The organism is Aggregicoccus sp. 17bor-14 (assembly GCF_009659535.1).
Classification (GTDB): domain Bacteria; phylum Myxococcota; class Myxococcia; order Myxococcales; family Myxococcaceae; genus Aggregicoccus.
In genome coordinates, this window is record NZ_VJZZ01000018.1 from 1 (window position 1) to 55,754 (window position 55,754).

Genomic DNA, 55,754 nt, shown 5'->3' on the forward strand with positions numbered 1-55,754 from the left:
CCTCGGCGGACACCTCAAGCGCAACGGCCCCCCCGGCTGGCAGACGCTGGCCCGCGGCCACGAAGCCCTCACCGCCGCTCTCGTCGGCTTCCGCGCCGCAACATGTGATCAATCTTGAGGAACGTTTCGTCCACGGCCCCTGGCGGCCCGGCGGAGGCCTGGAATGAAGCTTCCATCCAGGCCTGGCGGGCGCCTGAGGGGACCCCAAGTGCTGTAGATTGTTCAGGAAATCCCCCGACATTCCAGAACAGGCGCGCGCGACCTCGCGCCCGAGAGGGTCCCCCTCAGGTGACCGGAGGCCCTCCCGGTGAGGGGGCTCCTTCGCCTGCGTCACCCCGGAGCGCCGCGCAGTCCGACGCCCCGCCGCGCTCGGCAATCGCGTGCGGTGACCGTCCCTTCCGGCTTCCCTTCAGAGCCTGCCCCGCGCGTGCTCCCTCAGCCCGCTCCGAGTGCGAGGGCGGCCTTCACGTTGGAGATCTGCGTGTCCACGCGGCCGAGCTCCGCGCGCACCTCGAACAGCTCGGCCTCGGCGTGCGGGCGGCGCGCCTCGGAGAGGTGGACGAGGGCGCGCTGCAGCCGCCGGCACCGGGCGCGCAGGTGCTGGGCGTGCACTGCCAGCTCCATCAGCTGGCGGTAGAGGCGCGCATGGGAGTTGGACGCGAGGTGCGGTTCGATCATGGCGCTCGCGTGAGGCTAATCACGCGCTGCGCGGTGACCCGCTGCGGGGGCAGGCTCGCCTGCCCGGACGCTCGGCCCCCTAGGAGCCCTCGGAGCTCTCCGAGCCCAGGGGCCGGATGATGCCGGCGCTGATGCGGTTGAAGCGCCACACGAGCGCGAGCGCGACGGCGGTGAGCCCCACGCACAGCCCCCACCAGATGCCGACCACGCCCTGCCCGAGCCAGAAGCCCAGCAGCAGGGCCACCGGCAGGCCGATGGCGTAGTGGCCCACCATGTTGGCGAGGAAGGTGAAGTGGGCCTCGCCCGCGCCGCGCAGCACGCCGGCGCCCACGCCCTGGATGCCGTCGGAGATCTGGAACACGGCGGAGACCACCAGCAGCGGCGCGGCGAGCCGCAGCACGTCCGGCGGGGCGCCGGCAGCGCGCGCGAGCGGCTCGGGGAAGAGGGCGAAGAAGAGCGCGGAGAGGGACATGAAGCCCGCGCCCGCGGCGAAGGCGACGAAGCCCGACTGGCGGGCCTGGGCGGTGTCGTGCGCGCCCACGGCCCAGCCCACGCGCACGCTGCCCGCGTTGCCGATGCCCATGGCCACGGTGAAGGTGAGGCTCGCGAAGGAGATGGCGATCTGGTGGGCGCTGACGCTCGCGGGGCCGAAGCGCGCGGAGAGCAGGCCCGCGAGCGCGAAGACGCCGATCTCCGCGCCGATGTGCAGCCCGATGGGCAGCCCCACGCGCACGGCCTGGCGCAGGTCGGGCAGGTGCAGGGCGCGCCGCGGGCGGCCGGACTCCTGCTCGGGCGCGGGCACGTAGCGCACGGCGAGCGCCACGAGGGCCCACTGCAGGATGCAGCCCAGGGTGGTGGCGATGGCCGCGCCCGAGGCACCGAGCGCAGGGATGAGCCGCAGGGGCCCCGTCCACGCGGGCAGGCCCGCGCCGCCGAACACGAGCAGGATGTCCGCGCCCAGGTTGAAGAGGTTCGCCACCACGGTGGCCACCACGAGGGGCCGGGTGAGCGCGGCGGCCTGCAGGTAGGAGCGCGTGCTGAAGTAGAGGAACACCAGCGGCAGGCTGGGCGCGCGCAGGAGCAGGTAGCTGTGCACCTGGGAGAGCTCGGCGGGGCGCACGCCGAAGAGCGGCAGGAGCGCCGGCGCGAGCAGGATGGGCACGGCGAGCAGCAGCCCCAGCGCCACCGCGAGGTAGCCCCCCTGCCACAGCAGGGCTCGGGCGCGGCCCGGGGTGCGCGCGCCGAAGGCCTGCGAGATGAGCGGGTCCAGGCCGGCCATCATCCCGATGCCGAAGCCGCTCACCGCGAAGAAGAGCATGTTGGCGAGCCCCACCGCGGCGAGCGCGGAGGTGCCCGCGCGCCCCACCACCACGGTGTCCACGAAGCCCATCAGGGCCTGGCCCGCCTGGGCGATGGCGATGGGGAGCGCGAGCCGCACGAGCGCGCGCGCCTCGTCGGCGGGGGAGTGGGGCGTGGGGGCGGCGGCGGCGCTCATGGCTGCCGCCGCCTATAGCGGCTCAGGGGCGCTGGAGGAAGAAGGGCGCGGTGGCCAGGGGCGAAGTGAGCGCGTCCTGGCGCGCCACGCGGATGCCCGCGTCGCTGATGGCGTACACGAAGTCGTCCGCCATCACGCTGCGCCGCACCCAGGGGCTCCAGGCGTAGCTCCACTGCGCGTCGCCGTAGGTCATGTACAGGTCGCGCAGGCCGAGGCTGCCGCGCGCCTGGATGCCGCCCTCCACGCTGACGGAGAAGAGGCGCAGGTCGCTCACGAAGGTGCCCCAGGGGTCCGAGCCGCTCGGGGTCCAGTCCGAGAAGGGGATGGCGAGCAGGCCGCGGGCGGGGAAGTAGTTGAAGGCCTTGTGGCTGTAGAGCGCCTCGCTGTAGCCCGAGGAGGTGCCCACCGTCTGGGTGGAGAGCTCGCGCGGGTGGGCGAGGTCCGTCACGTCGAAGAGGCTCACCTTGAGGGCGCGGCTCTGCCAGGTGCCGCCCGCGTCGCGCGCCTCGCCCACGGCGAGCAGGTGTCCCTCGTCCAGCGGGTGCAGGTAGGTGCTGAAGCCCGGCAGGGTGAGCTCGGCCACGGTGCGCGGGTGGGCGGGGTCCGAGAGGTCGAAGGTGAAGAGCGGGTCCACCTGGCGGAAGGTGACGAGGAAGCCGCGGGTGCCCACGAAGCGCGCGGCGAAGACGCGCTCGCCCGGGGCGAGCTCCGCCGTCTTGCCGAGCGGCGCGAGCTGGCCGCCCTCCTGGCGCAGCGTCCACAGGCGGCTCGCCGTCTCGGTGGGGCCCCAGGGGGCCTGGGGGGTGGGGTCCAGGCGGCGGGTCACGGTGGTGGCGATGCGCAGCACGCCCTCGCGCTCGTCGAGGCTGAACTGATCCTTGGGGTAGCCGTCCACGCCGCCGGTGGCCACGTAGGTGGCGCGCGCGGGGTCCAGGAGGCTGAACTTGTGCAGGTAGGTGTGGTCCTGCTGGCCGGGCTCGGGCCACCACCACCAGTGGGCGCTGGCCACGTAGAGCGCGTCCTGCGTCGCGTACACCACGCCCGGCTCGGCGAGCAGGCGGGTGCGCCCGGGCACGCTGCCCTCGGGCGCATCCAGGTTCACGGTGGCCACGGTCATCACGCCGGCGCGCGTGGGCGCGGTGTTGCGGTGGAAGTCCCCGCAGGAGAGGCCGAAGTCCTGGCGGCTGCCGTCCGCGCGGCGGCGCCAGCCCTCGCGCACCCAGGTGGAGAGGGGCTGCGCGCGGATGAGCGCCTCGTTCGAGTCCTCGAGCGCGTCGAAGGCGGCGAGCAGCGCGTCCTTGTCCTGCGCCTTGCCGTCCCGCGGCTGGGGCCAGAAGGAGACGCCCTGCGGCCAGCGGAAGGGCTCGGCGAGCACCACGCGCAGCGAGCCCGCCACGCGCCGGGCCGTCTGGTAGGAGCCGGGCAGGTACAGCTCGTCCACCACGCGCGGCGCGCTGAGGGTGGAGATGTCCACCACGGTGAGCTTGGTGGTGTTGTCGCCCCAGCCGCCGCAGCCCTCGATCATCGCGCACGGGGCGGCGATGCCCAGCACGGGCCGCTGCTCGTACACGCTGGAGAGCACCGTCACGCGGTTCTTCTCCGGCTCGAAGAACATCTCGGTGGGCCAGCCCTCGACCGCGAGCGAGGCCACCGTCTGCAGCTGGTCCGCGGGCCAGCTGCGCGCGAGCTGCAGGCGCCCGCCGCTCAGCGCGAGGATGCGGGTGCCGTCGTTCTTCACGAAGTCCGGCTCGTCCACGCCGGCCACCTGGGTGTTGGTGGTGGTGAAGTCCTGGGGCCCGCCCGCGGCCCCGCCCGCCGAGGGCGTGCTGGGCGCCGGAGCGCCCACGTCCTCCATCGGCGGGTACCAGAAGCCGCCGCCCCGGCGCACCTGCTCCTTGCTCTGCTCGAGCTGCGAGCGCATGTCGCGCACCGCCTCGTCCTCGAGGTGGCGCTCGAGCGCGGGACAGGAGTCGAAGGCCTCCAGCCGCGCCTGGCTCTGCACCGCCACGTTCTCGTGCTTCGCCCCGCTGCCCCCACAGCCCAGCGCCGCCGCCGCCGCCAGCGCCGCCGCCGCCCCCCACAGCCTTCCCTGCTCGCGCGTCCGCACGTGTGATCCCCCTCCGAAAGGCGCCTCCCGGCCGGCGCGCCTGCTCCCGGGGCCCGCCGCGGTGCCACCCCTGTGCCAGCCGGAGGGCCCCTCCAACCGCCCGAAAGCACGGGCCTTCCACCTCCCGCGCGCTTCAGAAAGCTGAGGGCGTGCGGGGAGCCCCGAGCGGGAAACTGAGGCCGTACATTTTTCCAGGCGCGGGGGTGTAATTCCTTCGTCCTTCGCGCGGGGCGCTTCGCCAAGTGCGCGACACCACTGGCGAGCAGGCTGGCACGCGGCGCGCAACGCGCGGGGCCCAATGCGCCGTCGCACCTCCGAAGACTCTCCACCTCCCAGGCCCCTGCGCGTGGTCATCAGCACGGGCGCCTGGCGCCAGCTGGGGCTGGTGCCGGCCGGGGTGTTCCGCCGCATCAAGGAGGAGATGGACGACTTCGCCAGCGGGGTGGCGGACGGGGTGCTCGCGCGCACCGAGAACACGGTGGCGCGCTTCCCCTTCCACTTCAGCATCGGCGAGTTCGCGGCCCTCTGTGACGTGGACCCGGTGGAGCGCACGCTCACGCTGCAGGAGGTCGCGCGGCGGCTGCCGCGCGACGACTGAGCGCCGGGCCTGCGCTACACGCCGTGCAGCAGCGAGAGCAGCTCGCGGCTCACGCGCATGCGCGGCTCCTTCGCCTCGGGGCCGGTCTGTCCCGCGAGCGCGTGCCCCTCGGCGAGCAGCGTGCGCACGCGCGCCACGGCCGCGTCCGAGGCGGGGCCGGGGTTCTCGCGGGCGCTGGTCTCCAGCACCTTCGCGAGCCGCTCGCCGCGCTCGAGCACGCGGCGGAAGGCCTCCTCGGAGCGCGCGTCCGCCTCGGCGCCCGCCCACGCGGCCTGCTCGCGGGTGAGGCGCTCCAGCTCCGGGGCGCCCGTGGCCGCGCGCGCCTCCAGCTGCACCGCCTTGGCGATGCCCGTGTTGAGGTCCGTCACCCGCACGCTGAGGGTGCCCTCGGTGGAGAGCTCGAAGCTCACCTCCACGGGCGTCTGGCCGCGCTCGGCGGCCTGCAGCTCGCGCAGCACCACCTCGCCCAGCTGGGTGTTCTCGTCCGCGCGGGTGCTCTCGCCCTGGTAGACGGGGATGCGCACCTCGGTCTGGTGGTGGGCCGCGGGGTGGAACACCTCGCGCACGGCCACCGGCACCGGCGTGTTGCGCGCGATGAGGTGGCGCACGATGCCGCCCATCATCCCCACGCCCAGCGAGTGGCCCGCCACGTCCAGCAGCAGCGTGTCGCCGCGCTTCGCCTCCAGCTCCGCCGCGTGCACCGCGGCGCCCAGCGCCACCGCCTCGTCCGGGTGGACGCCTTCGGCCGGCGGGCGCCCGAAGGTGGCGGTGACGAGCCGGCGCACCAGCGGCACGCGCGTCATCCCGCCCACCAGCAGCACCGCGTCCAGCTCCTCGGGGCCGAGCTTCGCCTCGCGCAGCACGCGCTCGCACACCTCGAGGCAGCGGCGGCTGAGCGGCTCGCTCAGCGCCTCGAAGAAGGCGCGGGTGAGGGCGGTGTGCACGCTGCAGCCGCCGGCGAGCCCCTCGAGGTCGATGGCCACCTCCTCCGCGTCGGTGAGCGCGCGCTTGGCGCGCTCGGCCGTCACCTTGAGGCGGCTGAGCGAGAGCGGGTCCCTCGCCACGGCGTCGCGCTGCTGCGGGTCCACCTGGGCGAGCAGCCACTGCACGATGCGCTGGTCGAAGTCCTCGCCGCCCAGCTGCGCGTCGCCGCCGGTGGCCTTCACCTCGAAGACGCCCTCGCGCACGTCGAGCACCGAGACGTCGAAGGTGCCGCCGCCCAGGTCGAACACGAGCGCGCGGCCGCTGAAGCCGCGCGACAGCCCGTACGCGAGCGCCGCCGCGGTGGGCTCGTTCACCAGGCGCAGCACCTCCAGCCCCGCGATGCTCGCCGCCTCGCGCGTGGCCTGGCGCTGCGAGTCGTCGAAGTGGGCGGGCACGGTGACGACGCAGCGGCGCACCGGGCGCCCGAAGTAGGCCTCCGCGTCCAGCTTCAGCTCGCCGAGCACCGCGGCGGACACCTGGGTGAGCGGCAGCACGCGCCCGCCCAGCTTCACGCGCACGTCGCCGGCGGGCCCCGGGTGCAGCGCGTAGGGCACCACGCTCTTCGCCGCCGCCGCCAGCTCCGGGGTGTAGCGCCGCCCGATGAAGCGCTTCGTCGCCCACGCCACGTTGTCCGGCTGCGTCTCGGCGAGCAGCTGCGCGCGCTCGCCCACCAGGCGCTCTCCGGCGCGCGTGATGCCCACCACGCTGGGCGTGAGGCGCGCGCCGGTGCGCGTGGGGATGAGCCGCGGGCGGCCGTCCTCCGCGCTCACGGTCGCGATGACGCTGTGGGTGGTGCCCAGATCGATGCCGACGACGGGTTCGCGGTGTTCGCGCATGGAGATGCGCCGCACGCTAGACGCCCCGGGAGCCGGCGCGCCAGAGGGCGGGGGCGCAAGCGCGCGTGCCTACATTGCAGCAGGGCTGCGGGGGGCGAGCAGGGAGGCTTGGGCCCGGGGCCCGCGCGGGGTGGCCACGGGCGTTGCCGGGCGGCCGGAGTGCGTGGTAAGCGCGCGCTCGCCATGGCCAACGTCTCCATCTCCCGCCGGTACGCCCGCGCCCTCCTCTCCGTCGCCTCGGAGGCGAACCGCGTGGACGCGGTCGCCCAGCAGCTCTCCGCCCTCGCCGGCGTGCTCGAGAAGAGCCCGGAGCTCACGGACGTCCTGCAGAACCCGGCCTACAGCCGCCCGCAGCGCGAGCGCGTGGTGGAGGCGCTGCTGGGCATGGTGGGCGGCGCGGAGCCCACGCTGGCCAACGCGCTGCGCCTGCTCAACGACCGCAACCGCCTCACCTTCCTGCCGGACATCGCCCGCGTGTACCGCGACATGGCGGACGCCAAGGCGGGCCGCGTGCGCGGCCAGGTGGTCACCGCCACCCGCCTGCCGGACGAGGTCATCGCCCGCATGCAGCAGCAGCTCACCCAGCTCACCCGCATGGACGTGGTGCTCAGCGCCCGCGTGGACCCGGCGGTCATCGGCGGCGTCTCGGCGCAGGTGGGCGGCACCCTCTACGACGGCACCCTGCGCACCCAGCTCGAGGACCTGCGCCGCGAGCTGAAGCAGCGCTAGGGCGCACTCAGTCCCATGAAGCACGACGGGGGCGGCGCTCATCGAGCGCCACCCCCGTTTGCTTTCCGGCCTGCAGCCCGGAGCTAGAACGCGAAGCGCAGCTCCACCGCCGGGGCGAGGAACAGGTCCAGGCCCACGCGGTTCTCCACCGCGTTGTTGCCGTTGCCCACGTTGCGGCCGTAGCCGAAGTTGGCCACGTCCACCGTGGCGCGCAGCACGAGCGCGTCGGCGAGCGGGTGGTCCACCGCGAAGCCGCCGCGCAGGCCGAACTCGATGCGGCTGGGCGCGCTCTCCGCGTCCCGGAAGCCCGCGTTGAAGAGGCCGTGGAGGCTCAGGCGGTTCGCCCCCGAGCCGCTCAGGTACTTGCGCACGCCCAGGTTCAGGCCCACGCCGCCGTCCACCAGGCTGTTGCCGTTCTCCCAGCCCACCCCGAAGCTGCCGAAGCCGCCGAGCACCAGCGCCGTGTCGCCGCTCAGCATGTACTCGAGCGAGGCGCGGGGGGTGAAGCCGTTCGGGTTGTTCGGGTCGTTGCCGAACACGGTGACGCCCGCACCGGCGCCCACCGACCACTGCCCGCCCGTGGGCGAGGAGACCTCGTTGCTGCGCTCCTGCGCCGAGGCCGCCCCGGCCACCAGCGCACCGCACACCACCATCAGCTTCATTGCACGCACGTCAGAACCCCTCTGAATCGGATTGTCCGCGCTCGGGGGGCAGGACCCTCCCGCCCCGGCGCTCAGGGGGTGCCGTGTAGATCGGGGCCAGGGTGCGGGCCAGAAAACGGCCTATCCGGGTCTTGGGGCACCCCCCGGAGCCTGCGGAGCGGCGCGGGGAATTGATCCTGGAAGTTCGCGCGCGGCGCGGCCGTTCTCCCCTGGCGCAGCGCAGCAGCACGCCGCTAACACCCCGGATAAAGCCGCGTTCTGGGTCGTGCTTCACGCGTTGCGGCCGGGGGGAACCCCATGCTAAGGGGGCCCCGCTTTCGCAGCGCCGAGTGAGGCCTCGCCTCCAGCGCGCCGCTTCCGCTTCACTTCAAGGGCAAAGACTCTCATGGAAATCCGCGCCGACGAGATCAGCAGAATCATCCGCGAGCAGATCAAGGACTACGGCAAGAAGGTGACCGTGGCCGAGACCGGTACGGTCCTCTCGGTCGGCGACGGCATCGCGCGCGTCTACGGCCTCGAGGGCAGCCAGGCCGGCGAGCTCGTCGAGTTCCCCAACGGGGTGAAGGGCCTCGTGCTCAACCTCGAGGAGGACAACGTCGGCGTGGCCATCATGGGCGCCTTCCAGGACATCCGCGAGGGTGACACCGTGAAGCGCACCGGGCAGATCGCCAGCGTGCCGGTGGGCAAGGGCCTGCTCGGCCGCGTGGTGAACGCGCTCGGCGAGCCGGTGGACGGCAAGGGCCCCATCCAGGCCACCGAGACCCGCCGCCTCGAGGTGAAGGCGCCCGGCATCGTGAAGCGCAAGAGCGTGCACGAGCCGCTGCAGACCGGCATCAAGGCGCTCGACGCGCTCGTGCCGATCGGCCGCGGCCAGCGCGAGCTGATCATCGGCGACCGCCAGACGGGCAAGACCGCCGTCGCGCTGGACGCGATCATCAACCAGAAGGGCAAGGGCGTGTACTGCGTGTACGTCGCCATCGGCCAGAAGCAGTCCACGGTCGCCCAGGTGGTGGAGAAGCTCACCCGCTACGGCGCGATGGAGTACACCATCGTGGTCGCCGCGAACGCGTCCGACCCGGCCCCCATGCAGTTCTTCGCGCCGTACGCCGGCGTGACCATGGGCGAGTACTTCCGCGACAACAAGATGCACGGCCTCATCGTGTACGACGACCTCTCCAAGCAGGCCGTGGCGTACCGCCAGCTCTCGCTGCTGCTGCGCCGCCCGCCGGGCCGCGAGGCGTACCCGGGCGACGTGTTCTACATCCACAGCCGCCTGCTCGAGCGCGCCGCGAAGCTCTCGGACGAGGAGGGCGCGGGCTCGCTCACCGCGCTGCCCATCATCGAGACGCAGGCGGGTGACGTGTCCGCCTACATCCCGACGAACGTCATCTCCATCACCGACGGGCAGATCTTCCTCGAGACGGACCTCTTCTTCTCCGGCGTGCGCCCGGCGATCAACGTGGGCCTCTCGGTGAGCCGCGTGGGCTCGGCCGCGCAGATCAAGGCCATGAAGCAGGTGGCCGGCTCGATGAAGCTCGAGCTCGCCCAGTACCGCGAGCTCGCCGCCTTCGCGCAGTTCGGCTCGGACCTGGACAAGGCCACCCAGGAGACGCTCGCCCGCGGCGCGCGCCTCGTGGAGCTGCTGAAGCAGGGCCAGTACGCCCCGCTCTCCGTCGAGCGCCAGGTGATGCAGATCTACGCCGCCACCAACCGCGACGACGCGGGCAAGCGCGGCTGGATCCGCAACGTGCCGGTGGCGGACGTGGTGCGCTACATGACCGAGTTCCTCGAGTTCTGCGACGGCAAGTACCCGAACCTCGCCACGGACATCGCCGCCAAGCGCGAGCTCACCGGCGACATCAAGGCCGCGCTGAACAAGGCCCTCACCGAGTTCAACGACGTGTTCCAGGCGACCCCGGGCCTCAAGGCCTAGTCGCTCGGACCCACCCGTCGCCTCCCGAGGCCCCGCGCTCCCCCAGGGAACGCGGGGCTTCGCATTTGCGGGGGCAGCGGGCGCCGGACGCAATCGGGTTCCCCCTGCGCCGTATCCCGGGTGTCCCCGCTGCACCCGTGGAGTCCCGCCATGCGCCCCTGCCTGCTCGCCGCCGCCCTCGTCGCCCTGCTCGCCGCGCCCGCGGCCTTCGCGGTGGACGTGAACAAGGACCTGTCGAAGAGCGCGAAGGCCGAGGGCGGGCGCTGCCACATCACGCTGGAGCCCGGGGACGTGCTGGTGGAGCGCAAGGACCTGGTGCTGCAGCCGGGGCAGACGGTGCACGACGCCGTGGCGCTCGAGGGCAACGTGGTGGTGAAGAAGGGCGCGGTGGTGAAGAGCGTGGTCGCCTTCCACGGCACGGTGACGGTGGAGGAGGGCGCCGAGGTGCTCGGGGACGTGGTCTCGCTGGGGGGCGAGCTGCGCCTGCAGCCGGGGGCGCGCGTGGGCGGCAACGCGCTCGCCCTCGGCGGCAAGATGAAGCGCGCGGACACCGCGAGCGTGAAGGGGGACCAGCTGAGCCTCGGCGGCCTCGAGCTGAACGGCGTGGACCTGGTGGGCGGCCTGCTGACGAAGGTGCTCGGCGACCTGAAGGACTGCCGCGTGGAGCTCGAGGGCGCCGAGGCCTCGGCGAAGTAGTCGCAGCCGGGCCTACGCCCGCGCCTTGAGGCCCACCTGCGGAGACGCTCTAGGGTCCAGGGGAGAGCACGCCTGCTCCCCTGCCCTGGACCCGCCGATGCCCCAGCCCCTCCGCCCCGCGTCTGGCACCCCGCTGCCCTGGGTGCTGCTGCTGCTGGTGCTGGGGCTCACCGCGGCGCTCGCGGTGGCCGGCGGGCGCTCGGTGCACGCGCTCGCCACGCGCCACGCCCAGGCGGAGCGCGAGGCAGCCGAGAGCGAGGCGCGGCTCGTGGAGCAGCTCGCCCTGCGCGAGAGCCTGCAGCGGCGGATGAAGGCCCTCGAGGAGGAGTCCGTGCGCCTCACCCGCGAGCGCGACGCGCTGCAGGCCCAGCTGCAGGCGCGGCCCGCGCCCCGGGTGAAGGCCGCGCCCAAGGCCGAGCGCCGCAAGCGCCTCGCGGACGCCAAGCAGCGCGCCCGCGCGGCGGGCCTGCCCCGCAGCGCCACCGCCGCGCGCTGAGGCGCGGGAGCCCCGCGCTCAGTCCTCGGGGGAGAGCGGGGTTGGCGCGTCCGGGAGGGGGCTTCGCGGTGGGAAGAGATCGGTGACGAAGAGGATGACGGCGGTGGCCACGCCCACGGTGAGCCCCAGCACCCAGTAGCCGGTGCCGATGGCGAGCCCCGAGGCGCCGGTGATCCACACGGCGGCGGCCGTCTTGATGCCGCGCACGTCCGTGCCGCCGCGGAAGATGACTGCGCCGCCGAGGAAGCCGATGCCCTGCATCAGCCCCTGCAGCGTGCGGCTGAGGGCCGCCGGGTCCGACTTCGCGAGGTACTGCCCCACGAGCATGTACGAGGTGCTGCCCAGCGCCACGAGCACCATGCCGCCGATGCCGATCGCCTTGCGCTGGCGGCGGCGCTCGAAGCCGATGAGCGCGCCCACGACGGTGGCCATCAGCAGGCGGGTGAGGATCTCCAGGGCATCGTGCAGGTTCGGCTCGTCCATGGGGCGCCACTCTCGCGCAGCGCCCGGGCCCTGCGGCGCCGGACCCCGCGCTTCTGTCGCCCGGGAGTCCTTCAGGAGTCCGCGCGCCCGGCCCCCTGCTCGCCCCGGGCGCGCCGCGCGCGCTCGGCTAGGCTGCCGCGCGCCATGACCTCCGTGCTCGCGCTGAAGCTGCTGCTCGCCCCCGGCCTCGTCACCGCCGCGAGCCTCGCGGGCCGGCGCTGGGGCCCCGAGGTCGCAGGCTGGCTCGCGGGCTTCCCGATGATCGCCGGCCCCATCGCGCTGTTCTTCGCGCTCGAGCAGGGCGCCCTCTTCGGCGCCCACAGCGCGCGGGGCACGCTCGCGGGCATCGCCTCGCTCACGGCGTACACGGTGGTGTACGGCCACGCCGCGCGCCGGGGCCGCTGGCCGGGGGCGCTCGCCGCGGGCTACGCCGCCTTCCTCGCGGGCACGGCCCTGCTGCACGCGCTGCCGGCGCTGAGCGCGGGCGCGGCGCTGCTGCTCGCGCTCGCGAGCCTCGAGCTGGGGCTGCGCGCCCTGCCCCGCCCCGCGGAGGCGGCCCCGGCGGCGGCGGCGCCCGGCCGCTGGGACCTGCCGGTGCGCGCCGGCGCCACGCTCGCGCTGGTGCTGGGCCTCACGGCGCTCGCCGCGCGCCTGGGGCCCGGGCTCAGCGGGCTGCTCGCCCCCTTCCCCGTGGCGAGCGCGGTGCTCACCGCCTTCGCGCACCAGCAGCAGGGCCCGGAGGCGGCGCTGCGGCTGCTGCGCGGCGTGCTGCGGGCGCTGCGCGCCTTCGCCGCCTTCTTCGCGGTGCTCGCGCTCGCGCTGGAGCCGCTCGGCATCCCGCTCGCGTTCGCCGCGGCGCTGCTCACCGCGGGCGCCGTGCAGGCGCTCGGGATGCTCGCGACGGGCCGCGCGCCGGCGCCCGCGCCGCTCGCGCTGCCCACGCGCGGCGAGTAGCACGGAGCGCCGAGTCCGCGTCGCAAGCGCTGCGCGCTGCGCCGGGCGGCGCGGTGGACTCGCGCTGCACGCGCCGGGCGCGGCGGGGGCCCTGCGCCGCTGGCACGCGGCGGGCAATCGCCGGCCCGCGTCGCTCGCGCGTGGCGAGCCGCGCTGAGCGCTGCATCCGGAGCGGCAGCACCGTGGAGCGCCCGGCCGCCGCTACAGCACCGTGGAGCGCTCGGCCTCCTCCGCCTCCACCTCGGCCTCCACCTGCGCGGCCGTGGCCGGGGTCACGTCCTCGAGCCGGTTCACGCGCCGCAGCTCCGGGAAGCGCCACGCCCACAGCGCCACCACGGCCAGCGTGCCGAGGCCGCCCACGATGACCGCGGGCACCGCGCCGAGCCACTGCGCGGTGAGGCCGCTCTCGAACTCGCCCAGCTCGTTGGAGGCGCCGATGAACACCATGTTCACCGCGCTCACCCGGCCGCGCATCTCGTCCGGGGTGGCCAGCTGCACCAGCGTGCTGCGCACCACCACGCTCACCATGTCCGCGGCGCCCAGCACCGCGAGCGCCCCGAGCGAGAGGAACAGGTTTCGCGAGAGCCCGAAGGTGAGGGTGGCGAGGCCGAACACCGCCACGCAGACGAACATCGTGCGCCCCGCGCGCCGGCGCAGCGGCCGGTTCGCGAGCACCAGCGCCATGGTGCCCGCGCCCACCGCGGGCGCGCTGCGCAGCAGGCCCATGCCCCAGGGGCCGGTGTGCAGGATCTCCGCCGCGAAGATGGGCAGCAGCGCCACCGCGCCGCCCAGCAGCACGGCGAAGAGGTCCAGCGAGATGGCGCCGAGCACCACCTTCTGGTGCCACACGAAGCGCAGGCCCGCCACCAGCCGGTCCCACGAGCGCGTTGCGGACACCCGGTGCGCGATGCGCGTGCGCATCCGCCCGATGAGCAGCGTGGCCAGCGCCATCAGCGCCGCGCAGATGAGGTACACGCCCGCCGCCTCCACCCCCCCGTACGCGAGGCCGCCCAGCGCGGGGCCCGTGATGGTGGCGATCTCCAGGATGGACGAGCTCCACGCGAGCGCCGAGGCCAGGTGCGCGTTGGGCACCAGGCTGGGCACCAGCGACTGCCCCGCGGGCCCGAGGAAGGCGCGCCCCACGCCCAGGAGCACCAGCACCGCGTAGAGCGCCCCGAGCGAGGGCACGTGCATGCGCGCGAGCGCGAAGAGCAGCAGCGCGCACACGCTCAGGGTGGCGTAGCAGACGAGCAGGATGCGGCGGCGGTCGAAGCGGTCCGCCGTGTCCCCGGTGAGCGGGCTGAGCAGCACGGCGGGCAGGAACTGCGCGAGCCCCACGTAGCCGAGGTCCAGCGCGCGCCCGGTGAGGCTGTACACGTGCCAGCCCACCGCCACGGACTGCATCTGGATGCCGAGGGTGAGCAGCAGGCGCGCGGCCTGGTAGAGGCGGAAGTCGCGGTGGGCGAAGACGGCGCGGGGCCCCACGGCGGGTGTGGCGGTGTCCATTCGGCCTCCCGAATACCGCCCGCCGCCCCCGCGCGCCACGCCCGCGTCCAGCGCCCCAAGATTGAATAATCGCGCAGAGCAGGCGTCCAGGCAGCGCTCCCCTCTCCCGTCTCCCAGGCGGACCCCATGCGCCCCTCTGCCCTCCTCGCCTCCCTCGCCCTGCCGCTGCTGCTCGCCGCCCCGTCCGCCGAGGCCCGCTTCGGCAAGCGCAGCAGCTCCGAGAAGCCCGCTGCCGAGAAGCCCGCGCAGGACGACGCCCCCCACGCGGCCACCCCGCCCGGCGAGGAGCCCGAGCGCTACGAGGGCCGCGGCAGCGACCGCCCCTGCCGCGACTGTGACGGCGGCAGCGTGGTCGCGGGACTCCTCTTCAACGTGTTCGCGCCCCCGCATGCCACGCGCTCCCACCTGCACGTGGAGGTGAACGAGGCTCCCACCCGCAGCTACTTCCCCGTGACCCTCACCCTGGGCCTCGAGGGGCTCGCGCTGCCGCGCTCCGAGGGGGGCGGCGCCGCGGCGCGGCTCGCGCTCGAGGGCGCGCGCTGGGGCGTCTCCTTCCGCGTGCTGGGGCTCGGGCTGCGCGCGGACGACGGCAGCAACGCCACCGACAACCTCTCGCTTGCGGACGCGCAGCTCACCTACGCGCTGGTGGCGATGGACCGGGTGCGGCTGCGGCTGGAGGCCGGCGTGAACGCGGCGCACGGGCCGGACGTGGACTTCCTCTCGCCCGCCTTCGGCAGCTCGCTGGAGGCGTGCGTGGCGGGCCCGCTGGACGTGGAGGCGCGCCTGCAGCTGGTGCCCTTCCCGGACCGCGTGCTGGACGCGCAGGCCGGCCTGATGCTGCACCTGGGCGCCTTCGCGCTGCACGGCGGGTGGCGCGGCCTGGTGCTGGACGACGCGGGCTACGTGGACGGCGTGCGCCACACCGACGCGCTGGGCGGCCCCTACGTCGGAGCGTCGGTGGTGTTCTGACGCGCCGCGCGCCGGCCGCGCCCGCTCAGGCCCCGGGCTTCACCCGGCCCAGCGCCTCGAGCACCTCCACCGGCACCGCGAGCACCACGGTGTTGGAGGGCGAGGAGCCCAGCCCGTCCAGCGTCTGCAGGGTGCGCAGCTGCATGGCGCCGGGGCTCTGGGCCATGGTGGCCGCGGCGGCCGAGAGGTTGAGCGCGGCCTCCTTGTCGCCCTCGGCCTTGGTGATGGTGGCGCGCTTCTCGCGCTCGGCCGAGGCCTGCCGGCTCATCATGCGCTTGAGCTCCTCGGGCATGTTGATGTCCAGCAGCCGGATGCTGTCCACGTGGATGCCCCAGGAGCGGCTGCGGTCCTCCACCACCTGGGCGATCTGCGCCTGGATCTGATCGCGCTCGCTCAGCAGGTCGTCCAGGCTCATCCCGCCGATGACGTCGCGCAGGGACGCCTGCGCGTACTGGCTGATGGCGTAGCGGTAGTCCTGCACGGTGACGACCGCGCGCTGCGGGTCCTGCACCTGGAAGAAGATGACCCCGTCCACCATCACCGGCACGTTGTCGCGGGTGATGACCTGCTGGTGGGGGATGTCCAGGGTGAGCAGGCGCGTGTCCACGAAGCGCGCGTTGTCCGCGACGGGGAAGACGAAGATGACGCCGGGCCCCTTGAGGCCGTGGTAGCGCCCGAAGCGCAGCACCACGGCGCGCTCCCACTGCGCCGCCACGCGCACGATGCGGCTCACCCACAGCGCGGGGACCAGCGACACCAGCAGCGCCACCGGGAACACGGCCGCCGCGCCGAGGCCGCCGCCCACCGCCGCGCCGATGCCCAGCGCGAGGGCGAAGCCCACCGCCCACGTCACGAAGAAGAGCACCGTGCGCAGCGGGCGCCCGAGCGACACGTGCTCGCCGCTCAGGCGCGACGCCTGCGCGGCGTTGCGCCGGGCCATCGCCACCTGCGCGAGCTGCTTCGCCTCGTCCACGTTCATCCGGCCCCCTCCGTGCGGGTAGGGCCCGGACGCTAGCCCTGCGCCGCCGGGGCGTCACCCTTGCGCGCGCGGCGCTTGGGAGGCGGGGCCAGCTTCGGCTCGCTGCCGAAGAGCCGCTCGTAGATGTCCGGCGCGTTGATGTTCACCACCACGCCGGGGTCCTTCACCGTCACGCGCTTGAGCCCCAGGCCCGCGAGCGCCGGCTCCAGCTGGGTGCCCTGCGCCGCGAGCAGCTGCTGCGCGCCCTGGCGCGAGAGGATGAGCGGGAAGCCCGGGGCGCCCTCGAACTCGGGCCGCAGGCCGGTGCCGTCCGGGGTGCTCTTGAGCAGGCTCTTGAGCGTGGTGGCGCGCAGGGTGGGCATGTCCACCGGGTGCAGCAGCACCGCGTCCGCGCCCTCCTCGAGCGCCGCGCTCAGCCCCGCCTTGACGCTCGCGAGCGGCCCCTCCTGCCACGCGGGCGAGTCCACCAGGTGCAGCGCCGGGTGCTGGGCGCGCACCGCGTCCGCGTCCTTGCCCACCACGCCGAGCACGTGACAGCCGGCCTTGCCGAACGTCGACGCGAGCGACTGCAGGAAGCTGCGGCCGCCCTCGTGCTCGATGAGCGCCTTGGGGTGACCCATCCGCTTCGCCTCGCCTGCTGCGAGGATGACTGCAACCGCGTTCATGCCCGTTGCTCCTTGAAGAGGTCTTGAGGACGAGGTCCAGAGGTCTCCCGGGGACGGTGCCACGCCCGCCGCGGGGTGGCCGCGCCTCGCACGGGGGCGCGTTCGTTACCCAGCACTCCCCTGCCCCTGCTGTCCGCCAGCGCGCGCGGGCGTCGGCCTGCGCGCGCAGACTCGGGCGCCGTGCCCGAGCTGCCCTCCTTCGTCTCCCGTCACTATCCGTTCCACCCGCGCCGCGTGCCGCTGCCCTCCGGTGCGTACCTGAGCTGCGTGGACGAGGGCGCGGGGCGCCCGGTGCTGCTGCTGCACGGCAACCCCACCTGGTCATTCCTGTATCGCAAGGTCATCGCAGCGCTGCAGCGCGGGCAGGGAGCGTCCCTGCGAGCGGTGGCTCCGGACCTGCTGGGGCTGGGCCTGAGCGACAAGCCGCGCGCGCTCCGGGCGCACTCGCTGCAGGGCCACGGCGAGGCGCTGCTCGCGCTGGTGGAGGCGCTGGACCTGCGGGACGTGGTGCTGGTGGTGCAGGACTGGGGCGGGCCCATCGGCGCGTGGATGGCCGCGCACGCGGGCGGCCGGGTGACGGGGCTGGTGGTGATGAACACCTCGCTGCTCGCGCCGGTGAGCTTCCGCGCCACCGCCTTCCACCGCTTCGCGCGCGTGCCCCTGCTCAGCGACCTGGCGTTCCGGGTCGCGGGCTTTCCGCTGGGGGTGCTCGGGCGCACCCAGGCGGACCCGCGCTCCATCTCGGGCGACGTGGCGCGCGCCTACCGCTGGCCGCTGCGCCGCATGCGGGATCGCGCCGCGCCGCTCGCGCTCGCGCGCATGGTGCCCAGCCACGCCGGGCACCCGAGCCTCCCCGCGCTGCGCGAGGGCGAGGCCTGGGCGCGCGCCTTCCGGGGCCCGGTGGAGCTGGTGTGGGGGCTGCAGGACCCCATCCTCGGCCGGGCGCTGCGCCGCCACCGCGAGGCCCTGCCCCACGCGCGCGTCACCGAGCTGCGCGCAGGCCACTTCCTCCAGGAGGAGTGCCCCGAGGAGATCGCCGCGGCCATCCGCCGCGTCGCCGCCGCCTCCGCGCCGCCGGGCGCCTGAGCGCCCGGAAACGGCTGCGGCCCGACCCTCGCTGCTGCGCGAGGTGCCGGGCCGCAGGAACCGCAGGTCCCCTGGGATTAGCGGTGGCCGTCGGGGTTGGTCGTGGTGCCGGTCGACGAGCCGGTGCTGCTGCTGGTGTCGCTGGTGGTGCTGCCCGAGCCACCCGTGCCACCGTTCGGGTCGCTGGTGGTGCTGCTGCCCGAGCCGCCCATGGTGTCCGAGCCCATGGAGCCGGAGCCGGTGGAGGTGTCGGAGCCCGTGGTCGTCCCGGAGCCGCCGGTGCCCGGGTTGTTCGGGTCCATGCTGCTGCCCGGAGGCGTGGTGGTGGTGGGGTCGGTCGTGGTGCCGGAGGCGCCCGACGCGTCGCTGCCGGTGCTGGTGCTGCCCGAGCCACCCGTGCCCGGAGGCGTGGTGGTGGTCCCGGTGCCCGTGCCGGTATCCGTGCCGGTGCCGGTGGTCGTACCGGTGCTGGTGCCCGTGCTGCTACCCGTGTCGGCGCCGGTGCCGGTGTTCGTTCCGCTTCCGGTCGCCCCGGTGTTCGTCGAAGAGCCCGACTCGGACTTGTGGGCGCAGGCCGGCATCACCGCCATGGCGCCGCCGAGGACACCCACCAGCACGAGCCGCTTCATGAGCTTGGTCGTCATCGAATTCATCTCCAGTGAAATGAGGGATGCCCTCAAGGCTGGGGATGAAGGGGGGCGGCGACAACGTACCGGGAATCTGTGCGGGCCTCCTCCTCTGGAGGGCGAGCAGGCGGCCTAGCCGCCGCGCTGTACGCCCTGCAGCAGCCTGCGGAAGTCCTTCTGCGCCGCGGCCACGGTGCGCGCCGGGCCGGTGAGCTTGAAGAAGACGGGGCCCTCGGGCCCTCCCTCCACGATGGCGCCGAGCAGGCGCCAGCCCGGCTTGGGGGTGGCCGGGCCCATCATCATCCCGCTCGCGTAGGTGCCCTGCACGTCCACCGTGGTCATGCGCAGGCCGTGCACCTTCTCCTGCGTGCGCTTCGCGTCCGCGTCCACCGGCGAGCCGTCCGGCCGCTTGAACTGGGAGAGCCAGCGCTTCACGTTCGCCTCCACGTCCCCGCCCTGCCCCGCGCCGAAGTGGAACACCGCGAGCTCGGCGGGCTCCGCGTCTCCCTGCGCGGGCGCGAGCCGGTAGGTGGCGGCGCGCATGGGACGCTCGGGCTCGAGCGTCCAGGCCGCGGGCGGGCTCCAGGTGAGGCCGCCGGCGGCGCCCTTTGCGCTGCCCTTCGCGGGGCTCGCCGCGGCACCGTGGGCGGGGGCCTGGGCGGAGGGGGCAGGCGGGGCGGCGGCGGCGAGCAGCAGCAGGGCGGCGAGCGGAGCGTTCATGGCCGCTCCACCCTAGCGCCCGCGGCCTGTCGGGGGCGGGCCGCGTTTTGCTTTTGCTCACATCCGCGCTAACTCCCCGCCCATGTCCCCGCTGCCCGCGCGGCCGCTCGCGCCCGCGCCCCCGCCCGCTCCCACCGCGCTCCCTGCGCCCCGCCCCGCGCGGCCGCTCGCGCTCGCGGTCGCGGGCGCGGTGGCGTTCCGGCTCGCGTGCTTCGCCGCGATGGTGTGGCTCGCGCTGCTCGCGGAGGCGCGCCCCGCGCCGCACCTGCCGGACGCGCTGCTCGCGCGCGTGCCGTACGTGGCGTGGGTGGACCGCTGGAACTACGCGCTGTGGACGGTGGCGTACGTGCCGGTGGCGCTCTTGCTGCTCGCGCGCGATGCGCGCCGCTTCTGCCGCTACATGGTGGTGAGCGGGCTGCTCGCGCTGGTGCGCGGGGCGTGCATCCTCGCCACGGGCCTGGGGCCCACGCGCGGGGCGGACGTGAACGCAGGGATGGACGCGGCCGCGCGCCTGCGCGCCTTCGCGCACCTGGCGAGCCCCGTGGACGTGTTCGGCTCGGACGCGCCGCACGCCTACCTCACCAAGGACCTCTTCTTCTCCGGGCACACCGCCACCACGCTGCTGCTGCTGCTCTACGTGTGGCGCTTCCCGCGGCTGCGCGCGTGGATGATCGCGGGGCACGTGCTCGTCGTCGCGAGCGTGTTCCTCGCGCACCTGCACTACACCATCGACGTGGTGGGCGCGTACGCGGTCACCTTCAGCCTCTTCGTGCTCTGCGAGGGCGAGCTGCGGCGGCTCCTGTACGGCCCCGGCGCCGGGCACCATGGGCCCGCAGACGGGGTCGAAAAGCGCCCCACCCGCACGCCCTGAGCGCCTGCGCAAGCACCGCGCGCGCAATGCAACTCAGGTGCAATCAGAATGACGCATAGCGTTGATTCCCGAATCTAGCGCCGTGCGTCGAAAGCGTGTTACGCAGCCCGCTCCGGTCGTCCAACGGAGGGGGTTTCACACAATGAAGAGACTGGTGCTGGCCGCGGCTCTGGCCGCAGGCGCAGTTGGTTGTAGCCCGGAGATTCCGAAGAACGAGGCGGTGGAGCCCTCCTCGACGCAGCCGCGGTTCGATCTGACCGCCGCCGTGCCGGTGGTTCCGAGCCCCAACGACCTGGCGCGCAATCCGGCCACGGGCAAGCTCGCGGTCCCGCTGCCGCCGAACGCGTCGGACGCCGAGAAGGAGCTCAACACCTTCCTCAACAGCCTCGACGGCTTCCCCACGAGCACCACCGTCAGCACCACGTTCACCGGCGCGCTGGACCCGGCGAGCGTGAACGCGGACACGGTGAAGATCGTGGACGTGACGGACAACAAGCTCGTCACCGGCGCGGTGAGCTACGTGCCCGCGGCGCAGGACGGCTTCGGGCTGGACCGCATCGTGGTGCTCGGCCCCAATGGCGGCCGCTATGTCCCGGGCCACCAGTACGGCGTCGCCGTGACCTCGGGCGTGAAGGGCGCGGACGGCAAGCCCGTCGTGGGCACCTCCACCTGGGCCTTCATCGCGAGCGAGCAGCCGCTGGCCACCTGCCTCGACAAGCCCTACCCGGCCTGCCAGACCACCACCGAGCTGCTGCCGGCGACCTCCACCGACCCGTCCACGCGCCTCGCGGAGCAGACGGCCGCGGCGCAGAAGCTCGAGCCGGTGCGCCTGCTGCACAAGCCCGCGCTGGACGTGCTGGACGCGAACGGCGTGAAGCGTGAGGACATCTCGCTCGCGTGGGTGTTCACCACCGTGAGCCAGCCCACGCTCGTGTTCGAGCCGGGCCGCAGCATCATCCCCTTCCCCAGCGCGCTCATCACCGTGCCCGACGCCACCACGGCGACCGGCTTCAAGGTGAAGCTGCCCATCCCGACGGGCGCCTCGCCCACGCAGCAGGCGCTCTACGGCGGCCTCAACACGCTGGACGGCCTGCCGCTCACCGCCCCCATCGCCAGCGAGAACAGCGACGCGCTCGGCGCGCTGGACACGGGCACCATCGACCAGACCCTGCTCAGCGGCCCCGCGGTCGCGCAGGTGGCGGGCTTCGTGAAGCTCGCGACGAAGCTCACCGCGAACACCACCAACCCCATCGTGAAGGTGTGCGTGGACTGCGCGGTGAGCCCGCAGCCCTCGACCGGCCCGAAGCCGCAGACCCTGCAGTTCGTGCCGCAGGTGCCGCTGGACGAGCAGACCACCTACGGCGCCTACGTGACGGCGGGCCTCAAGGCCACGGGCGGCTCGCCCGTGCTCCCCGACCCCTCGTGGGTGCTGCTGCGCAGCAAGAACTCGCTCGTCACCGCCCAGGGCAAGAGCGCGGTGTCCAGCCTCTCGGACGCGCAGGCCCAGACGCTCGAGGGCGCGCGCAAGGCGTTCGCCCCGATGCTCGACGGCCTCGCGGCCGCGGGCCTCACCCGCGAGAAGCTGCTGCTCGCGTTCCCCTACCCCACCCAGAGCACCGTGAGCGTGGGCAAGGCGCTGTACGGCGGCGTGAAGGCCACCCCGGCCGCGGCGCTGCCGGACGTGCCGCTGTACGTGCGAGACGTGACCACCGTGGTGAAGGCGCAGATGACGGCGGGCGGCATCCCCTCCGGCAACATCTCGAAGATCTTCGCCGGTGAGATCGTCGTCCCCTTCGCGCTCACGGGCCCCTCGGGCACGCTGAACCCGGACAACACCAAGTGGAAGGGCGAGTTCGTGCCCTTCACCCTCACCGTGCCGACTGGAACCAACCTTCCCGTGACCTTCTTCGGCCACGGCCTGCAGGGCAACCGCAACCAGGCGCTCGCGATCGCGAACTCGCTGGCGCAGGGCGGCCAGGCGATGCTCTCCATCGACACCGTGTTCCACGGCGACCGCAGCTTCTGCGTGGGCTCGAAGTCGGTCATCCCGAACGCGCCCTCGGACGACGCGGCGTGCGCCGACCCGGCGAAGCAGCGCTGCGAGATCGACCAGACCAAGCCCTCCTACGGGCGCTGCGTGGCGAAGGCCGACGCGGACCGCGCGTCCTGCGACCCGACTCCGGGCCAGGGCGGCGACTTCGTCTGCCGCGCGCAGAACCAGGGCCTGTGCCTCGCGGACTCCAAGTGCGAGGGCGGCGACTTCAAGCGCGACGCCTCCGGCGCGCCGGTCATCAGCGGCTGGAACATCCTGAACACCGCCAACCTGTTCGCGACGCGCGACAACTTCCGCCAGCGCATCGTCGACATGGCGCAGGTGGAGCGCGTCCTTTCGTCCACGTCCGCGCCCCCGGCGGCGAACCTCAACCTGCAGCTCGCCGCGGCGGGCGGCCCGACGCTGGACGCGACAAAGCTCAACTACGCGGGCCAGAGCCTCGGCGGCATCCTGGGCACCCTGTACACGGGCGTGTCCACGCAGGTGAAGCGCTCGGTGCTCAACGTGCCGGGTGGCGACCCCGCGGCCATCCTGCTCACCGCGCCGGCCTTCGCCACGCAGAAGACCGCGTTCATCGGCTCGCTCGCCTCGGCGGGCATCGCGGAGAACAGCCCCGCGTTCGACCAGTTCACCGGCATCGCGCGGTGGATCCTGGACCCCGCGGACCCGCGCACCTTCGCGTACGCGATGCGCAACACCTCGGGCGTGAGCCGCGACGTGCTCATCCAGTACATCACCGGTGACCAGGTGGTGCCGAACCCGACCACCGAGGCGCTCATCGCGGCGGCCAACCGCCAGGGCGCTGCGAACGACACGCCCGTGACGCTGTTCGACCCGGCCACGGGCACCGACGCCCAGAACCGTGCCCGCCACGGCTTCCTGCTCAGCCCCGCGGCCAGCCCCGCGGCGACCGCGCAGGCCCAGTCGGACGTCGTGAACTTCGTCGCCGCCGGCGTGGTTCCGCCGGCCACCCGCTAGCGCGCACGCACACTTCAGAGGACACGAACGACCATGAAGAAGACTCTGACCGTTGCGACCCTGCTCGCCGCCAGCGCCGTCCAGGCGGCGGGCTTCAACATCGACACCCAGGGCTCGCGCGCCACGGGCATGTCGACCGCCGTCACCGGCTTCATCGATGACGCGAGCGCCGTCTACTACAACCCGGCCGGCATCCTCGGCGTGAAGAAGCTGGACATCCAGGTGGGCGACACGGGGATCATCCCCCGCATCGCCTTCACGCCCTCCGAGGGCCTGGGTGCGGGCGTGAAGTACAACCAGGAGTTCACCGTCTCGCCGCCGCCGCACTTCTACGGCGTGTACCGCCTCACGGAGAAGCTGGCCGTGGGCGCGGGCGTGATGGTGCCCTTCGCGGCGCGCAGCCAGTGGGAGGACGGGTTCGTGGGCAGCACCCGCGGCAAGGTGAGCCGCTTCGCTGCCTGGCACCTCAACCCCACCGTGGCGTACGAGCCCATCAAGCGCGTGCGCCTCGGCGCGGGCGTGGACCTGGTGCGCGCCACCATCCACATCAAGCGCGACCAGCCGGCGCCCATGGATCCGGGCAACGAGCTGGAGCTGGGCGGCGGCGCCTGGGGCATCGGCTTCAACGCCGGCGCCCAGGTGGACGTGGTGGAGCGCTACCTGTCGCTGGGTGTGAGCTACCGCAGCCAGATCAGCCTCAACTTCGACGGCAGCGCGCACTTCAACGGCGTGCCGCCGGCGCTGGCGACCCTGCTGGCGGACCAGCCCATCACCGGTGCGGTGCGCCTGCCCACCACGGTGAACATCGGCCTCGCCTCGCGGCCGGTGGACAACCTCACGCTGGCCTTCGACCTCGGCTACGTGCGCTGGAGCGACTTCCCGGAGCTGTTCTTCAACTTCGAGAACGACGCGCTGGACCGCCCGGTTCGCAAGAACTGGGAGGACACGGTGAACTACCACCTGGGTGGCGAGTACGCCTTCACGGACAAGTTCGCCGCGCGCCTGGGCTTCATGTACGACCCGACCCCGTCGCCGAAGGCGGACACCACCACGCCGCCGCCGCCGGGCACCGCGCCCCAGTCCACGCTGGGGCCTGACCTGCCGGACGCGGACCGCTACAAGGTCAGCGTGGGCGCGGGCTTCAAGTTCACCGAGAACATCGGCGTGGACGCGGCGTACCAGTTCCTCTACCTGCACGCGACGAAGACGGACATCCCGGGCCTGCCGGGCACCTTCGACGGCACCGCGCACGTGATCAGCGCCACCTTCAAGTACCAGATGTAGCAAAGGCGCCAGCACACACGCAGTTCCGGCCGGGCCGGTGGGCACTTCCCCACCGGCCCGGCCTCTTTTTGGGTGACGCCTCCGCGCGATTGCGGCACTTCCGGGTGCCTGCCCTCCCGCACCGGAAAGCGAGCCCCGCCTTGAGCCCCCGCCCCTCCCAGCCCGGCCGCAACGACCCCTGCCCCTGCGGCAGCGGCAAGAAGTACAAGGCCTGCCACGCGGGCGAGGACCGCGAGCGCGAGCGCGCCGCCGCGGCGCCTTCGTCCCCGGGCCCGCGCAGCGCGCAGCAGGCGGTGGGCGCGGAGCTGGACGCCGCGGTGAAGCTGCTGGGGGACGCGGACACCTCGCGCCTCTCCGCGGCGCTCGAGCGCCTGGGCGGGCTGCTCGAGCGCTTCGGCCCGGCGCCGGGCCTGCGCTTCGCGGAGGAGGCCTTCGGCCAGCACGTCTCCGCGCATCTGAAGGGGCTCGCGAAGGCGGAGGAGGCGGGCGCCCCCGAGGCGGAGGCCGCGCCCGCGGACGCGCGCCGCCACCTGCTGGTGAGCACCGTGCGCGCGCTCGCCACGCCCGCCTTCCTCGAGCAGCTGCGCGTGGCGCTGCTGGGCCGCGCGCAGGACCCCGCGCGCACGGCCGAGGAGCGCCAGGCGCTGTACGTGGGCGCGCTGCTCGCGGCCGCCGGCAAGGGGGCACTGGGCAAGGGGGCCAAGGGAGGCCGCGCGCGCTTCGCCCCCGAGGACGTGCCGGTGCTGGACGTGCTCTTCGACGTGCAGCTGCGCGAGTGGACGGCGCGCCAGGAGGGGCTCGCGGAGAAGCTCGCGGAGCAGCTCGCGGCCCAGGCGCGCGAGGACCCGGAGCTGGGCGCGCGGCTGGAGGCGGAGGCGAAGGAGCGCGCGGCGCGCGTGGAGGCCGCGCTGCGCCGCCCGGAGACCCCGGCCCTCTTCACCCCCGAGGAGGAGCTGTGGTTCACCTGCGTGCTGTGGGGCCCCCTGGGCGCGGTGAAGAGCGCGAGCCAGGACCCCGAGCAGCGCCGCGCCGCCGTCACCGCGCTCATCCGCGCGGTGCGCACCGCGCTCACCCCCGAGGCCGCGCCGGGCCTGCTCGAGGGGCTGCTCGCGCGGCTGCGCGAGCGCGCGCGCGACCCGCAGCTGCCGCCCGAGCAGCGCGACCTCCTCACCGACGCGGCCATCGCCTTCGAGGCGGAGCCCGCGCGCATGGTGATGGCCTCGCTCTTCACCGGGCGCCAGGAGTCGCTGGGGCGCTCCGCGGAGGAGGCGGTGCTGCTCGCGGACCTGCGCGCCAAGACGCAGTGGACGCCCGCGGACCTCGAGCCGCTGCGCGCGCACCTGGAGGCGGCGGGGCTGGGCGCTGCGGCGGAGCGCGTGCGCCAGAGCCAGGCGTGGCTCGCCGCGCACCCCGTCTCGCTCGGCTGAGGCGCGGGGGGAGTCGAGCGCGCTGCCTGCGTGTGGAGGTGCGGACGCGGTTCTGCTGCGGATGCACCGCGTGCAGCCCGGGCCCCGGCGGCAGGGCGAGCAGCGCCCCGCCCGCGCGCGTGCCGGGGCGGCGGGCCCTGCGCCTACAACTGCAGGCCAGGGCCGGGGCGCCGCCGCGGTGCCCACCGTAAGCGGGTCCGGGCCGCCCGAAGCATCCCACTCCCCAGAGCCTGGCAGCCCGGCGCGCGCCCATGCTCGAGTCGACCGCGGCGAAGCAGGACCAGGGGCTGGGCCTCGCGCTCTCCTCCTTCCTCTCGCAGCAGCGCGAGGCGGTGCTGGGCGAGTGGACGGCGCGGCTCAGCGGCCCGCCGCGCGCCCTGCTGCAGGACGTGGCGCAGGCCCTCTACGAGCGGCTCTCCGAGCGCGCGCTGCACCCCGGGTCCCCCCCGGAGTCGAGCGGAGAGCTGCCCGGGCCCCTGCTCGAGCGGCTCGCCGAGGCCTGTGACTCCGGCGACCTGCTCGCCCACCTGTCCCAGCTGCGCGCCCTGCTGCTGCGCCGGCTCGAGGAGGCGGGAGGGCCGCTGCCGCAGGACGCCGCCGCGCTGCGCCTGGGCGCCGCCTTCGACGCGGAGCTGGTGGCGCTGCAGGGCCGCTTCGGCCGCGCGCGCGCCCGGCTGGGCGGCGCGCTGGAGGCGGTGGTGCGCGCGGGCGCGGCGCCCGCGGGCCCTCGCGAGGGGCTGATGGCGCTGGTGCGCACCCTCACCGAGGGGACGGCCACGGTGGACTGGGCCGCGGTGCACGCGGTGCGCGAGAGCGGCGTGCTGGCGACGGTGGCCGGGGCGGGGGGCGTGGGGCAGCTGCCCGGCGCCTTCGCGCGCCAGGCGCTGCAGGAGCGGCGGGCGCTCGAGGGCGCGGGCGCCGGGTGCGCGGCGCTGCCCGTGGGCACGCGGATGCAGCTCGCGCTGCCGCTCGTGCAGCAGGGACAGGTGCTGGGCGTGCTGCAGGTGGGCAGCCGCAGCGCCCCGGCGCTCCCCTCCGGGGTGCGGCGGCTGGTGGAGCTCGCGGCGGAGGCGAGCGGCGGCCTGCTCGCGCGGCTCGCGCTCGCCGAGCGGCTCGCGCGCCAGGCGGAGCGCGCCCCGGACGACGCGCGTGGGGACGCGGGGCGCGGCGAGCGCGGGCCGCCCGCGGACCGCAGAGGGCTCGACGCACGAGGGGGCGCGCCCGCAGGAGGCGTGGCGCCCGATGCGAGCGGGATGCACGGCGGCAGCGCCCTGCCCGGCGCGGGCGCGCAGTCCGGAGCCACGGGCGCAGGCACGGGCCGCGCGGAGCCGGAGGACAGCCTGCGCCGCCAGCAGCAGCTGCTGCTCGGCCTGCTGGTGAACGCGGCGCCGGTGGCGCTGTGGGCCGTGGACCCGCAGGGCACGGTGCTCCTGTCCGAGGGCCAGGCGCTCGCGCGCATCGGGCTCGAGCCGGGCGAGGCGGTGGGCCGCAGCGCCTTCGAGTTCGCGCGCGGCAAGCCCACCGCGCAGGCGGCGCTGCGCCGCGCGCTGCAGGGCGGCAGCGGCGCGTACGAGTCCTCGCAGGACGGGCGCACCCACTTCACCCGCTACCAGCCGGTGCGCGCGCCCGACGGGACGCTCGAGCAGGTGGTGCTGGTGTCGGTGGACATCACCGAGCGGCGGCGCGCGCAGGAGGACGCGGCGCTCCTGCGCATGCTGGTGGAGCAGAGCAGCGACGGCGTCATCGTGGTGGACCGACAGGGCGTGCTGCGCATCTGCAACCAGCAGGCGGAGCGGCAGCTGGGCCGCGCGGTGCGGCCGCTGCCGGCGGCGCGCTGGCCCGAGGCCTACGACATCCTCACGCCCGAGGGCGAGCGCGCGCCGCTGAAGGACTTCGCGCTCTACCGCGCGCTCAAGGGCGAGAGCGTGCGCGACGCGCGCTGCCGCGTGCGCCACCCGGACGGCAGCGTGCACACCCTGGTGAGCGACGCCTCGCCCATCCGCCACCCGGACGGCAGCCTCGCGGGCGCGGTGCTCACCTGCCGCGACGAGACCGAGCGCGAGGGGCTGGAGGCGGGCCTGCGCGAGAGCGAGGAGCGCTTCCGCGCGGTGTTCGAGGGCGCGGCGATCGGCATCGCCATCACGGACATGGACGGCTGCTTCCTGCGCACCAACCCCGCGCTGCAGCGGCTGCTGGGCTACAGCGACGCGGAGCTGCGCTCCTTGCGCCTCAAGGACATGAGCACCGCGCAGGACCTGGCCACCGAGCGGCCGCTGTTCCAGCAGCTGCGCACCGGGCAGCGCGAGACCTACCAGGTGGAGCGCCGCTACGTGGCCAAGGGCGGCGAGGTGGGCTGGTGCCGGCTCACGGTGAGCCTCGGGCACGGCTCGGACGCGCGGCCGCGCTTCATCATCGGGCTCGTCGAGGACCTCGCGCCCCACCGGCGCGCCGAGGAGCTGGAGCGCGCGGCGGAGTTCCGCGAGCGCTTCATGGGCATCCTCGGCCACGACCTGCGAAACCCCCTCAACGCCATCGCGCTCTCCGGGCAGCGCCTGCTGCAGCAGCCGCTGCCGGCGCCGCAGGCGCGCAGCGTGCACCGCATCACCCACAGCGCCGAGCGCATGGGGCGCATGGTGTCCGACCTGCTGGACTTCGCGCGGGCGCGGCTGGGCAGCGGGCTGCCCATCGTGCGGCGCTGGGTGGACCTGGGCGAGCTCGCGCGCAACGCGGTGGACGAGCTGTGCGCGGCGCACCCGGACTGCCACGCCGAGCTGAGGACGGAGGGCGACACCTGGGGCTGGTGGGACGCGGACCGCATGGCCCAGGTGCTCAGCAACCTGCTGGGCAACGCGCGCCAGTACCGCGCCCCCGGCACCGGCATCACGCTGCAGCTGCGCGGCGAGGGCGCCGAGGTGCGCATGGCCGTGAGCAACCAGGGCGGCCCCATCCCGCCCGACCTGCTGCCCCACCTCTTCGACCCGTTCCGCCGCGGCAGCGAGGGACCCGGCCACGCCCCCGCCCACGGCCACAATCTCGGCCTCGGGCTCTTCATCGTGAAGCAGGTGGTGGAGGCGCACGGCGGCAGCATCGAGGTGCGCTCGAGCGCCGAGGAGGGCACCGCCTTCCTCGTGCGCTGGCCGCGCAACCCGCCCTCACACGCGCACTGAGGGCCGAGGACTAGCCTCGGCGGTTGAGCGGAATCTGGATGCGCGAGGCGAAGCGCTCGGCGCGCCGGCCGAGGCTGTAGGGGCCCGGGCCGAAGTGCGCGATGAGCAGCGCGCCGCCCGCCATGGAGAGGTTCTTGAAGAAGTGGACCATCTGGTCCTGCGCCTGCGCCGGGTCCGCGACCTTCCAGAAGTGGTGCACCAGCACCGCGGAGGCGAGCAGGAAGCCCGCGAGCAGCAGCGCGCCGAGCCGCGCGAAGGCGCCCAGCAGCACGCACAGCCCGCCCACCACCAGCACCACCCCGGACACCAGCACCGCCGTGTCCGGCGAGGGCACCCCCGAGGCGCGCGCGTAGCCCACCATCGCGGGGTAGTTCATGAAGTGGTTCATCCCGCTGACGAGGAACATCACCGAGAAGAGGAAGCGGCCGATCGGCGCCAGGATGCCCATCTCTGCCTCCCTGCAGGGCCAGAGGGCGCAGGGCCCCAGTGCCCGGCGCGCGTGGTGGCAAAGGTGCGCACCCCGTGCGTGGGTTTCATCCCTGGGTGGGAGGTGCTCGGTTGCTCACGGGGCAGGCGGCAGTCCCTCACCCCGACCCTCTGGCTCAGTGCTTTCCGTACTCGAGCTTCGTGCCCTTGCGCTGGGCGAGGATGTACGCCTCCATCGCCTTCATGCGCGGGTCGTCGTCCGCCATCGGCTTGGCGCGCACGGGGTTCTGCAGGCACCAGTTGATCATGTCGCGCAGCAGCGCCACGCGCCCCAGCTGCACCTGGTACTTCGGGTAGGTCTCCGGGTGGGTGTTCGCCGCGTCCGGGTGGCACATGTCGCAGGAGACCGCCACCGTGCCGCCCAGCGCGTCCGCGTCGTGGAACACGCGGTGTCCCTCCTTCACGAAGTCCTGCGTGCTCGCCGCCCAGATGGCCTCGTCGCGCGCGCTGAAGGCGCCGTAGGTGTGGCCCGTCTGCACGCGCGCGCCGGCCTGCTCGCGCACCTCCTGGCCGCCGCTCTGCGCGTCCGGCCCCTGCGGCTGCACGGGCTGCGCCGCGGGCCTGCTGCTGGGGGGCGCCGTCTGCGGCGGGGTGCGCGGCCGCGTGCCCGCGGTACTGGGGCTCTGGGGGCTCTGCTGCGCGAGCGCGGTGGGCTTCGCAGACTTGGCAGGCGCCGGGTCCCAGCGCGCCTGCGGGTTCTTCTGGCGCCACGCGCTCATCAGCTCGCGGCTCGCCTTCAGCGCCTGCTCGCGGGTGAGCGGCTCGCCCTCCTTCACGCCCTCGACCTTCACCGCCGTCTCGCCGTCACACAGGCCCAGCGTGAGGGTGCCGTCGGGGCTGCGCGGCTGCGGGTGCACGGCGGGGGCAGGCGCGTCCGCGGCGAGGGCGGGCGCGGCGAGCGCGAGGAGGAGGAAAGCGAGCGGCAGGGGGCGCGGGGACATGGGAAGAGCTCCTCCTCGGGCTTCAGTAGCTGGGCAGCTTCGTGCGGGGCGGCGCGTTGGCGGCGCTGGCGGCGGCCACGTAGCTGGCGCGCACGCTCACCGGGTTGCGCTCCCAGAGGTTGTAGAGCGTGTCCACCAGCCCCGCCTCGAGCACGTCCATGCGCCCGTTGCCGCAGCCGTCGAACTGGCTGAAGGGGTCCGGGCGGTTCATCTGCACGGTGAGCCGGGGCAGCCCCTCGGGCGCGTAGGGCCAGGGCCACGCGGTGCTGAGCATGCCGTGGAAGTGGATGTTGCCGATGCGGTTGGTCAGCAGCTGGTGCGTGTGACCGTGGATGACGGTGACCTTCTCGAAGGGGGCGAGCAGCGCCTGCACCTCGTCCGCGTCCTCGGTCCAGAAGTTCCAGGGCCGGTAGTACTTGTAGAGGGGCGAGTGGCTGAAGACGATGAGCGGCGCCTTCTTGTCCTGCTTCGCCAGGTCCTGGCGCAGCCACTCGCGCTGCTGGGCGCCCACCTCGAAGCGGCTCTGGATGCCGTTGTCCAGGCCGGCCACGATCTTCATCCGCTCCATGGGCTTCAGGCCGCGCTCGGTCCAGAAGTCCTTCTCGTGGATGGAGTTGAGCACGACGAAGTGCACGCCCTTGTGGTCGAAGGCGTAGGTGTCCGGGCCGAACATGGACTTCCACGCCTCGCCCATGTCGAGGAACCAGTCGTGCTCGCCCACCATCATGCGCACGGGGGCCTTCACGCTCTTGAGGATCTCCCGGCCCAGCTCCAGCTCCTGGGGCTGGCCCAGCTGCGCGAGGTCTCCGCCGAAGAGGACGAAGTCCGGCTGCGGGTCCAGCGCGTTCACGTCGTCCACCGCGCGCAGGATGCTGCGCACGAAGCGGTCGTTGAGCTTGCGCTCGTACAGGTGCGTGTCCGAGATGTACGCGAAGCTGAAGCGCGGCTTCGAGCCTTCCGCGTGCGCGACCTCCACCAGCTGGAAGGACTGGGGATGGAAGACGCCGAGCCCCGCGGCGACGCCCGCGCTGAGCCCCGCCACGCGCAGGAAGGCGCGGCGGTCCAGGCGCGAGAGCGCATCGAAGAACTCCGCGCGCTCCTGCTCGTGCTTCGACTCGATGCTGCGAAAGCGCTTGCCTGACATGGGGTGTGCTCCGCCTTTCGCGCGCTACGGGGTGCCGTACGCGCCCAGGTCCGCGGGGTTCTTCACCGCGAGGTCGGGGTTGGGGGCGAGGTCGCCGAGGTTGCCCTTCTTGCCCATCGCCTGGGCGGTGTCGCGCTCGGGGCGCACGCCCTTGCGCGCGCGCTGGCGGGCGAGCTGCTGTGCGCCCAGCTTCTCGAAGCGCTCGTCGGTGAGGGTGAAGAGGAAGGCGACGAGGTCGTCGATCTCCGGCTCGGTGAGCCCCAGGCGCTGCATCCCGCCGTCGAGGTAGGGGTTCTGCACGCCGCCCTTGTTGTAGTGGTCCATCACGTCCCACAGCGTGGGCAGGCTGCCGTCGTGCATGTACGGGGCGGTCAGCGCGATGTTGCGCAGCGTCTGCGTCTTGAAGGCCCCGATGTCGTTCTCCTGCTTCGTGACGAGGAAGCGGCCCAGCTCGGTGAAGCGGGTCTGGATGGCGAGCTCGTCGATCTGCTTCTCGTCCCCGAGGCGCACCACGCGCACGCCCTCGCGCGCGAGCTGCACGAAGTCCTGCTTGTGCGCGGCGATGCCGATGTTGTGGAACTTCTGGTCGCTGAAGAGCGGGCTCTGCGCGTTGGCGGCGTGGCACTCGCTGCAGCGCGCCTTTCCGTTGAACAGCGCCCAGCCGTGGCGCTCGCGCGCGCCGAGCGCCTTCTCGTCCCCGGCGATGAAGCGGTCGAAGCGGGCGTTGCCGCTGAACTGCGTGCGCTCGAAGGCGGCGATGGCGTTGGACAGGTCGTCGTAGGTGACGTCGCGGCCGTAGATGCGCTGGAAGGCCTGCGCGTACTCGGGGATGGCGCGCACCTTCGTCACCACGGCCTCGGGCGAGGGCTGTCCCATCTCGATGGGGTTGAGGATGGGCAGCTTCGCCTGATCCTCCAGCGTCGCGGCGCGCCCGTCCCAGAACTGGCTCGCCTGGAACATGGCGTTGAGCACGGTGGGGCTGTTGCGCATGCCCTTCTGGTTCTTCACCCCCACGGACGTGGTCTTGCCGTCCACGAAGCCCTGTTCCGGCACGTGGCAGGTGCTGCAGCTCACCGAGTCGTCCACCGAGAGCCGCTTGTCCAGGAACAGCTTCTGGCCCAGCGCCACCTTCTCCGGGGTGGGCTCGGCGCCCTGCGGCACGGCGAGGCGCCAGAGCACCGCGGAGACGCCCAGGGGCAGCTTCTCGGGCGCGCCCTTCTCCGCGCCGGGCGAGGCCTTGCCGGGCGAGGCCTTCGCCTCAGGCGTCGAGACCGGCTTCGCAGCGCCGGGCCGGGTGCTGGCGGCGTCCGGTGGCTGCGGCGAAGGCGCCTGGGCCCACGCCCCCTCCCCTGCGAGCAGCAGCAGCAGCAGCGCAGCCAGTGGCATCCGCATGGCGCCCTCCTCCCCTGCCCCGCGCGCTCCAGAGGCTTCGCGGGACGGAGGGCAGGGTCCTCCTCGCCCGCGCGGGACTCACTTGGCCGCTGGCGCAGCGCCACTGTCCGCTGCGCGGGGGCAGCGGGGGCGCTCTGCCCCACGCGGCTGTGCGCTGAGGTGGGCTTTTGCGCCCCTGGCGCCCCGGGGTCAGAAACGCCACACTTCGCGCCTCAGCACGCGACGGAGGCACTCCCATTTCCACCACAGGCTCACCGGCCCCCGCCGGACGATGGCACGAGGGAATCGAGCGTCAGCTCGGGCCTCTGCTGGGTGACTTCACAGCGAAGATGGCGCTGCAGACCGCGGCGCTGCGCAGCGTGAAGCGCCCCGTCGAGACCCTCACCCCCGCCGACATGCCCCTGCTGCTCGAGGGGCTGCGGCCCATGCTCAACACCTTCCTCGGCGCCGCGCGCGCCAAGACCGTCCTCGAAGAGCTGACGGCCCACCCGGAGAAGCGATGACCTCCCGTTTCAACGCCCGCACCGCCGGCGCGCTGTTCGCCGTGCTGATGCTGCTGCACGCGGGCGCAGTGTTCGTCTCGACCGGCAGCGGCAACCCCGAGCGCCTGCCGCTGGTGCTCCAGCTCGCGGGGCTCGGGGCCTCGCTGCTCGCCATCGCCGGCACGCTGCAGGCCGCGCGCGCCTTCGGGCCCGGCGACTACCTGCGCCGCGTGTGGACGCTGTTCTGCGTGTCCTCGGTGCTGCTGCTCGTCGCCTCCGGCATGCGCGCCGGCTGGATGATCGCGGTGCCCACCGTGTCCTTCGACGCCTCGGCGCTCGCGCCGGTGCGCACGGTGCTGGTGGTGGTGGTCAACCTGCTCAACGCGAGCGCCCTGGGCCTGCTCGCGCTCACCTACCGCCGCTCGGGGCTGCGCCCGCCGCGCAGCTGGAAGAGCTACGGGCTGTGGCTGGTGTGCGCCGTGGTGGCCGCCGCCGCCGTGCTCCCGCCGCTGCGCGCGAACCTCGCGCTCGTCGCCGCGGGCGGCGCCTCGGGCGTCCAGGCGCTCGCGAGCGTGGTCTCCGCGCTCGGCGACATGGCCGTGATCCTGCTCGTGGCCCCCATCCTGCGCGTCGCGTACATGATGCGCGGCGGGCGGCTCGCCTGGGCGTGGTGGGCGATGGCCGTCTCCGGCGCGATGTGGATCGTCTACGACGCGCACGCGCCGCTGGGCGCGCTGCTGCCCGGCGGCAGCGAGGGCGCGCTCGCGGCGCTGCTGCTCGTCAGCCGCACGGCGGGCATCGCGCTCAAGGGCGTCTCCGGCCTGCTGCAGTGCGCGGCGCTCGAGCGCGAGGCGCCTGCGAGCGAGCCCGCGCCGCATGCCGCCTCCGCGCGCTAGTCCGCGGTCTGTCGGGGCCCCGAGGAGCGCTCGCTCCCGGGGCCTCGCGCTGCGCGCCCGCTGAGCGGCCAGCCAGCGGGCCTCTTCGATGAGAACAATGGGCGTGCGCTGCGCGCCTGCGCACCGTTTGCGGGCGCGGCCATGAGCGGCGCGCATGCGCGAAGGGAGAGCGGGCATGGCGCCGTACCAGGTCAGGGCAGGCAGCGCAGCCTCAGGTCGTCCGGCCGAGCCGAGCACCGCTGCGCCGGGCGACTGCGCGCGACTGCTGCGGCGCACGGTGCTTCACGCCACTCCCCAGCCCTGCCTGCCGAGCGGAGCGCTGCTGCACCGGCTCGTGGAGACGGTGGAGCTGCAGGGGGCGACCACGGCGCGCGAGTACGTCACGCGCACCTACGACTTCACGCTGGGCGCGCTCAGCGAGAGCCGTCACGCGCGCATGCAGGCGGCGCTCGTCGCCCACGCGCGCGCGGCCCGGGTGCACCGGTGAGCGTGCACCTGGCCGAGGCGCTGGTGCTCGGCGGGCTGCTCTCCTGGCTGGGGCTGCTACGCCCCTGGGAGGGAAGGGTGAAATGGCGATGAGAAGACTCTCAGGTGGCGGGGGGCCCTTGCCGCGAGGCCTTCCCGAGCGCCGATGATTCGGGGACCAGGTCCCGCCAGGCCCGGTGCTGTGCGCGGGCCAGGGGCCTGCGGCGGGGGAAGAGCGATGGCGAGTCCCGGGAGCTGGCGAGTGCAGGCGATGGCCGCAGTGGTGGCGCTGGGTGCGGCGGGCGCGGTCGCCTTCCGCTGGACGCGGCCGCCGAGACTGGGCGAGGGCGGCGAGGTGCCGCCGGGCCTGCTCGCCCTGGAGCGGGGCGCCGAGGACGCGTACGCGCACGCGCTCGAGGAGCGGCGAGGCGCGCTGGGCGAGGACTCGGCGAAGGTGGCCGATGCCTGGAACAGCCAGCGCGCGCAGCTCGCCGACATGGGGCTCACGGACCTGCAGCTCACCGCCATGGACGCCGCGGTGCGCGACTTCCAGCGCGCGGTGGGAGCGCGCGCAGGCGCGCTCGAGCTGGCGCGCGCCGCCAACGCGCTCGCCGCCCCGATGGACGGCTTCTTCCGCCCCTTCCTTCCCCGCGCGCCCGCCGGGCTGCTCACGCTCGAGTACGCCGCGCGCGAGCAGGTGCTGGATGCGCGCGCGAAGGACCTCGCGCGCGCGCGGCGCTCGCAGGCGGCGCTCGCGCGCGCGTGGGCCGAGCTGTGCGCGCGCGCCCCGCAGGCCGCGGGCAGCCGCGCAGGGCGCGACTTCGAGGCCGGGCTCGCGCAGCTGCGCGCGGCGATCGACGCGGGAGACGTTGCCGCGCTCGAGGCCGCGGCGCAGCGCGCGCTCGCGCACGCCGGCGCGCTCGAGCGGGAGCTCGCGCAGTGAGGCCGCTCCCGCAGGAGGCCGCGCCCTCTGCCCCGCCGCAGCCCGCGTGGGGCCGGCTCGTCCTCTGGGGCACGGCGCTGCTCACGCTGCTGCGGCTCGCCTACGCGGGGCGCGTGGACCTGGCGCCGCAGGAGGCCTATTACTGGCAGTACGCGCGCCACCTGGACCTCTCGTACTTCGACCACCCGCCGCTCAGCGCCTGGCTCATCTGGGCGAGCACGCGGCTGCTGGGGAGCACCGAGCGCGGCGTGCGGCTGCCCGCGCTGCTGTGCGGCGCGGGGCTCACCCTGCTCGTCTACCACCTGGGCGCGCGGCTCTTCAGCCCGCGCGCCGGCGCGCTCGCGGCGCTGGGGGCGAGCTGCACCGTACTCTTCGGCCTGGGCGCGGTGGTGGTGACGCCAGACGTGCCGCTCGCGCTCGCCTGGGCCGCGGCGCTGTGCGTGCTGTGCGAGCTGGTGCTGCCGGACGGCAAGGGCCCGGGGCCCTGGGGCGCGCGCTGGCTGCTGCTGGGGCTGTGCTGCGGGCTCGCGATGCTCAGCAAGTACACGGGCGCGCTGCTGCTCTTGCAGGGGCTGCTCACGGCGCTGTGGCTGCCGCGCGGGCGCGCCGCGCTGCGCACGCCGGCGCCCTACCTCGCGGCAGCGCTCGCGCTGCTCGTCTTCAGCCCGGTGCTCGTGTGGAACGCGCGCCACGGCTGGGCCTCCTTCGCCTTCCAGTCCTCGGGGCGCCTCGCCACGGTGCACGGGCTGCAGCCGCACCTGCTGGGCCGCTACGTGGGGCTGCAGGCGCTGGGCGTGGGCCCGCTGCTCTACCTCGCGCTGTGGGCCGCGGCGCCCGCGCTGCTGTGGCGCGCCGTGCGCGGGGAGGCGCGCGCGCGGCTGCTCGCGCTCGCGAGCCTGCCGGGGCTGCTGCTCTTCAGCGCTGTGAGTCCGCTGCACTGGGTGAAGCTCAACTGGGTGGGCCCGGTGTACCTGGGCCTGATGCTGGCAGTGGCGGGCGCGTGGGACGCGGGCTGGGCGCGGCCGCGGGTGCGCGCGGGGGCGCTCGCGTGCCTCGCCACGGGCGCGCTGCTCACGCTGGGCATGTACCTGATGCCGCTGGTGCCGGCCGTGCCCTTCCACGAGCGCGACAACCTGGTGAGCGGCTGGCGGCAGCTCGCGGCCGGGGTGGCGGCGCAGCAGCGGCCCGGGGAGCCTGCCCCGCTCGTCATCGGCTGGGGCTACAAGACCGCGAGCGAGCTCGCGTTCTACCTGCCCGGGCAGCCCCTCACGGACTCGGACGGCGCCCTCGGCGGGGCGGGCCTCGCCTACGACGGCTGGCAGCCGCAGGGCGCCGAGCCGCGCACCGCGCTGGTGGTGGCGGACGAGCGCCAGCCCCTGCACGACGCGCTCGCGCGCCTGCAGCCGCACTGCGCGCGCGTGGAGCCGCTCGCGCCGGTGGATACCTTCCGTGGCGAGCACCCGGTCACGCGCTACCAGCTCTGGCGCTGCGAGGGCTGGAGGCGCGCGCCGGGCGCCGTCCTCCCGGCGGGGCCCGTGGGGCCCATCGTCGCGCACGCGCCGGCGCCCTAGCCCACGGACTCCTGCGCCCAGCGCAGGGCGGGTGCGGCCTGCCCCCGCGCCACCTGCTGGTAGAGCAGGTCGTGGCGGGCCACCAGTTGCTCGAGCGAGAGCGCGCGCTCCACGAAGCGCCGGGCCTCGGCGCCCAAGCGGTGCGCGAGAGGCGGGTCCACGAGCAGGCGGCGCAGGGCGGCCGCGAGCTGCGCGGGCTCGTGGGGCGGCACCAGCAGGCCGCGCTGTCCGTCCAGGACGAGGTCCGGGTTGCCGCCCACGCGGGTGACCACCATGGCGCGCCCTGCCGCCATCCCCTCCATCACCGCGTTGGACATCCCCTCCGCCGAGGAGCAGAGCACGCCGAAGGAGGCGCGCGCATAGAGCGCCGGGACGTCCGCGCGCATGCCGAGGAAGTGGGCCCACCCGCGCAGCCCCAGCTGCGCGCCCAGCTGCTCGAGCGCGGTCCTGCGCCAGCCATCTCCCACGAGGAAGGCGTGCAGCCGCACGCCGTTGCTGCGCAAGAGACAGAGCGCCTGCAGCAGGTCCTCCTGCCGCTTCACCGGGTGGTGCATGTTCGCCACGTGCAGCACCACGGGGTCGCCGCCGGTGAGGGGCAGGGGCGCCTGCAGCCCGGCCGCCACCCGCGCATCGAAGCGGGCGAGGTCCAGCCCATTGGGGATGACGCTCACCCGCTCGGAGGGCAGGTGCTCCTCGGTGAGGAGCTGCGTGCGGATGGCCTCGGCGTTGACCACCACGTGGTCGGCGAGGCGGGTGAGCTGGGCGTGCACCGCGCGGCGCGCGCGCCCGTGCCAGTGCGCGAGGTCCAGCCGCCCCACGATGACCTTCACCCCGGTGAGCCGGCAGGCGGGCACCGCGAGGCTCGTCGCGTAGAAGTCGTGCACGTGCACCAGGTCCACCTGCTGGCGCCGCAGCCAGCTCGCGAGCCGCCCCACCTGCAGCGCGGTGTTGGCCTGGGCGAGGGAGCCGTTGAGCGGGAAGGCCTCGGGCTCGTGCCCGAGCCGGCGCACCGCCTCCAGCAGCGGGCCGCCCGCCTGCAGCACGCAGACCTGGAGCTGGTAGCGCGCGGGCAGCGCACGCATCAACTCCACCGCCTGCACCTCCGTGCCGCCAACGTGGAAGGAGCGCAGGAACTGCACGAGCCTCAGCGGCCGCTGCGGGCGGCCTGCCCCCTCAAGCGCCATGGGGTGCGGCCTCCCGGCCCGTGCGTACAGCGTGTTCGTCCACCATCTCCACCTCCACGCCCGCAGCTCAGCAGGGGCCGTGCCAACGGCACGCGCCGCGGCCCCCGACGGGTTCTCCGAGGGCGGAGCCGCCTCTGCGCGTGCGGGGTCCAAGCCGCGCGAGGTGCCTCTCTGGGCAGGCGCATCGTCAGCGTGGGACGCAGGCGCCGCTGCGGCAGCAAAGCGCTGCCCTGTGCGGGGCGCGGTGGGCCGCAGCGCCGCGAGCCCGGCTGCTAGGAGAGCGCGGCGGGCCGCGGCAGCAGCAGCACGAAGCGCCCGCCGCCTCCAGGCGCGGCCTCGTAGTGCAAGGAGCCGCCGTGTACCTCGGCGAAGGCGCGCGAGATGGCGAGGCCCAGCCCCGTGCCCTCGCCGGTGCGCGAGGGGTCCGCGCGCGCGAAGCGCTCGAAGAGCCGCGGCTGGAAGGACTCCGGCACCCCCGCACCGTCGTCCTGCACCGCGAGCCGGGCGTGCGCGCCCTCCAGGCCCGTCTCGACCACCACCTGGCTGCGGCAGTGGCGCACGGCGTTGGCGAGCAGGTTCTCCAGCAGCCGCCCCAAGAGCAGCGGGTCCGCGGCCACCTCCGTGGGCTCGCCCTGCACCCGCACCTGCACGTCGGGGCGCTGCAGGGCGGCGTGCTGCCGGGCGCGCGCGGCGCCCTGCTCGGCGAGCGCCCGCAGGTCCAGCGGCACCCGGTCCGCCAGCAGCTGCCCCGAGTCCGCGCGGGCGAGCGTGAGCAGCGAGTCGACGAGCGCGGCGAGGTGGCGGCCCTCGGCGTGGACGCGCCCCAGCGTGCGCGCGTAGTCCTGCGCCGTGCGCTCGTGGCGCAGCGTGACCTCGGCCTCGCCGATGAGCACGGTGAGCGGCGTGCGCAGCTCGTGCGCCGCGTCCGCCGTGAAGCGCTGCGTGCGCGCGAGCGCCTCGCGCGTCTGGGTGAGCAGCAGGTTCAGCGTCGCGGCGAGCTCGTCCCACTCGTCCCCCGTGCCCTGCACCGGCAGCGTGAGGTCCAGCGTGGAGGCGTGCGCGGCGCGGGCGCGGCGGGTGGCCTCGCGCATCGGCGAGAGCGCCTGGTGCGCGAGCGCGCGCCCCACCGCCACTGCCCCCGCCAGCGCGAGCGGCCCGGCGATGGCCATGGCGCCCAGCACGGGCCACACGTCCTCCATCGGCGCCTCGTGCGGCTCCTGCACCTGCGTCTCGGCCTCCTCGCGGCGCTCCTGCCAGTCGTCCAGCACGAGCACCACGACCACCGTCGCCGCGAACAGCAGCAGCGTGACCAGCACCGCGCCGGAGAAGAAGAGCGTGAGCCGCGTGCGCAGGGTCGAGGGGCGCTTCGACCGCTGCCTCAAGGCGCGCTCCGCAGCACGTAGCCCACGCCGCGCACGGTGTGGATGAGGCGCGCGCCGAAGGGCTCGTCCACCTTGGCGCGCAGGTAGCGGATGTAGACCTCCACCACGTTGGAGAAGGTCTCGAAGTCGTGCTCCCACACGGCCTGCACGATGCGCGTGCGGCTCACCACCTCGCCGGCGTGCTCGAGCAGGAACTGCAGCAGCGAGAACTCGCGCGCGGTGAGACTCAGCTCCACGCCGGCGCGCAGCACCTTGCGGCTCACCGGGTCCAGCACCAGGTCCGCGTAGCTGAGCCGCGTGGTGACGCGCTGCGAGGCGCGCCGGGTGACGGCGCGCACGCGCGCGAGCAGCTCCTCGAAGGCGAAGGGCTTCACCAGGTAGTCGTCCGCCCCCGCGTTGAGCGCCGCCACGCGGTCCGCCACCGCGTCGCGCGCGGTGAGCATCACCACCGGCGTCACGTCCTGGCGTGCGCGCATCGCCTTGAGCAGCTCCAGGCCCGGCAGCCCCGGCAGCATCCAGTCCAGCAGCACCAGCTCGAAGCGCTCGGCGCGCAGCAGCGCGTCCGCCTCGGCGCCATCCGCGCACTCGCGCACGAGGAAGCCCTCCTCGCCCAGGCCGCGCGCGATGAAGGCGCGCACGCGAAGCTCATCCTCGACGACGAGCAGGGACATGGCCGCGGGTGTAGCACGCCCACCGCGCGCGCACAGGGAGCTGAGGAGGCTCTCATCTGCTCGCGAACGCGCGCCCGGGCCGGCTCCACCGCAGGGCATCCGACCAGCCGGGCCGCGATGAGGGGCCTCTCATCCGCGCCTCATCCGGGCCCCGCTGCGGAAGAGGCGGGGGCACACCCGGGTTGCGACCGTCCCGAACGCAGCAGGGCCCGGTGACCGGGCACGGATTCCCCCGTGTCCCCACCCGCCCGCTGCGCGCGGCTCCCCCCTCCCCACCTCCCCGGAGCATCCTCCCCATGCCCCTCCCCCCGTTCTCCGTCCCCTCCCTGCGCGCGCGCCCCGCGCTCCGCTGCGCACTCGCGCTGCTGCTGTGCGCCCTGGCCGCGTGTGGCAGCCCCGACGACACTCTGGACCCGGGTACGCCCGGCGGAGCACCCACCTCCGCGGGCCAGGCGGCGCAGCCCGGCACGGGAGGCGCCGCACCGGATGCGGGCAGCGGCAGCGCAGCGACGAGCCCGGGCAGCCCGGGCGCGGTGAGCGCGGCGGCGCCCGCGGGCTCCCTGGTGAAGCGGCTGCAGGCCCAGCCGATGGCGGCCTCCGGCAGCGAGGGCTGGCTGGCGCCCACCGCGCTGCAGCTGCACGCCTTCGCGCAGGCGCTGGCGGCGCTGCTGGACGCGCCAGGCTCCGCGCAGGCGCGCCAGGAGCTCGCGCAGCTGGGCTTCTCCACCGCGGACTTCCGCGACAGCGCCAGCGGCACCCCGCTGCTGCTGGTGGAGGACGCGGCGCAGGCGCGCGGCGCGGGCACCGTGGTGCTCAACCTCGCCCCCGCGCGCGACCTGTGGCTGGAGGCGCCGCACGCCACGTCCGACACCGGCACGGGGGACGAGGCGGCGCGGCTGCTCGTCTCGCTCGGCGCGCGGGCGCTGGTGGTGACGGGCGCGGACCGCTGCGCCTCCGCGGCGCTCACCCCCTGCACCGCGGGCGCGACGAGCGCGTGCGGCGGGCAGCTGCGCGTGTCGGACGCGGCGCACTACACGGAGAACTTCTTCACCGCCGCGCACCGCGCCCTGCGCGCGGCGCTGCCGCACACGCCCGCGCTCAGCGTGCACGGCTTCGTCACCGGCGGCACCGAGGCCGCGGTGGTGAGCGACGGCACCCGGGCGTCCGCCGCCCCGGGCGCGCTCACCCTGCGCGTGCGCGACGCGCTCAACCACCGCCTCCCCCAGGGCCGCGCCACCTCGTGCAACGACCCCGCGGACACCGCGTACCGCCCCCTGTGCGCCACTACCAACGTGCAGGGGCGCATCGACAACGGGGCCGCGGACGCCTGCCTGCAGGGGGCGGGGAGCGCCTCGGGTCTCTTCCTCCACGTGGAGCAGGCGCCCGCGCTGCGGCGCGCCGGCGCCAGCGAGGACGCGGTGGAGGCCGCACTGATGGACAGCTTCACGTGCAGCCTGCCGGGCCCGGCGCGCGGCTGCGGCGCGTAGGTGCACACATTGGAGTCTTCTCATCCGATCCGGCGTGCGGTGCGGAGTGCGCCCACGCATCCTGTTCGGCGAGAGGGGCTCGAACCCGGGATGAGGCCAGTGGATGCGCGGGGCGCGGAGGTGGTGGTCCTCGTGCTGCACGAGGACGACACCTACCGCAGGGCGGTGGTGCAGCTGCTCTACGAGGAGGGCTTCCACGCCGAGGGGGTGAGCACGCTCCTGGCGGCGGCGCTCCGGATGCGGGCGCTGCGGCACCAGGCGCTGCGCGCCGTGCTGCTGATGGAGCGTGAGGTGCACGGACGTCCTGTGAACGAGGCGGTGCGCTTCCTGCAAGCGATGCAACCGGAGGCGCTGCGCAGCACGGCCTTGGTGCTCGGCGCCGCGCCGGGCCAGGCGCTCGGGGACGTGGCGGACGCGCACGTCCTGCAGATGCCCTACACCCCGGACCAGCTCATGGCCCTCCTCAGACAGCTGGTGCACGGCTGAGCGGATGAATGAGAGGCTTCTCATCCCCTGCCGCCCGCCGGGGCGCTAGGAAGGGGGGCGCAGGCCCCGGTTCGCGGCCCGCAGAAGTGGAGGCCTCGCGTGTGGCTCCGGCCGTTCCTCCCGCTGCTGCTGGCGCTGCTCGGCGCACCGACGCTCCGCGCCGAGCCGGCCACCGCGACCGGGACGCAGGCCGAGCCACTCCCAGCGAGCGAGCCGCGGGCAGCCGAGCCGCTCGCGCTGGAGGCCGCGCTGCTGGAGGCCGCGGCGCACGCGCCCGCGCTGGCCGAGGCCCGGGCGCGCCAGGCCGCCGCGCACAGCGAGGTGGGGGCCGCGGGCGCGCTCGCACCCAGCACGGCCTCGGTGGGCGCGGGCTTCAACGACCCGCGCTGGAGCGTGGGCCTCGCACAGCGCTTCTCCGCCTTCGGGGCGCGCAGCGCGCGCGTGGCCGCGGCGGAGGCGGGCGCGCGCGGCGCGGAGGCCGAGGCGCGCGCGGGCGCAGCGGGCGTGCGGGCCGAGGCGCGCCGCGCCTACTTCGCCCTGGTGCGCGCCGAGGCGCAGCTCTCGGCCGCCGAGCGCGCGCTGCAGCTCGCGCGCTCCGGCGAGGAGGCGGCGCAGGCGCGCTTCGACACGGGGGCCGCACCGGAGCTGGACCTCATCCAGGCGCGGCTCACCCGCGCCAACGCCGAGGCCGAGCGCGAGACGCAGGAGGGCGAGCGCAGCGCGCGCTCGGCGGAGCTCGCGGGGCTGCTGGGCCGGGACCCCGCGCGGCCGCTGCAGCCCGTGGGCAGCGCGCCTCCCCCGCCCCTGCCCGCGCTGGCGGCGGTGCTCGCGCGCGCGGCCACCGCGCCCCAGGCGCTCGCGGGTCAGGCCCAGGTGGAGGTGGCGGACGCGCAGCTGCGGGCGGCGCAGCGCGAGCGCTGGCCCGCGCCCACCGTCGGCGTCTCGGTGGAGGCCGAGGGTCCCCCGGGTGAGCAGCGGCGCTACCTGCGCGGAGGGCTCGAGCTGGAGCTGCCCCTGCTCGGCCTCAACGGCGCGGAGGTGCGGCGCGCCGAGGCCACGCTGCGGCTCGCGCAGGCACAGGCGGAAGCGGACGCGCGCAGGCGCCGCCCCGCGGTGGTGGCCGCGCACCTGCGCCTGGAGGCTGCGCTGCGCGCGCTCGCGCACTACCCGAAGGAGATCCTTCCCGCCGCCGAGCGCGTGGAGCAGATGGCGCTCGAGGCCTACCGCGCGGGCCAGGCCCCGCTCAGCGCCCTCAACGACGCGCGCCGCGCGAGCGCCGAGACGCGCGACCGGGCGGCCGAGGCGGCCTGGGCCGCGCAGGCCGCCTTCGCCGACCTGGAGCTCGCCGCCGGAGTCCCGCTCGATGCCCCCTGAACGCCGCCGCCTCCTCCCGCTGCTGCTGCTGCTCGCGCTCGCGTGCAAGGCCCCTGCGCCCGCAGCCGAGGAGGAGGCCTCGGCGCCGCGCCCGCGCGTGCGGGTGGAGCAGGTGAAGCGCGGGCCGGTGGAGCGCACGCTGCGCCTGCCGGGCGCGCTCGCCCCCGCGCCGGGCCGCGACGTGAGGCTGGGCGCGCTGGTGGCCGGGCGCCTCGCCCGGCTCGACGTGGCCGAGGGCGAGCGCGTGCGCGCAGGGCAGCTGCTGGGAGTCATCGAGGCGGGGCCCTCGCGCGACGAGCTGCAGCAGGCGGAGGCCGGGCTGCACGAGGCGGGCGCGGCGGCGGAGGCGGCCCAGGCGAAGCGCGAGCGCACCGAGGCGCTGCTCGCGCGCGGCATCGCGGCGCGCCAGGATGCGGAGGCCGCGCGCACGGACGAGGCCACGGCCACGGCGGCGCTGCGGCGCGCGCGCGCGGAGGTGGACCTCGCCCGGCGCAAGCTCGCGCGCAGCGAGCTGCGTGCCCCCTTCGACGGGGTGGTGCTCTCGGTGAGCGTGGCGCAGGGCGAGGCGGTGGAGGGCAACGGCAGCCCCGTGCTGGAGGTGGCCGCGGTGGACCCGCTGGAGCTGCGCGCGCTGCTGCCGCCGGAGCAGGCGGCGCTCCTGCGCGTGGGGATGCCCGCCACGCTGCGGGCAGGCTCCCCGGAAGCGCAGGCCGAAGCGCAGGCGCCGCTGGGCGCGCAGGTGGTGGCGGTGAGCCCCGCGGCGGACGCGGCGAGCGGGCACGTGCTGGTGCGGGTGCGCGCGGCGAACCCCGCCGGCGCGCTGCGCCCGGGGCTGCTGGGCGAGGCGCTGGTGCGCGTGGGAAGCGAGCCGGACGCGCTCAGCGTGCCCTCCAGCGCGCTGCTGCCCTCGGAGGACGGGGGCGCGGCGCTGGCGCTGGTGCAGGAGGGCAAGGCGCACCGGGTGCCGGTGGCGGTGCGCTTCGAGCAGGGGGGCCGCGCGGTGGTGCAGGGAGACGTCGCGGACGGGGCGAGCGTCATCGTGGAGGGAGGCTACTCGCTGCCCGAGGGCAGCGAGGTGGAGGTCCTCAAGTGAGCGAGGGCGGCGCGAGCGGCGCACTGCACGCGCTGCGCCGGCACGCGGCGGGCTTCCTCGCGCTCGCGCTCGCGCTGTGCCTCTTCGGGCTCTGGGCGGCGCAGCAGCTGCCCAGCGGGCTGTACCCGGAGGTGTCCTTCCCGCGCGTCGTGGTGGCGGCGACCCTGCCGGGCGCGAGCGCGGAGACCCTGCGCCTCTCCGTCACGCAGCCGGTGGAGGAGGCGCTCTCCACGGTGCTGGGCGTGCGCCGCGTGCGCTCGCGCACCATCCGCGCGGCGGCCGAGGTCTCGCTCTGGTTCGAGCCGGACGCGGACATGGACGCGGCGCTCGCGCGGGTGAACGCGCGCCTCGGCGAGGCGCAGGGCGGGCTCCCGCGCGACGTGGAGCTGCGGGCGGAGCGGCTCACGCCCTCCTCCTTCCCCATCCAGACGGTGGCGGTGACCGGGAGCGCCCCGCCGGCGCAGCTGCGCGAGGTGGCGCTGTACACGCTGCGCCCGCGGCTCGCGGGGCTGCCCGGCGTGGGGCGGGTGGAGGTGCTGGGCGGGGACGTGCGCGAGGTGCAGGTGGTGGTGGACCCGGTGCGCCTGGAGGCCGCGGGGCTGGGCATGGACGGGCTCGCGGCCGCGGTGGGGGACGCGCTGCAGCTGCAGCCCGCGGGGCGCCTGGACGTGCGCTACCAGCAGACCCTGGTGGTGGTGCGCGGCGCGGTGGTGGACCCGGCGCGGCTCGCGGACGTGGTGGTGGGGGGCAAGCCCGGAGCGCCCGTGCGGCTCGGGGACGTCGCGCGCGTGGAGGTGGGGCACGAGGACCGGCTGCAGCTCACCAGCGCGGACGGGCGGCCGGCGGCGCTGGTGAGCGTGGGGCGGCGGCCCGGCGCGGACGCGGTCACGCTGGCGGCCGCGGTGCGCGAGGAGCTCGCGCGGCTGCGGCCGGACCTGCCCCCGGGCGTGCAGGTGCGGGTGGTCTACGACCAGGCGGGGCTCATCGGCCGCTCGGTGGCGCACGTGCGCGACGCGGTGGCGCTGGGAGGGCTGCTCACGCTGCTGGTGGTGGGCGCCTTCCTGCGCTCCTGGCGCGCCACGCTCGCCGCGGCGGCCGCCCTGCCGGTGACGCTGCTGATGACCTTCGGCGCGATGCGGCTCGCGGGCCAGGGCATGAACCTCATGAGCCTGGGCGGGCTCGCGGTGGCCATCGGCCTGGTGGTGGACGACGCGGTGGTGGTGGTGGAGGCCATCTTCCGCCGCGTCGCCGCGGGCGCCGAGCGCGAGGAGGCCACGCGCGAGGCGCTGCGCGAGATGGGCTGGCCCGTCATCAACTCCACCCTCACCACCGTGGTGGTGTTCGCGCCGCTCTCGCTGCTGTCCGGGGTGAGCGGACAGTTCTTCAGCGCGCTCGCCTTCACCCTGTGCGCCGCCGTGCTGCTCTCACTCGCGGTGGCGCTCACCCTCACCCCGCTCCTGTGCACGGCGCTGCTCTCGCGAAGGCCCGCGCACGCGGCCGCCCGCGCGGGGGTGGGGCGCTACGCGGGCGCGCTCGCGCGGGTGCTCGGGCGGCCGGGGCTCGCGCTGGGGGTGCTCGCGCTCGCGACGCTGCTGCTCGCGCTGCTCGCGCGCGGCGTGGGCACGGGCTTCCTGCCCGAGCTGGACGAGGGCGCCTTCGTGGTGGACTACTTCGCCCCCACCGGCACCTCGCTCGCCGAGTCGGACCGGCTGGGGCGCAGCGTGGAGGCGGCCGTGGCGGCGCTGCCCGAGGTGGCGGTGACGAGCCGGCGCCTGGGCGCGGAGCTGGGGCCGCCGGCCGCGACCGAGCCCTCCAGCGGCGACATCACCGTGACGCTGCGCACCCAGCGCGCGCGCAGCGGCGAGGAGGTCATCGAGGAGGCGCGCGGGCGCGTGGAGTCCGCCGCGCCCGGCGTGCGCGTGGAGTTCATCGAGCTCCTGCAGGACGTGCTCAGCGACCTCGAGGGCAACCCGGACCCGGTGGAGGTGCGGCTGCAGGGCCCGGACGACGCGGCGCTGCGTGCCTTCGCACCGCAGGTGGCCGCGAGACTCGAGGGCGTGGAGGGGCTCGCGGACCTCTACGACGGCGTGGCCGGCTGCACCCCGGAGCTGCACCTGGACGTGGACCCGGCGGCCGCCGGGCGCCTGGGCCTGAGCGCGCGCGAGGTGGCCGAGCAGGTGCGCACTGCGCTGCTGGGCGAGGTGGTGGGCGCGCTCCCGCAGGGCGGCCACCTGGTGGGCGTGCGCGTGCGCCTGCCGGACGCGGCACGCTCGGACGCGGGCGCGCTGGAGCGGCTGCGGCTTCGCGCGCCGTCGGGGGCCTTCCTCGCGCTCGCGCAGGTGGCGCGGGTGACGCGCGCGTGCCCTCCCTCCGAGCTGCTCGCGGACAACCTGCGCCCGCTCGTCGCCGTGACGGGGCGGCTCGAGGGGCGCGACCTGGGCAGCGTCACGCGAGACGTGGAGGCGCGGCTCGCGGGGCTCGCGCCACCGCCGGGCGTGGAGCTGCGCCTCGGAGGGCAGCGCGACAGCCAGCAGCAGAGCTTCCGGGACCTCGCGCTCGTGCTCACGCTCGCCTGCTTCGGCGTGTTCCTCGTGCTCAGCTTCCACTTCCGCAGCCTCGTGCTGCCCCTGCTCATCCTCGGCGCCGCCCCCGTGGCGCTCGCCGCGGGCGTGGCGGCGCTGCGCGTGGCGGGCGTGCCGCTCAACGTCTCCTCCTTCATGGGCTGCATCCTGCTGGTGGGGCTGGGGGTGAAGAACGGCATCCTCCTGCTCGACCGGGCGGAGGAGGGACGGCGCACGGGCGTGGGCGCGCGGGAGGCCGTGCTCGCCGCGGCGCAGGTGCGCCTGCGGCCCATCCTGATGACCACGCTCGCCACGCTGCTGGGGCTGCTGCCGCTCGCGCTGGGGCTGGGCGAGGGCGCAGAGCTGCAGCGGCCGCTCGCCATCGCGGTGCTCGGGGGGTTGAGTGTGTCTACGCTCGCGGTGCTGTTCGGGCTGCCGCCGGCGTACGCGCTGGTGCGGCGGGGGCGCTAGGGCACACGGCTTCGCCCGGCCCCCTCACCCCGACCCTCTCTCCCAGGGGGAGAGGGAGGACACGGGCTCACAGGTTGTTCGGCTCGCCGCTGAAGTCCGACTGGCCGTGGGGCGGCAGCGCGCCGCCCACGTCGTCGTCCTCGGGGGTGAGGTCCAGGGGGCCGGCGGCGAGCATGAGGTCTCGCCCCTGCACCCGCTCCACGCGCGCGTACGGGATGAGGTAGTCGCGCGCCGAGAGGTAGCCGCGCTCCATCTCGAAGTGCGTGTCCCCCACCGCCGCCACGTGGCCCAGGCGTCTGCCCTGCGCGTCGAAGACGAGCATCCCCTCGTGTACCTGCTCGGGGTCGATGTGCATCCGGTCCTCCTCTCGCCGGCCGCGCGCCACAGGTGACGGGGCCCTCTGACCCTTCAACAGCGGAGGGCAGCCGGCCCCATCGCCCTCGCCCGCCCGTCAGCCCTGCACGGAGGCCGCCGCGTCCAGCGCGGCGCGCAGCGTGGCGAGCTCCTGGTCGAGCGCCTCCACCAGCGCCTCCGGGTCCGGCACCAGGCCCGCGTCGCTCGCGATGCCCACCGTGACGCTCCCCGCGTAGCTGAGGATGCTCACCCCCAGGCCGAGGTGGCCGGACTGCGGCACCCAGAACATGAGCCCGGAGAGCCGCTCGCCCGCGAGCCACACCGGCTCGCGGGGGCCCGGCACGTTGGTCATCACCGCGCTCGCCTTGTGCCCGAGGAAGTCCACCAGCGCGCGTGTGCCCAGCATGCGCACCGGCGTCTTGCCCAGCAGCTGCAGCAGCCCGAAGGTGACCCCGGCCTCGGGCGAGCGCTTGAGCGCATCCATGCGGCGCTTGAGCTCCAGCAGGCGCGCGCGCGTGCCCAGCGTGCCCACCGGCAGCTGCAGGAAGACGAGCCCGAAGTGGTTGCCCAGCTCGCGCGGCAGCGGGCGGTCCAGGCGGCGCAGGTTCACCGGCACCAGCGCGCGCACGTCCTCGGCCGGATGCCCGCGCGCCTCCAGGTAGCGGCGCAGCGCCCCGCTCACCGCCGCGAGCAGCACGTCGTTCACGGTGCAGCCCGCCCCGCGCCCCAGCGCCTTGAGCTGCGCGAGCGGCAGGGGCGCACTCCACGCCGCGCGCTTCTGCGCCCCCAGCGGTCCCTTGAGCCCCGCGCGTGGATCGCGCCGCATCCCCACCAGCTTGCCCAGCGCGCGCACGCCCTGCGCGCCGCGCGCCGCCCCGCGCCACAGCCGCGTGGGGTCCTCGGCGAGCTGCGCCGAGGCCGCTCGCAGCAGCCCGCTCAAGCCTCCGCCCTCCTCGCGTGGCGCCGTGGCGGCCGGCGCCTCTGCGGCCGGCGCCTCCGTGAAGCCCCCGGTGGGGTCCGCGAGCGCGCGCGCCTCGCCCTTCGCGTCCTCGGTGAGGCTGAGCAGCACGCGCGCGAGCGCCACCCCGTCCCCGATGCAGTGGTGCAGCCGTACCACCAGCGCGCTGCCGGCCGCGCTGCCATCGCCCCCTGCCCCATCCGGCGCGTAGCCGTGCAGCACGTGGAAGTGCCACAGCGCGCGCTCGCGCGGCAGCGGCGTGCTCATCAACGCGCTCACGCGTGCGGCGAGCGCCGTGCGGTCTCCAGGCGCTTCGAGGGTGAGCTCGGTGAAGTGCTCGGCGAGGCGCGCGGCGTGGCCGGGGTGCGTGGGGTCTGCGAGCGCGGGGTCCGTCTCCCAGTAGGCAGCGCCCCCGAGCATCACCACGCGCTGGGCGAAGCGGGGAAAGCGCGCCACGAGCCGCCGCTGCAGCGTGGCCTTCAGGCGCTCCAGGTCCACGCGCGTCTCGAACCAGAGCAGGCCGGTGATCATCATGAGGTTCGTGGGCTCCTCCAGGTGGAGCCACGCCGCGTCGATGTCCGCCATCCGGGTCCGCTCGCTCATGCGCCCCGTGGCTTCGCACGGCGGGAGGCAGCGGAAAAGGGCGAAGACCGCAAGCCCCGGCCTCACGGACGGTTCGTGTGCAGCCACACCCCGTGTCGCGTGGGGACCCCTGGCGTGCACTCGCCCTGTTCGCGGGCGCCGGGGATGGCTAGAAGGGGGCCGTGAGTCATCGAGAAGACGCGGCGACGCTCCCGGGGCCGGATGCACTCAAGCGCGTGGCGGCGCTTGCGCTGGGTGCACTGGGCATCGTGTACGGGGACATCGGCACGAGCCCCCTGTACGCGCTGCGCGAGTGCTTCCACGGCCCGCACGCCATCGTGGCCACGCCCACCAACATCCTGGGTGTGCTCAGCCTGGTGTTCTGGAGCCTCATCATCGTCATCTCGGTGAAGTACATCGTGTTCGTGATGCGCGCGGACAACCGGGGCGAGGGCGGCATCCTCGCGCTGATGTCGCTCGCGATGCAGCGGCCCGGGCAGGCGCGCGCGCGCGGCGCCACGCGCCCGGTGCTGGTGCTGCTGGGGCTCCTGGGCGCCTCCCTCCTCTTCGGCGAGGGCGTCATCACCCCGGCCATCTCGGTGCTGAGCGCCGTGGAGGGCCTGAGCGTCGCGACGCACGCCTTCGAGCCCTACGTCGTCCCGGTGGCGCTGCTCATCCTGGTGGGCTTCTTCCTCCTGCAGCAGCGGGGCACCGGGGGCATCGGGGCCATCTTCGGGCCGCTGATGCTGGTGTGGTTCGTCAGCCTCGCGGTGCTCGGGGTGCGCGAGCTCCTGCTCAACCCCGCGGTGCTCGGGGCGCTGCTGCCCACGCACGCGGTGCGCTTCTTCCTCGAGAACCGCGTGCACGGGCTGCTCGCGCTGGGCACGGTGGTGCTGGTCATCACCGGCGGCGAGGCGCTGTACGCGGACATGGGCCACTTCGGCCGCCGGCCCATCCGCGTGGCCTGGTTCACGGTGGTGCTGCCCGCGCTCATGCTCAACTACCTGGGCCAGGGGGCGCTGCTCTTGCGCGACCCCTCCGCCGCGCGCAACCCCTTCTTCCTCCTCGCGCCCAGCTGGGCGCTGTACCCCATGGTGGTGCTGGCCACGGTGGCGGCGATCATCGCGAGCCAGGCGCTGGTGTCCGGCGCCTTCAGCCTCATCCGCCAGGCCATCCAGCTCGGCTACAGCCCCCGCCTCGAGGTGGTGCACACCAGCGCCGAGGAGCAGGGGCAGATCTACCTGCCGGGCATCAACCGGGTGCTCTTCGTGGGCGTGATCGTGCTGGTGCTGGGCTTCCGCTCCTCGAGCGCGCTCGCCGCGGCGTACGGCATCGCGGTGACGGCGACGATGACCATCACCTCCATCCTGCTCTATGTCGTCGCGCGCGAGCGCTGGGGGATGCGGCGCGCGCTCGCGCTGCCGATGGTGGCGGTGTTCCTCACCATCGACCTGTCCTTCCTCGGGGCGAACGTGGTGAAGGTGCTGGACGGCGGCTGGGTGCCGCTGGTGCTGGCCACCAGCATCTTCACCCTGCTCACCACCTGGAAGCGCGGGCGGGAGCTGCTGCACTCGAAGCTGCGCCACTCGGCGCTCACCATCGAGGAGCTGCTGGAGAGCTTCGGCGAGCACCCGCCCACGCGGGTGAGCGGCACGGCCATCTTCATGACCGGCAACCCGGACAGCGCCCCGAGCGCGCTCCTGCACAACCTGAAGCACAACAAGGTACTGCACGAGCAGACGGTGCTGCTCACCGTGCTCACCGAGGACGTGCCGCACGTGCCGCCGAACGAGCACGTCACGGTGGAGAGCCTGCCGCTGGGGCTCAAGCGCGTCACCGCGCGCTACGGCTTCATGGAGGACCCCTCCATCGCGGACATCCTCAAGCGCTGCCGGGAAGCGGGGCTGCCCTTCAACGTGATGAGCACCAGCTTCTTCCTCGGCCGCGAGACGCTGATTGCGACGAAGAAGCCCGGCATGGCGCTGTGGCGCGAGGCGCTCTTCGTCTGGATGAGCCGCAACGCGCGCAGCGCCACGGCCTTCTTCCGCATCCCGGCGAACCGGGTGGTGGAGATGGGCACCCAGGTGGAGATCTAACTCCCCGAGAGCACAGGGAAATCCGGTCCTGTGGCACGACGCGGCGCGGCGGGCGCACTTGCGTCGGGGGCCCGTGGGCGATATCCCGCCGCCCCAACGCCGAGTCCGGCCTTCAGGGCAGGAGCGGGGGACCCGTGCAGTCGGGGCGAGTCGCGCGAGGTTACAGCGCGTAGGGCCACTCTCCTTTCCGGCCCGAGCCCGTCAGCTAACCCCGCAGGCGTCGAGGAGAACGCAATGTCTTCCGACCCCAGCAGTCAGGGGCCGGGCTCGCCGCGCTCGGTGACCCCGGCCGATTCCCCCTCCTATGCTCCGGACGCGCCGCGCGCGCACGGCGGCCCGGACACGCACAAGCGCCTGGTGGCGCTGGCGCTGGGCGCGCTGGGCATCGTGTACGGCGACATCGGGACCAGCCCGCTGTACGCGCTGCGCGACTGCTTCAGCGGCGAGCACGGCATCGCGGCCACCCCGGAGAACGTGCTGGGCGTGCTCAGCCTCGTGTTCTGGGCGCTGCTCATCGTCATCTCGGTGAAGTACCTGGGCTTCGTGATGCGGGCGGACAACCGGGGCGAGGGCGGCATCCTCGCGCTGCTCGCGCTGGTGGTGAACCGCACGCCCACCGGGAAGCGCTCGAGCGTGCGGCGGCCCGTGCTGCTCGCGCTGGGGCTGTTCGGCGCGGCGCTGCTCTATGGCGACGGGCTCATCACCCCGGCCGTCTCGGTCCTGAGCGCGGTGGAGGGGCTCAACGTGGCGACGCACGTGTTCACGCCCTACGTGCTGCCCATCACGGTGGTCATCCTGCTCGCGCTCTTCCTCGTGCAGCGCCACGGGACGGGGGACATCGGCACGGTGTTCGGCCCGCTGATGACGGTGTGGTTCCTGGTGCTCGCGGTGCTGGGCGCGCACGAGCTGGTGCAGAACCCGCACGTGCTGCTTGCCGCGAGCCCGCTGCGCGCCGCGCGCTTCTTCGCGCACAACGGGCTGCACGGCTTCCTCATCCTCGGCTCGGTGTTCCTCGTGGTGACGGGCGGCGAGGCGCTGTACGCGGACATGGGCCACTTCGGCTTCCGCCCCATCCGGCTCGCCTGGTTCAGCCTCGTGCTGCCTGCGCTGCTGCTCAACTACTTCGGGCAGGGGGCGCTGCTCTTGCGCGACCCCACGGCCGCGCGAAACCCCTTCTTCCTCCTCGCGCCCTCCTGGGCGCTCTACCCGCTCGTGGCGCTGTCCACGGCGGCCACGGTGATTGCCTCGCAGGCGCTCATCAGCGGCGTGTTCAGCATCACGCGCCAGGCCATCCAGCTGGGCTACAGCCCGCGCCTGGAGGTCGTGCACACCAGCGCCGAGGAGAAGGGGCAGATCTACCTGCCGGGCGTGAACACGGCCCTGCTCATCGGCGTGGTGCTGGTGGTGCTGGGCTTCCGCTCCTCGGGCGCGCTCACGGCGGCGTACGGCATCGCGGTGACGGCGACCATGGCCATCACCACCTGCCTCGCGTACGTGGTGGCGCGCGAGCGCTGGGGCGTCAGCCGCGCGGTGGCCATGCCGATTGCCGCGGTGTTCCTCGCGGTGGACCTGGGCTTCTTCGGGGCCAACGTGGTGAAGGTGGCGGACGGCGGCTGGCTGCCGCTGAGCCTCGGCGTGGTGCTCTTCACGCTGATGACCACCTGGAAGCGCGGGCGCGAGCTGCTGCAGAAGAAGCTGCGCGGGATGAGCCTCAGCATCCAGGACCTGCTGGAGAGCTTCGGCGACCACCCGCCCATCCGCGTGCCCGGCACCGCCATCTTCATGACCGGCAATCCGGACATCGCGCCGAGCGCGCTCTTGCACAACCTGAAGCACAACAAGGTGCTGCACGAGCAGACGGTGCTGCTCACCATCGCCACCGAGGACGTGCCGCACGTGCTGCCCACGGAGCGCGTGAGCGTGGAGAGCCTGCCGCTGGGGCTCAAGCGCGTCACCGCGCGCTACGGCTTCATGGAGGACCCGAGCATCCCGGACATCCTCAAGCGCTGCCGGGAGGCGGGGCTTCCCTTCAACGTGATGGGGACGAGCTTCTTCCTCGGGCGCGAGACGCTCATCGCCACCAAGAAGCCCGGCATGGCGCTGTGGCGCGAGGCGGTGTTCGTGTGGATGAGCCGCAACGCGCGCAGCGCCACGGCCTTCTTCCGCATCCCGCCCAACCGGGTGGTGGAGATGGGCACCCAGGTCGAGCTCTAGGCCGAGCTCGCGCCGCCGGGCCCGGGCGCGGGCCTGCTCGCCGCTCCGCCGGGCAGGTGACCTCCCGCCGGGTCAGGCCCCTCCAACCCTGGTCAGCTGACCAATGGGCGCGCCCGTCCGCGGGAAGCAAGGTAGCGCCAGCCATGGCCTACCGCATCGCCCTAGCACCCGAGTTGGCCGAGCTGGTGGCGGAGCTGCCGCGCTCCGTGCTGCGGCGCATCGACGCGCAGCTGGAGCGGGTGGCGGCGCTGGCCGAGCTGATGCCCCCGGAGGCCCCCTGCTGGGCTCCCTTCCGCGCGGCGCCGGGCAGCGACCTGCACTTCTACGCGGGCGACTGCTGCGTGCGCTTCGAGCTGCATGCGGACGCACGCTGCGTCTGGGTGCGCAGCCTGGGGCGCATCCGCCTCGGGTTCAACGCGCGACACTCGCGGCTGGCCGTGCCGGGCACGAGTGCCTAGCCTTGGCTGCTGGGCGCGAGCGCGCCCCGGGAGCCCCCATGCGAGAGAGCGCCGTGGAGCCGGACATCCGCATCGCCATCCTCGAGGACCAGCCCATCTTCCGCGACACGCTGGTGGCGCTGCTGCAGGCGGAGGACCTGCAGGTGGTGGCCACCGCGTCCAGCACGGAGGAGTTCCTGCGCCAGATGGACGCGCTGCAGCCCGAGGTGGCCATCGTGGACCTGCGGCTGGAGCGGCCCGGGGCGGGCATCGTGGAGAACGGGCTGACGGCGGTGCGGGAGCTGAGCCGGACGCACCCGGACGTGCGCCAGCTGGTGCTCAGCGGCGAGTGGGACCCGCGCACGGTGAGCGAGTGCTACGCGGCCGGGGCGAGCGCCTTCCTGTGCAAGCTGGAGGCGGGGCGCGACACGGTGCTCGCGGCGGTGCGGGCGCTGGGCCGGGGCGAGCAGCGGCTGCCGGACAACCTGGAGGACCTGAGCCGGCGCGACGCCGAGGTGCGGGCGCACGCCCACCCGCTCGCCCATCTCACGCCGCGCGAGCGCGACGTGCTGCGCTACGTGGCGCAGGGCATGGACAACCTCAAGGTGGCCGCGCACCTGGGCATCACCGAGCGCACGGTGAAGGCCCACGTCTGCAGCCTCTACCGCAAGCTGGGCGTGGAGAACCGCGCCGAGATGGCGCTCAAGGGGCGCGAGCTGGGCCTGCGCGGCGGGCTCGCCCACTAGGGGCGCGCGCCGCCGCCGGCGGGGCGGGAGGGCGCCGCCGCCGCGCCGCGCTCCAGCGCGTCCAGCCGCCCCATCACCTGCTCGTAGAGGTGGTCCACCTTCACGTGCAGCTGGGTCACCTCGAGGCCCGCGCGGATGTTCGCCTCGTACTCCGCGTCCGAGCGCACCCGCTCCTTCGCCTCGCTGCGGCTCTGGCTGATGAGCACGAAGCAGCTGAGGAAGATGGCCTCCAGGCTCACCACCATGGTGAGCAGCCCGAAGGGGTACGGGTCGAAGGGGGCGACCGCGGGCACGGCGCCCAGGTTCAGGGCGATCCACACCGCGAACCAGACGGCGTGCATGAGCAGGAAGCGGAA

The 55,754-nt window shown here is 74.7% G+C and carries 48 protein-coding genes and 1 riboswitch (1 of these 49 running past the window's edge); of the genes, 27 read left to right on the forward strand and 21 right to left on the reverse strand.

What is annotated here, in order from left to right:
* Positions 1–435: 435 nt before the first annotated feature.
* The 3 genes from FGE12_RS26070 to FGE12_RS26080 form a co-directional block, all read right to left on the reverse strand.
* Positions 436–678, reverse strand: a complete 243-nt coding sequence (locus FGE12_RS26070) for a hypothetical protein (protein ID WP_153869331.1) — start codon at positions 676–678, stop codon at positions 436–438.
* Between the two features lie 79 nt (positions 679–757).
* Positions 758–2,173, reverse strand: coding sequence for an MATE family efflux transporter (locus FGE12_RS26075; RefSeq protein WP_153869332.1), 1,416 nt, complete (start codon positions 2,171–2,173; stop codon positions 758–760).
* Positions 2,174–2,195: 22 nt separating this feature from the next.
* On the reverse strand, positions 2,196–4,280 hold the full coding sequence (locus tag FGE12_RS26080) for a beta-propeller domain-containing protein (protein ID WP_370459155.1): 2,085 nt from the start codon (positions 4,278–4,280) through the stop codon (positions 2,196–2,198).
* 346 nt (positions 4,281–4,626) lie between these two features.
* On the opposite strand from FGE12_RS26080, the gene FGE12_RS26085 reads away from it, so the two are divergent.
* Positions 4,627–4,878: a hypothetical protein gene (locus FGE12_RS26085; RefSeq protein ID WP_153869333.1), complete on the forward strand. Its 252-nt coding sequence runs from the start codon at positions 4,627–4,629 to the stop codon at positions 4,876–4,878.
* A gap of 14 nt (positions 4,879–4,892) precedes the next feature.
* On the opposite strand, the gene FGE12_RS26090 is transcribed toward FGE12_RS26085, so the two are convergent.
* Positions 4,893–6,698: an Hsp70 family protein gene (locus FGE12_RS26090; protein WP_153869334.1), complete on the reverse strand. Its 1,806-nt coding sequence runs from the start codon at positions 6,696–6,698 to the stop codon at positions 4,893–4,895.
* Between the two features lie 183 nt (positions 6,699–6,881).
* Here FGE12_RS26090 and atpH point away from each other — a divergent pair, with 183 nt between their 5' ends.
* Positions 6,882–7,427, forward strand: coding sequence for an ATP synthase F1 subunit delta (gene atpH, locus FGE12_RS26095; protein ID WP_153869335.1), 546 nt, complete (start codon positions 6,882–6,884; stop codon positions 7,425–7,427).
* 83 nt (positions 7,428–7,510) lie between these two features.
* On the opposite strand, the gene FGE12_RS26100 is transcribed toward atpH, so the two are convergent.
* On the reverse strand, positions 7,511–8,098 hold the full coding sequence (locus tag FGE12_RS26100) for a hypothetical protein (RefSeq protein ID WP_153869336.1): 588 nt from the start codon (positions 8,096–8,098) through the stop codon (positions 7,511–7,513).
* Positions 8,099–8,474: 376 nt separating this feature from the next.
* Between FGE12_RS26100 and atpA the strand changes: the two genes are divergently transcribed.
* The 3 genes from atpA (at position 8,475) to FGE12_RS26115 (ending at position 11,214) form a co-directional block, all read left to right on the forward strand.
* Entirely contained in the window at positions 8,475–10,022 is a 1,548-nt protein-coding gene (gene atpA / locus FGE12_RS26105; RefSeq protein WP_153869337.1) for a F0F1 ATP synthase subunit alpha, read from the forward strand.
* A 150-nt stretch (positions 10,023–10,172) separates the two neighbouring features.
* A complete protein-coding gene (locus FGE12_RS26110) occupies positions 10,173–10,718 on the forward strand; it encodes a hypothetical protein (RefSeq protein WP_153869338.1) in 546 nt (181 codons plus the stop codon).
* A 97-nt stretch (positions 10,719–10,815) separates the two neighbouring features.
* Entirely contained in the window at positions 10,816–11,214 is a 399-nt protein-coding gene (locus FGE12_RS26115; RefSeq protein ID WP_153869339.1) for a hypothetical protein, read from the forward strand.
* Positions 11,215–11,232: 18 nt separating this feature from the next.
* Here the strand turns inward: FGE12_RS26115 and FGE12_RS26120 are convergent, their stop codons facing one another.
* Positions 11,233–11,697, reverse strand: coding sequence for an MgtC/SapB family protein (locus tag FGE12_RS26120; RefSeq protein WP_153869340.1), 465 nt, complete (start codon positions 11,695–11,697; stop codon positions 11,233–11,235).
* A gap of 144 nt (positions 11,698–11,841) precedes the next feature.
* On the opposite strand from FGE12_RS26120, the gene FGE12_RS26125 reads away from it, so the two are divergent.
* Positions 11,842–12,651, forward strand: a complete 810-nt coding sequence (locus FGE12_RS26125) for a hypothetical protein (protein WP_153869341.1) — start codon at positions 11,842–11,844, stop codon at positions 12,649–12,651.
* Positions 12,652–12,852: 201 nt separating this feature from the next.
* Here FGE12_RS26125 and FGE12_RS26130 read toward each other — a convergent pair whose 3' ends face one another.
* On the reverse strand, positions 12,853–14,157 hold the full coding sequence (locus FGE12_RS26130; RefSeq protein ID WP_153869342.1) for an MFS transporter: 1,305 nt from the start codon (positions 14,155–14,157) through the stop codon (positions 12,853–12,855).
* Between the two features lie 126 nt (positions 14,158–14,283).
* Between FGE12_RS26130 and FGE12_RS26135 the strand changes: the two genes are divergently transcribed.
* Positions 14,284–15,126, forward strand: a complete 843-nt coding sequence (locus FGE12_RS26135) for a hypothetical protein (protein ID WP_153869343.1) — start codon at positions 14,284–14,286, stop codon at positions 15,124–15,126.
* Positions 15,127–15,151: 25 nt separating this feature from the next.
* Here the strand turns inward: FGE12_RS26135 and FGE12_RS26140 are convergent, their stop codons facing one another.
* A complete protein-coding gene (locus FGE12_RS26140) occupies positions 15,152–16,105 on the reverse strand; it encodes a slipin family protein (RefSeq protein ID WP_153869344.1) in 954 nt (317 codons plus the stop codon).
* Positions 16,106–16,137: 32 nt separating this feature from the next.
* Entirely contained in the window at positions 16,138–16,770 is a 633-nt protein-coding gene (locus FGE12_RS26145) for an NTP transferase domain-containing protein (RefSeq protein ID WP_153869345.1), read from the reverse strand.
* Positions 16,771–16,950: 180 nt separating this feature from the next.
* Between FGE12_RS26145 and FGE12_RS26150 the strand changes: the two genes are divergently transcribed.
* A complete protein-coding gene (locus FGE12_RS26150) occupies positions 16,951–17,856 on the forward strand; it encodes an alpha/beta fold hydrolase (protein ID WP_194798292.1) in 906 nt (301 codons plus the stop codon).
* Between the two features lie 77 nt (positions 17,857–17,933).
* On the opposite strand, the gene FGE12_RS26155 is transcribed toward FGE12_RS26150, so the two are convergent.
* Together FGE12_RS26155 and FGE12_RS26160 are read right to left on the reverse strand one after the other, a co-directional pair.
* Positions 17,934–18,500 carry a hypothetical protein gene (locus FGE12_RS26155; protein ID WP_153869346.1) on the reverse strand — a complete coding sequence of 189 codons (567 nt, stop codon included), beginning with the start codon at positions 18,498–18,500 and terminating at the stop codon, positions 17,934–17,936.
* A 114-nt stretch (positions 18,501–18,614) separates the two neighbouring features.
* The gene (locus FGE12_RS26160; protein WP_228531118.1) at positions 18,615–19,202 is read right to left on the reverse strand and encodes a hypothetical protein; all 588 of its coding nucleotides are present in this window, start codon (positions 19,200–19,202) and stop codon (positions 18,615–18,617) included.
* An 82-nt stretch (positions 19,203–19,284) separates the two neighbouring features.
* Here FGE12_RS26160 and FGE12_RS26165 point away from each other — a divergent pair, with 82 nt between their 5' ends.
* The 5 genes from FGE12_RS26165 (at position 19,285) to FGE12_RS26185 (ending at position 28,982) form a co-directional block, all read left to right on the forward strand.
* Positions 19,285–20,073 carry a phosphatase PAP2-related protein gene (locus FGE12_RS26165; RefSeq protein ID WP_153869347.1) on the forward strand — a complete coding sequence of 263 codons (789 nt, stop codon included), beginning with the start codon at positions 19,285–19,287 and terminating at the stop codon, positions 20,071–20,073.
* A 142-nt stretch (positions 20,074–20,215) separates the two neighbouring features.
* Positions 20,216–23,104 (forward strand): hypothetical protein, encoded by a 2,889-nt coding sequence (locus FGE12_RS26170; protein ID WP_153869348.1) that lies wholly within the window; start codon positions 20,216–20,218, stop codon positions 23,102–23,104.
* A 33-nt stretch (positions 23,105–23,137) separates the two neighbouring features.
* Positions 23,138–24,388, forward strand: a complete 1,251-nt coding sequence (locus FGE12_RS26175; protein ID WP_153869349.1) for an OmpP1/FadL family transporter — start codon at positions 23,138–23,140, stop codon at positions 24,386–24,388.
* A 140-nt stretch (positions 24,389–24,528) separates the two neighbouring features.
* On the forward strand, positions 24,529–25,815 hold the full coding sequence (locus FGE12_RS26180) for an SEC-C domain-containing protein (protein WP_153869350.1): 1,287 nt from the start codon (positions 24,529–24,531) through the stop codon (positions 25,813–25,815).
* A 251-nt stretch (positions 25,816–26,066) separates the two neighbouring features.
* On the forward strand, positions 26,067–28,982 hold the full coding sequence (locus FGE12_RS26185; protein ID WP_153869351.1) for a PAS domain-containing sensor histidine kinase: 2,916 nt from the start codon (positions 26,067–26,069) through the stop codon (positions 28,980–28,982).
* A gap of 10 nt (positions 28,983–28,992) precedes the next feature.
* Here FGE12_RS26185 and FGE12_RS26190 read toward each other — a convergent pair whose 3' ends face one another.
* The 4 genes from FGE12_RS26190 to FGE12_RS26205 all read right to left on the reverse strand — a co-directional run bounded on the left by FGE12_RS26190 (position 28,993) and on the right by FGE12_RS26205 (position 32,945).
* Positions 28,993–29,430 carry a DoxX family protein gene (locus FGE12_RS26190; RefSeq protein ID WP_153869352.1) on the reverse strand — a complete coding sequence of 146 codons (438 nt, stop codon included), beginning with the start codon at positions 29,428–29,430 and terminating at the stop codon, positions 28,993–28,995.
* Between the two features lie 154 nt (positions 29,431–29,584).
* Positions 29,585–30,409 (reverse strand): c-type cytochrome, encoded by an 825-nt coding sequence (locus tag FGE12_RS30515; protein ID WP_228531119.1) that lies wholly within the window; start codon positions 30,407–30,409, stop codon positions 29,585–29,587.
* 22 nt (positions 30,410–30,431) lie between these two features.
* Positions 30,432–31,553 carry a metallophosphoesterase gene (locus FGE12_RS26200; protein WP_153869353.1) on the reverse strand — a complete coding sequence of 374 codons (1,122 nt, stop codon included), beginning with the start codon at positions 31,551–31,553 and terminating at the stop codon, positions 30,432–30,434.
* A 24-nt stretch (positions 31,554–31,577) separates the two neighbouring features.
* Positions 31,578–32,945, reverse strand: coding sequence for a cytochrome-c peroxidase (locus tag FGE12_RS26205; RefSeq protein WP_228531120.1), 1,368 nt, complete (start codon positions 32,943–32,945; stop codon positions 31,578–31,580).
* A 329-nt stretch (positions 32,946–33,274) separates the two neighbouring features.
* Between FGE12_RS26205 and FGE12_RS30125 the strand changes: the two genes are divergently transcribed.
* From FGE12_RS30125 to FGE12_RS26220, 5 genes are all read left to right on the forward strand, one after another.
* Positions 33,275–33,448, forward strand: a complete 174-nt coding sequence (locus FGE12_RS30125) for a hypothetical protein (RefSeq protein WP_194798294.1) — start codon at positions 33,275–33,277, stop codon at positions 33,446–33,448.
* Positions 33,445–34,323: a hypothetical protein gene (locus FGE12_RS26210; RefSeq protein WP_153869354.1), complete on the forward strand. Its 879-nt coding sequence runs from the start codon at positions 33,445–33,447 to the stop codon at positions 34,321–34,323. Before FGE12_RS30125 ends, FGE12_RS26210 begins: the two co-directional genes overlap by 4 nt.
* A gap of 175 nt (positions 34,324–34,498) precedes the next feature.
* The gene (locus tag FGE12_RS26215) at positions 34,499–34,810 is read left to right on the forward strand and encodes a hypothetical protein (protein ID WP_153869355.1); all 312 of its coding nucleotides are present in this window, start codon (positions 34,499–34,501) and stop codon (positions 34,808–34,810) included.
* 249 nt (positions 34,811–35,059) lie between these two features.
* Positions 35,060–35,731: a hypothetical protein gene (locus FGE12_RS30130; RefSeq protein ID WP_194798295.1), complete on the forward strand. Its 672-nt coding sequence runs from the start codon at positions 35,060–35,062 to the stop codon at positions 35,729–35,731.
* Positions 35,728–37,302: a glycosyltransferase family 39 protein gene (locus FGE12_RS26220; RefSeq protein WP_194798296.1), complete on the forward strand. Its 1,575-nt coding sequence runs from the start codon at positions 35,728–35,730 to the stop codon at positions 37,300–37,302. Before FGE12_RS30130 ends, FGE12_RS26220 begins: the two co-directional genes overlap by 4 nt.
* Here the strand turns inward: FGE12_RS26220 and FGE12_RS26225 are convergent.
* From FGE12_RS26225 to FGE12_RS26235, 3 genes are all read right to left on the reverse strand, one after another.
* Positions 37,299–38,486 carry a glycosyltransferase gene (locus FGE12_RS26225; RefSeq protein ID WP_153869357.1) on the reverse strand — a complete coding sequence of 396 codons (1,188 nt, stop codon included), beginning with the start codon at positions 38,484–38,486 and terminating at the stop codon, positions 37,299–37,301. The genes FGE12_RS26220 and FGE12_RS26225 overlap by 4 nt on opposite strands.
* A gap of 272 nt (positions 38,487–38,758) precedes the next feature.
* Complete coding sequence (locus FGE12_RS26230) at positions 38,759–39,868, reverse strand: cell wall metabolism sensor histidine kinase WalK (RefSeq protein ID WP_153869358.1); 1,110 nt, start codon at positions 39,866–39,868, stop codon at positions 38,759–38,761.
* A complete protein-coding gene (locus tag FGE12_RS26235) occupies positions 39,865–40,539 on the reverse strand; it encodes a response regulator transcription factor (protein ID WP_153869359.1) in 675 nt (224 codons plus the stop codon). The genes FGE12_RS26230 and FGE12_RS26235 overlap by 4 nt, the downstream gene beginning before the upstream one ends.
* Before the next feature lie 296 nt (positions 40,540–40,835).
* Here FGE12_RS26235 and FGE12_RS26240 point away from each other — a divergent pair, with 296 nt between their 5' ends.
* The 5 genes from FGE12_RS26240 (at position 40,836) to FGE12_RS26260 (ending at position 48,011) form a co-directional block, all read left to right on the forward strand.
* The gene (locus FGE12_RS26240) at positions 40,836–42,026 is read left to right on the forward strand and encodes a hypothetical protein (protein WP_153869360.1); all 1,191 of its coding nucleotides are present in this window, start codon (positions 40,836–40,838) and stop codon (positions 42,024–42,026) included.
* 90 nt (positions 42,027–42,116) lie between these two features.
* Positions 42,117–42,512, forward strand: a complete 396-nt coding sequence (locus FGE12_RS26245; protein ID WP_153869361.1) for a hypothetical protein — start codon at positions 42,117–42,119, stop codon at positions 42,510–42,512.
* Positions 42,513–42,611: 99 nt separating this feature from the next.
* Positions 42,612–43,886, forward strand: a complete 1,275-nt coding sequence (locus FGE12_RS26250) for a TolC family protein (protein WP_194798297.1) — start codon at positions 42,612–42,614, stop codon at positions 43,884–43,886.
* Positions 43,876–44,979 (forward strand): efflux RND transporter periplasmic adaptor subunit, encoded by a 1,104-nt coding sequence (locus FGE12_RS26255; protein WP_153869363.1) that lies wholly within the window; start codon positions 43,876–43,878, stop codon positions 44,977–44,979. Before FGE12_RS26250 ends, FGE12_RS26255 begins: the two co-directional genes overlap by 11 nt.
* Positions 44,976–48,011: an efflux RND transporter permease subunit gene (locus FGE12_RS26260; RefSeq protein WP_153869364.1), complete on the forward strand. Its 3,036-nt coding sequence runs from the start codon at positions 44,976–44,978 to the stop codon at positions 48,009–48,011. The genes FGE12_RS26255 and FGE12_RS26260 overlap by 4 nt, the downstream gene beginning before the upstream one ends.
* 67 nt (positions 48,012–48,078) lie before the next feature.
* Here FGE12_RS26260 and FGE12_RS26265 read toward each other — a convergent pair whose 3' ends face one another.
* Both FGE12_RS26265 and FGE12_RS26270 read right to left on the reverse strand, forming a co-directional pair.
* Entirely contained in the window at positions 48,079–48,366 is a 288-nt protein-coding gene (locus FGE12_RS26265; protein WP_153869365.1) for a DUF2171 domain-containing protein, read from the reverse strand.
* A gap of 96 nt (positions 48,367–48,462) precedes the next feature.
* Positions 48,463–49,926 (reverse strand): wax ester/triacylglycerol synthase family O-acyltransferase, encoded by a 1,464-nt coding sequence (locus FGE12_RS26270; protein ID WP_153869366.1) that lies wholly within the window; start codon positions 49,924–49,926, stop codon positions 48,463–48,465.
* A 161-nt stretch (positions 49,927–50,087) separates the two neighbouring features.
* Between FGE12_RS26270 and FGE12_RS26275 the strand changes: the two genes are divergently transcribed.
* The 4 genes from FGE12_RS26275 (at position 50,088) to FGE12_RS26290 (ending at position 55,398) form a co-directional block, all read left to right on the forward strand.
* Positions 50,088–52,001 (forward strand): potassium transporter Kup, encoded by a 1,914-nt coding sequence (locus tag FGE12_RS26275; RefSeq protein ID WP_194798298.1) that lies wholly within the window; start codon positions 50,088–50,090, stop codon positions 51,999–52,001.
* Between the two features lie 87 nt (positions 52,002–52,088).
* A riboswitch (cyclic di-AMP (ydaO/yuaA leader) is annotated at positions 52,089–52,236 on the forward strand.
* On the forward strand, positions 52,236–54,215 hold the full coding sequence (locus FGE12_RS26280; RefSeq protein WP_153869367.1) for a potassium transporter Kup: 1,980 nt from the start codon (positions 52,236–52,238) through the stop codon (positions 54,213–54,215). (Overlaps the previous riboswitch by 1 nt.)
* Before the next feature lie 143 nt (positions 54,216–54,358).
* On the forward strand, positions 54,359–54,673 hold the full coding sequence (locus FGE12_RS26285) for a hypothetical protein (RefSeq protein ID WP_153869368.1): 315 nt from the start codon (positions 54,359–54,361) through the stop codon (positions 54,671–54,673).
* A 38-nt stretch (positions 54,674–54,711) separates the two neighbouring features.
* Positions 54,712–55,398 carry a response regulator transcription factor gene (locus FGE12_RS26290; protein WP_153869369.1) on the forward strand — a complete coding sequence of 229 codons (687 nt, stop codon included), beginning with the start codon at positions 54,712–54,714 and terminating at the stop codon, positions 55,396–55,398.
* Here FGE12_RS26290 and FGE12_RS26295 read toward each other — a convergent pair.
* On the reverse strand, positions 55,395–55,754 hold the 3' end of the coding sequence (locus FGE12_RS26295; RefSeq protein WP_153869370.1) for a DUF1003 domain-containing protein. Its footprint extends 519 nt past the window's final position; only the last 360 of its 879 coding nucleotides appear in the window; the start codon falls outside the window, past its right edge — the gene reads right to left on this strand; it ends in the stop codon at positions 55,395–55,397. The two genes, FGE12_RS26290 and FGE12_RS26295, sit on opposite strands and share 4 nt — an antisense overlap.

Excerpts from the sequence above, each read along its gene's own strand:
- FGE12_RS26170 (WP_153869348.1), top strand. The coding sequence starts at position 20,216 with ATGAAGAGACTGGTGCTGGCCGCGGCTCTGGCCGCAGGCGCAGTTGGT.
- FGE12_RS26255 (WP_153869363.1), top strand. The coding sequence starts at position 43,876 with ATGCCCCCTGAACGCCGCCGCCTCCTCCCGCTGCTGCTGCTGCTCGCG.
- FGE12_RS26200 (WP_153869353.1), bottom strand. The coding sequence starts at position 31,553 with ATGTCAGGCAAGCGCTTTCGCAGCATCGAGTCGAAGCACGAGCAGGAG.
- FGE12_RS26185 (WP_153869351.1), top strand. The coding sequence starts at position 26,067 with ATGCTCGAGTCGACCGCGGCGAAGCAGGACCAGGGGCTGGGCCTCGCG.
- FGE12_RS26135 (WP_153869343.1), top strand. The coding sequence starts at position 14,284 with ATGCGCCCCTCTGCCCTCCTCGCCTCCCTCGCCCTGCCGCTGCTGCTC.
- FGE12_RS26145 (WP_153869345.1), bottom strand. The coding sequence starts at position 16,770 with ATGAACGCGGTTGCAGTCATCCTCGCAGCAGGCGAGGCGAAGCGGATG.
- FGE12_RS30125 (WP_194798294.1), top strand. The coding sequence starts at position 33,275 with ATGGCGCTGCAGACCGCGGCGCTGCGCAGCGTGAAGCGCCCCGTCGAG.
- FGE12_RS26110 (WP_153869338.1), top strand. The coding sequence starts at position 10,173 with ATGCGCCCCTGCCTGCTCGCCGCCGCCCTCGTCGCCCTGCTCGCCGCG.
- FGE12_RS26210 (WP_153869354.1), top strand. The coding sequence starts at position 33,445 with ATGACCTCCCGTTTCAACGCCCGCACCGCCGGCGCGCTGTTCGCCGTG.
- FGE12_RS26090 (WP_153869334.1), bottom strand. The coding sequence starts at position 6,698 with ATGCGCGAACACCGCGAACCCGTCGTCGGCATCGATCTGGGCACCACC.
- FGE12_RS26285 (WP_153869368.1), top strand. The coding sequence starts at position 54,359 with ATGGCCTACCGCATCGCCCTAGCACCCGAGTTGGCCGAGCTGGTGGCG.
- FGE12_RS26125 (WP_153869341.1), top strand. The coding sequence starts at position 11,842 with ATGACCTCCGTGCTCGCGCTGAAGCTGCTGCTCGCCCCCGGCCTCGTC.
- FGE12_RS26115 (WP_153869339.1), top strand. The coding sequence starts at position 10,816 with ATGCCCCAGCCCCTCCGCCCCGCGTCTGGCACCCCGCTGCCCTGGGTG.
- atpA (WP_153869337.1), top strand. The coding sequence starts at position 8,475 with ATGGAAATCCGCGCCGACGAGATCAGCAGAATCATCCGCGAGCAGATC.
- FGE12_RS26280 (WP_153869367.1), top strand. The coding sequence starts at position 52,236 with ATGTCTTCCGACCCCAGCAGTCAGGGGCCGGGCTCGCCGCGCTCGGTG.
- FGE12_RS26235 (WP_153869359.1), bottom strand. The coding sequence starts at position 40,539 with ATGTCCCTGCTCGTCGTCGAGGATGAGCTTCGCGTGCGCGCCTTCATC.
- FGE12_RS26120 (WP_153869340.1), bottom strand. The coding sequence starts at position 11,697 with ATGGACGAGCCGAACCTGCACGATGCCCTGGAGATCCTCACCCGCCTG.
- FGE12_RS26245 (WP_153869361.1), top strand. The coding sequence starts at position 42,117 with ATGAGGCCAGTGGATGCGCGGGGCGCGGAGGTGGTGGTCCTCGTGCTG.
- FGE12_RS26130 (WP_153869342.1), bottom strand. The coding sequence starts at position 14,157 with ATGGACACCGCCACACCCGCCGTGGGGCCCCGCGCCGTCTTCGCCCAC.
- FGE12_RS26165 (WP_153869347.1), top strand. The coding sequence starts at position 19,285 with ATGTCCCCGCTGCCCGCGCGGCCGCTCGCGCCCGCGCCCCCGCCCGCT.
- FGE12_RS26290 (WP_153869369.1), top strand. The coding sequence starts at position 54,712 with ATGCGAGAGAGCGCCGTGGAGCCGGACATCCGCATCGCCATCCTCGAG.
- FGE12_RS26075 (WP_153869332.1), bottom strand. The coding sequence starts at position 2,173 with ATGAGCGCCGCCGCCGCCCCCACGCCCCACTCCCCCGCCGACGAGGCG.
- FGE12_RS26270 (WP_153869366.1), bottom strand. The coding sequence starts at position 49,926 with ATGAGCGAGCGGACCCGGATGGCGGACATCGACGCGGCGTGGCTCCAC.
- FGE12_RS26160 (WP_228531118.1), bottom strand. The coding sequence starts at position 19,202 with ATGAACGCTCCGCTCGCCGCCCTGCTGCTGCTCGCCGCCGCCGCCCCG.
- FGE12_RS26155 (WP_153869346.1), bottom strand. The coding sequence starts at position 18,500 with ATGACGACCAAGCTCATGAAGCGGCTCGTGCTGGTGGGTGTCCTCGGC.
- atpH (WP_153869335.1), top strand. The coding sequence starts at position 6,882 with ATGGCCAACGTCTCCATCTCCCGCCGGTACGCCCGCGCCCTCCTCTCC.
- FGE12_RS30130 (WP_194798295.1), top strand. The coding sequence starts at position 35,060 with ATGGCCGCAGTGGTGGCGCTGGGTGCGGCGGGCGCGGTCGCCTTCCGC.
- FGE12_RS26205 (WP_228531120.1), bottom strand. The coding sequence starts at position 32,945 with ATGCGGATGCCACTGGCTGCGCTGCTGCTGCTGCTGCTCGCAGGGGAG.
- FGE12_RS26240 (WP_153869360.1), top strand. The coding sequence starts at position 40,836 with ATGCCCCTCCCCCCGTTCTCCGTCCCCTCCCTGCGCGCGCGCCCCGCG.
- FGE12_RS26215 (WP_153869355.1), top strand. The coding sequence starts at position 34,499 with ATGGCGCCGTACCAGGTCAGGGCAGGCAGCGCAGCCTCAGGTCGTCCG.
- FGE12_RS30515 (WP_228531119.1), bottom strand. The coding sequence starts at position 30,409 with ATGTCCCCGCGCCCCCTGCCGCTCGCTTTCCTCCTCCTCGCGCTCGCC.
- FGE12_RS26265 (WP_153869365.1), bottom strand. The coding sequence starts at position 48,366 with ATGCACATCGACCCCGAGCAGGTACACGAGGGGATGCTCGTCTTCGAC.
- FGE12_RS26175 (WP_153869349.1), top strand. The coding sequence starts at position 23,138 with ATGAAGAAGACTCTGACCGTTGCGACCCTGCTCGCCGCCAGCGCCGTC.
- FGE12_RS26070 (WP_153869331.1), bottom strand. The coding sequence starts at position 678 with ATGATCGAACCGCACCTCGCGTCCAACTCCCATGCGCGCCTCTACCGC.
- FGE12_RS26140 (WP_153869344.1), bottom strand. The coding sequence starts at position 16,105 with ATGAACGTGGACGAGGCGAAGCAGCTCGCGCAGGTGGCGATGGCCCGG.
- FGE12_RS26225 (WP_153869357.1), bottom strand. The coding sequence starts at position 38,486 with ATGGCGCTTGAGGGGGCAGGCCGCCCGCAGCGGCCGCTGAGGCTCGTG.
- FGE12_RS26190 (WP_153869352.1), bottom strand. The coding sequence starts at position 29,430 with ATGGGCATCCTGGCGCCGATCGGCCGCTTCCTCTTCTCGGTGATGTTC.